Source organism: Naasia sp., from assembly GCF_025465545.1.
Lineage (GTDB): Bacteria > Actinomycetota > Actinomycetes > Actinomycetales > Microbacteriaceae > Naasia.
The window spans coordinates 1-57671 of the sequence record NZ_JAODMK010000043.1 but is presented as its reverse complement, the minus strand read 5'-3'; the positions used below and the strand labels follow the sequence as shown (position 1 = coordinate 57671).

Here is a 57671-nt window from a genome sequence, read left to right as displayed (position 1 = left end):
CGGACACCTCGCCGGCGGGACGCACCGTGATCTCCGCGGGAGTCATGACGCCAGGCTAGGACGAGCTCCGCCCCTGGCACCTGCTCCAGGCGGCACTCGGAGCAGACCGGCTCCGCTGCATCCGCCGCGCAGTCTCGTGCAGCCGGCCGGTCGCTCAGCGCTCGTCGGGCCGCACGCGCACCGGCTCGCCGTAGAAGAGGCGCTCGAACACGGTCCGGGAGTGCCGGGTCACCCGCAGGTACTCGGTCTCCAGCACGCCTGCCGAGCCGGGCGGGTATTCGAGGAGCCGAGCGATGGCGTCGAGCTGACGGCGCTCCGTCGGCAGCAGGTCCCCGGTCTTGTTGGTCCAGAGCGTCATGGCCGAGCGCAGGCGCGACGAGAGCACCCAGGCCTCCCGCAGCTGCGCGGCGTCCGTGCGGTCGATCAGCTTGGCGCGCACCGCGGCGGACAGGGCGGCCAGGGTCGACTGGGTGCGCAGCGCGGGAACGCGAGCTGCGTGCTGCAGCTGCGTGACCTGCACGAGCCACTCCACGTCGCTGAGCGTGCCGCGGCCCAGCTTGAGGTGCCGCACCGGATCCGCGCCCTGCGGGAGTCGCTCGCTCTCGACCCGTGCCTTGATCCGCTTGATCTCGCGAACCTCGCTCTCGGCGACCTGCTTCGGGTAGCGCACCCGGTCCGCCAGTTCGCCGAAGTCGCGGACGAGGTCGTGGTCGCCGGCGACGCCCCGAGCGCGCAGCAGGGCCTGTGCCTCCCAGGTGAGGGACCAGCGGGCATAGTAGGCCTCGTAGGAGCGCAGGGAGCGCACGACCGCCCCGTTCTTGCCCTCGGGGCGCAAGCCCAGGTCGAGGTCGAGCGGCAGCCGGTGATCCGTCGTCAGGCGCTTGATCTCGGCGACGATGTGCTCGGCGCGGGACTGGGCGTGCTCCGGCGTCATGCCGGCGATGGGCCGGTAGACGTACATGATGTCGGCGTCGGAGCCGAAGCCCAGCTCGGCTCCTCCGTAGCGCCCCATCGCGATGATGGCGAATTCCGGCCACGGCCCCTCGTCGCGGCGGATGCTGCGCAGCACGCCGGTGAGCACCGCGGTCGTCACGTTGGACAGCGCCTGCCCCAGCTCCTCGATGGGGGCGACGCCGAGGATGCCGGCCAGCGCCAGCCGGAGCACCTCGCGGCGGCGGGCTGTGCGGAGGGCGAGCGCCGCCGAGTCCCGATCGCTGTGCCGCAGCACCGTGGCGCTGGTCTCCTCGCGGAGTGCCTCCCAGCTGCGCGGCCGGAGGTCCGCCTCGTTCTCGAGCCATCCGGCGGCCTCCGGGTAGCGCTCGAGCAGCTCCACCACGAACCGGGACCCCGACAGCGCCTGGGTGAGCCGGAACGCCGCCTCCTTGGAGTCCCGGAGCATGCGCAGGAACCAGTGGGCGTCGCCGAGCGACTCGCTGATCCGGCGGAAGGCGAGCAGGCCGCCGTCGGGGTCGGGGCCCTCGGCGAGCCAGCCGAGCAGCACGGGGAGGAGCGTGCGCTGGATCGTCGCGCGACGCGACATGCCCTGGGTGAGGGCGGCGATGTGGGCGAGCGCTCCCCGCGGGTCGACGAAGCCGATGGCCGCGAGGCGGGCCTCCGCCTGGGCGCTCGTGAGAGCCAGCTCGGGGCCGGGCATCCGGGCCACCGCAGACAGGAGGGGCCGGTAGAAGAGCCTCTCGTGCAGGCTGCGGACGCCCACCTTCGTGCGCTGCCAGCGCTCGAGCAGCTCCGCGGCGTTGCCGCCGAGCCCCGACGCGCGGGCGAGGACCCGCAGCTGCTCCTCCTCCCGCGGCATCAGGTGGGTGCGGCGCAGCCGGGTGAGCTGCAGCCGGTGCTCGAGCACGCGGAGCAGGCAGTACTCCCCCGCGAACTCCGCCGCCTCCGCCCGGCCGATGTAGCCGCCCGCGGCGAGGGCGGCCAGCGCGGGCAGGGTGCCGCGCTCCCGCACACTGGGGTCGGTGCGTCCGTGCACCAGCTGCAGCAGCTGCACGGTGAATTCGATGTCGCGCAACCCGCCCGCCCCGAGCTTCAACTGGTACTCGCTGTCGTCCGCGGGGATGTGCTGCGTCACCCGCTCCCGCATCCGCTGCACCTGCTCCACGAAGCTGGGCCGCTCCGAGCTGCTCCACACCTTGGGGGCGATCCGCTCGACGTAGAGCTCGCCGAGCTCGCGGTCCCCCGCCATGGCCCGAGCCTTGATGAGCGCCTGGAACTCCCAGTCCCTCGCCCAGCGGTCGTAGTAGGCCAGGTGCGACTCCAGGGTGCGCACGAGGGCGCCGTCCTTGCCCTCCGGCCGAAGGTTGGCGTCCACCTCCCAGAGCGGCGGCTCGAGGGCGAGCTCGTGGATGCCGCGCATCACGAGCATGGCCAGGCGCGTGCCGACGGCGACGGCGCGATCGACGCTCAGGGCGGCCCCCTCGGCCGGCTCCGCGGGTTCAGCGACGAAGATCACGTCGACATCGCTCACGTAGTTGAGCTCGCGCGCGCCGGCCTTGCCCATGCCGATGATCGCCAGCCGGGTGGCGGCCACCTCCGCGGGCGTGCACCGGCCGGGACCGGAGCCGGCCCGCACGGCGTCGGCGCGCGCCACCGCGAGGGAGGCGTCGAGGGCCGCCGCGGCGAGGTCGGCGAGCACCCCGGTGACCGCCGGCACCGCCTCGACGGGTCTCTGCTGGCCGAGATCCCAGGCTGCCAGCCGCAGCAGATGCCAGCGGTAGCGGGCGCGCAGGGCGTTGCGGCCGTCCTCGCCGGTGAGCGCCGCGATCCCGTCGTCTGCCGCGCCGACGGCGGCGAGCAGGTCGGTGCGGAGCTCCTCGGCCGCCGGCACCTCGGTGAGCGGCTCCCGCAGCGCCTCGAAGCCCTCCGGCCGCCGGTTCAGGTAGTCGGCGAGCCCCATGGAGGCGCCGAGCACGAGCAGCAGCCGTCGGGTGGAGCCCGGTGAGGCGAGCGCGGGGAGGACGCTCTCGGGGTGGCGCCGGACGAGCCGAAGGAGGGCGTCGAGCGCCTCATCGGGATCGGCGACGGCCTCGAACTCGGGCAGCAGAGCCTCGGCACTCCTGCCGAGCACGTCTTCGAGCTCGTCGAGGCGCTCGCGCACGCTGCCGAGCCGGGCGAAGCCCAGCTTCGCCAGTTCGCTGAGAGCCGTCAGCTCGCGTCGCATCGGGAACCGGGAGCGCGACGGCGAGTACGGCTAGAGGACCTCGAGGTTCGACCGCAGCTCGTACGGTGTCACCTGAGCCCGGTAGTCCCGCCACTCGCGGCGCTTGTTGAGCAGCACGAAGTTGAAGACCTGCTCGCCGAGCGTCTCCGCGACGAGCTCCGACTCCTCCATGTACTGGATGGCGTGGTCGAGGCTCGCGGGCAGGGGCTTGTAGCCGAGCGCGCGGCGCTCCGAGTCGCTGAGCTCCCAGACGTTGTCCTCGGCCTCGGCGGGGAGCTCGTAGCCCTCCTCGATGCCCTTGAGCCCGGCCGCCAGCAGCAGCGAGAGGGACAGGTACGGGTTGGCGGCCGAGTCGATGGCGCGGTACTCCACCCGGGAGGACTGGCCCTTGCCCGGCTTGTAGAGCGGCACGCGCACGAGCGCAGAGCGGTTGTTGTGGCCCCAGGTGACGAAGCTCGGCGCCTCACCCAGCTTGCTCTCCGAGGTGCCCCAGAGGCGCTTGTACGAGTTGACGAACTGGTTCGTCACGGCCGTGATCTCGGGCGCGTGGTGCAGCAGGCCCGCGATGAACTGACGGCCGATCGTGGACAGCTGGTACTGGGCGCCGGCGTCGAAGAACGCGTTCGTGTCGCCCTCGAACAGGGACAGGTGCATGTGCATGCCCGAGCCCGGCTCGCTCTGCAGCGGCTTGGGCATGAACGTGGCGTAGACGCCCTGCTCGATCGCGACCTCCTTGATGACGGTGCGGAAGGTCATGATGTTGTCCGCCGTCGTCAGGGCGTCGGCGTAGCGCAGATCGATCTCGTTCTGGCCCGGCCCGGCCTCGTGGTGGCTGAACTCCACCGAGATGCCGATGTCCTCGAGCATCCGCACCGAGCGGCGGCGGAAGTCGTGCGCCGTGCCCCCGGGGACGTTGTCGAAGTACCCCGCGGAGTCGACCGGCTCGGGGCCGTTCGCCCCGTACTGGCTGGACTTCAGGAGGTAGAACTCGATCTCGGGATGCGTGTAGAAGGTGAAGCCGCGGTCCGCCGCCTTGGCCAGGGTGCGCTTCAGCACGTTGCGGGGATCCGCCGCGTGCGGCTGCCCGTCCGGCGTGGTGATGTCGCAGAACATCCGGGCGGTGGGATCGATCTCGCCCCGCCAGGGCAGGATCTGGAACGTCGTGGGATCCGGATTGGCGAGCACGTCGGCCTCGAAGGCGCGGGTGAGCCCCTCGATCGCGGAGCCGTCGAAGCCGAGCCCCTCGGCGAAGGCGCCCTCCACCTCGGCCGGGGCGATCGCAACCGACTTGAGGGTCCCGATGACATCGGTGAACCAGAGGCGGACGAACTTGACGCCGCGCTCCTCGATGGTGCGGAGCACGAAGTCGCGCTGCTTGTCGACCACGGCGGGGCCCTTCCCTAGGTGGGCCCGAGGCCCCGTACTTCTGCGCTATTAGGCTAGTGGTCATGCCGGGAGTTCGCTTGGCGCTAGCCCAGACCAACCCCGTCGTCGGGGCCTTCGAGGAGAACTCGGACGTCATCGTCGACTACACCCGGCGTGCCGCCGAGTCGGGGGCCGATCTCGTGATGTTCGGGGAGATGGCCCTCTCCGGGTACCCGATCGAGGACCTCGCCACCCGGCCCGGCTTCCTGCGGCACAGCCGCGAGATGCTGCATCGGCTGGGCGCCCGTCTCGAGGAGGAGGGGCTCGGCGACATCGTGGTGGTCGTCGGCTTTCCCGACGGGCCGTTCGAGCCGCGCAAGGACGGCACCGCCAGCGCGCCGTCGGCGATCGCCCAGAACTGCGCGGGGGTCCTGCACGGCGGCGAGCTGGTGGCGCGTCAGGCCAAGTTCCACCTGCCCAACTACTCGGTGTTCGACGAGTACCGCAACTTCATCCCCGGCGACGAGCTGACCGTGCTCCGGCTGGGCGACGTCGACATCGCGATCGCGGTCTGCGAGGACATCTGGCGCGACGGCGGGCCGGTGAGCCGGGTCTCCAGCGCCGACGCGGGAATCCTCGTGGTGATCAACGCGTCGCCGTACGAGCGCGACAAGGACGAGGTGCGCCTGCCCCTCGTGCGCAAGCGCGCGGTGGAGACCGACACCGTGGTCGCGTACGTCAACCTCGTCGGCGGGCAGGACGACCTCGTCTTCGACGGCGACTCGGTGGTCGTCGACCAGGCGGGGCGGATCCTCGCCCGCGCGCCGCAGTTCGAGGAGCACCTGCTGCTCGTCGATGTGCAGGCGGCCGACGTGACTCCCCCGACCTACTCCGAGGGCATCACGCGGGTCGAGCTGCCGCGCCGGCACGTCGGACGCGCGCCGATCGCGGAGGACATCGCGATCCTCCCGGATGACCGCGAGCAGATCTGGAACGCGCTCGTGCTGGGCCTGCGCGACTACGTGGAGAAGAACCGGTTCCGCTCGGTGATCCTCGGCCTCTCCGGCGGGATCGACTCCTCGGTGTGCGCGGCGATCGCGGCCGACGCCCTCGGGCCGGACCGGGTGTACGGGGTCTCCATGCCCAGCCGGTACTCGTCCGACCACTCCCGCAGCGACGCCGACGACCTGGCCGAGCGCATCGGCCTGCACTACCGCACCGAAGCGATCGCCGACCTCGTCACCCCGTTCGAGGACCAGCTGCACTTCGAGGCCCTCGCGGCCGAGAACCTGCAGGCGCGGGTGCGCGGCATCATCCTGATGGGGCTGTCGAACGCCGAGGGCCACCTCGTGCTGACCACCGGCAACAAGACGGAGCTCGCGGTGGGCTACTCGACGATCTACGGCGACTCCGCGGGAGGGTTCGCGCCGATCAAGGACGTGCCGAAGATGCTCGTGTGGGAGCTCGCCCGGTGGCGCAATGAGCACGCCGCGGACCGCGGCGAGACCCCGCCGATCCCCGACAACGCGATCGAGAAGCCGCCGTCGGCGGAGCTCCGCCCCGACCAGACCGACCAGGACTCACTGCCGCCCTACGAAGTGCTCGACGCGATCCTCGACGCGTTCATCGGCCAGCGCTTCGGTCCTGAGGACATCGCCGGGCTGGGCTTCGACCCGAAGCTGGTCGAGGACGTGATCAAGCTGGTGGACCGCTCCGAGTGGAAGCGCCGCCAGGGCGCCATCGGCCCGAAGATCTCGCAGATGGCGTTCGGCCGCGACCGCCGCCTCCCGATCACCTACCGCCACAGCCAGTAGCCCAGGTGCCCGTTCCGGCGCGAAGTGTGCGTTCCAGCGGGCACTTCCCGCCGGAACGGGCACTTTGAGGCGGCTCTAGGATGAGGCCATGAGCGAGCCCACCGGATTGAAGCGGGTGCGCAAGCGCCATTTCCAGCAGGCGCGGGACTCCGGCGTGCCGATCGTCGGGCTCACCAGCTACGACGCGCTGTCCGCCGCGATCTTCGACCAGGCCGGCGTCGACTTCCTCCTCGTCGGCGACTCCGCCGGCCAGGTCGTCTTCGGCTACGACTCCACCGTGCCCGTCACCGTGGATGAGCTGATCCCCCTCACCCGCGCGGTCGCGAAGGCGGCACAGCGGGCGTTCGTGATTGCGGATATGCCGTTCGGTTCATACGAGCTCGGCCCCGATCAGGCGCTGTCGACGGCGTTCCGCTTCATGAAGGAGACGGGCGCCCAGGCGGTCAAGCTCGAGGGCGGCGTGCGCAGCGCCGAGCAGATCCGGCGGATCGTCGACGCCGGCATCCCGGTGATGGCGCACATCGGCTTCACCCCGCAGAGCGAGCACCAGATCGGCGGCCACATCGTGCAGGGGCGGGGCGACGGCGCCGCAGCGCTCCTCGCCGATGCCATCGCCGTGGAGGAGGCGGGGGCCTTCGCCGTGGTCATCGAGATGACGCCGAGCGCGGTGGCCAAGCGCGTCACCGAGACGGTCAAGATCCCCACCATCAGCGTCGGCGCAGGGCCGCACACGAGCGGGCAGCTGATGGTCTGGACCGACTTCGCCGGCTTCAGCGGCGGACGCTATCCGCGCTTCGTCAAGAAGTACGTGGACCTCCGTGCCGTGCTCGGCGGCGCGGTGGAGGCGTACCGGGCGGACGTCGCCTCCGGCGCCTACCCCGCTGCGGAACACGAATACGAGTGACCCAGTCCCGTCCCGGGATTCCCTACGGGACGCGTAGGCTCCGCCGCAGCGGACCGCGGGAACGGGTCGGCGAGCTCCGCCACCGCGATGTCGTCCTGTCGCAGCCAGCGCAGCGCCTGCTTCGATGTTGCCTCGCATGATGGGCGTGGGAAGCGTGCCGGCTTGCTCGGCACCCTTTCCCACCCGCTCGGGTCCCACGCCCTCCGAGGTGGTCGGCTCAGTCGCCGGCGTCAGGCCTCGGCGGCGTCCTCCGCGGCCCACCGCTCGGCGTTCTGGCGCAGCTTCTCGGGAGCGCGCTCGGCCTCCTCGTGGGTCGCGAAGGGGCCCACCCGGTCGATGGCGTTCGACAGCTTGCCGCGCTCGACCTGCCCCGTTCGCGAGTTGTACCAGTACTGCGCCTCGTCAGCCATGACGTCCTCCGGCTTCCCGGCCCCGCACGGGCCGTCGTCCTGGTCGGAATCCTATTCCGGGCGGCTGTGCCTCCGCCGGGGTTGCCTGCGCACACCGGATGGGGGCCGCTCCGACGGCCACTAGGTTGGGATTCGTGAGCACTGCGATCGGCATCGACATCGGCGGCACGGGCATCAAGGGCGCGATCGTCGACATCCACACCGGAGAGCTGCAGACGGCCCGGATCAAGAAGCCCACTCCTGAGGGTGGTGAGCCGGACGCCATCGTGGGCGTGGTCGTCTCGATCATCGCCGAGCTCGGCGATGTGCCGCACGGCACTCCGGTGGGCGTCTGCTTCCCCGCCATCGTCCAGCAGGGCAGGACGATGTCGGCGGCGAACGTGTCGGACAAGTGGATCGGCCTCTCGGCCGAGAGCCTCTTCGAGAAGGCGCTCGACCGCGACATCACCTTCGTCAACGACGCGGACGCGGCCGGCTACGCCGAGGCGCAGTTCGGAGCGGCGAAGGACCGCAAGGGACTGATCCTGCTCACCACCCTCGGCACGGGCATCGGCAGCGCCATCATCTACAACGGCGTCCTGGTGCCGAACGCGGAGCTCGGCCACATCGCGCTGGACGGCCACGAGGACTACGAGCGGTTCGCCTCCTATGCCGCGATGGAGCGCGACGACATCAGCTGGAAGAAGTGGGCCGGTCGCCTGCAGAAGTACTACGCGCACCTCGAGAAGCTGTTCTCCCCCGACCTCTTCATCGTCGGCGGCGGGGTCTCCAAGCACTGGGACGAGTTCTTCCCCTACCTGCACCTGAAGACCGAGATCGTGCCCGCAGCCTTCCGCAACAACGCCGGCATCCTCGGGGCCGCTGCCCTGGCGGCCCACACCGCGGGGATCCGGGTGGCCGACGAGGCCCGCGACCTGATCGAGAAGGCCACCACCAACTCCTGACCCCGGAGCTGCCCGAGATGCCACTTGGTGTCCCTTCACGCGCCGGGAAGCGACATCAAGTGGCATCTCGACGGGTGTGAATGGGCCGGTCGCGAAAAGCGGCGGCGTGTACGGCGCTTTTCGCGCGCGCCGCAGCGGCGGCGGCGGCGCGCCAATGAGCACCGGCAGCCGGCCCCCTTCGCAAAAAGGCCACAGCGCATCGCTGTGGCCTTTTCGTGAATGGGCCGGCTGCTACGCCGGGTTCTGTCCGGGTGCCGAGGCACCGTGGACGGTCATCTATCTCGGGCGTACGTTGCCGCACGCCTCTAGCGGTCTACCCGGGAACTCGACGAGCCGCCTCAGCGTTCCCTGCTTGACCTTGCTCCGGACGAGGTTTACCCAGCAGGCCTGGTCACCCAGGCCCCTGGTGGTCTCTTACACCACCGTTTCACCCTTACCGCACGCCGAAGCGTGAGGCGGTCTGCTTTCTGTTGCACTAGCTCTCGGGTTGCCCCGGGTGGGCGTTACCCACCGTCCTGCTCTGTGGAGCCCGGACGTTCCTCGGCATCCTTGCGGATGACGTGACCGTCTTGCCGACCCATTCGGCAGACCAGCCTACCCGGCTGGGACGGAACACGTCAGATGCCGGATTCCTCGGTACGGACGAGGATGCAGCCGCTCTCCGGATCGAGCACGACCTCGTCCGGCGCGGCGGCGCGGACTGCGGCGAGGTCCGACCCGGTGAGCGCCACGTTGCTGCCTCCGGAGACTCCGCGGCGGAGGAGGGCCGCCCCGATGCCGTAGCGGGAGCGCTGACGCTCGTAGAGGGCGACGAGGTCGTCGGGGAGCGACCGGACGAGGGCCTCTCGAGTGACGACCAGTTCGGCCGCCTCTGCATCGAGAGCGGCGACCCTCGCGTCCATCTCGGCGCGCAGGGTGGCGGCCCGCTCGGCGAGGCCGCTGCGCTCCGCTTCGATTCTCGCGACGGCGGCCTCCTGCTCCTCCACCCGCTCCATGATCCCGAGCTGCATGTCCTCGAGGTCGCTCTGCCGCCGCGTCAGCGACGCGATCTCGTGCTCGAGTCCGGTGACGTCCTTCGCGGACGAGCTCGCCTGCATCCGGGCGGAGTCCCGGGCCATCCGCGTCTGGACCACGGCGACGTCCGACTCCACCCTGCGCAGTTCGGTGCGGAGGTCCTCCAGGGCGCCCGTCTCGCCCGCGATGCGGCGACGGAGTGTTTCCACCGACGAGGCGATCGTGGCGAGCTCCGCCTGCTGAGGGAGGGTCCGCTTCGCGTGCGCGATCTGCTGGTTCCTCGTGTCGAGGGCCTGCAGGTCGAGCAAGCGGGCCTGGTCTTCGGGAACTGCGCGAACCGTCACGGCTCCAGCGTAGCGATCAGGAGCGCGCCTCTTCCCGCCGCCGGAGCGCGCGGTAGCCGAACACGAGGGGGGTGGCGACGCCGAGGAGGAGGGCGAGGGGCACCCCGAGGTCCGCTTGGGCGAGCAAGCTGGTGGGCGGGACGCCGAAGAGCTGCCAGAGATATCCGGTGAGCGGCGTCACCGTGTCGCGCCCGACGAGCCCGATCCCGAGCACCGCGATGACCACGAGCGCGCCCACGTGCGTCCAGCGCGCATCAGGGTAGCGGCCGCCTCGCCGCAGCAGCGCGTCGCGGTCGAGGGGCTGCCCGCGGAGGAGCAGCTCGGTTCCCACCATGCCGGTCCAGGCCGCGACCGGGACGGCGGCGGCCGGGATGAGCGCGGCGACGACGTCGCCCGACCCGACGCCCGCGAGGAGCAGCCCGATGGCGGCAGCCGCCGCGACGGCGACGGCGATCAGGGTGTGCACGGTGCGGCCCAGCCGTACGCCGAGGGCGCTGAGGGTGAGCCCCGCGGAGTACAGGACGGTGACCAGTGCCGTCGTGAGTCCGAGGACGACGACGAGCAACAACGGGATCGGGTACCAGTCGGGGAGGCGACCGAGCAGCGCAGCCACGGGATCGGTGGCCAGCCCCTGCGCGAGCTCCGGCGAGGACGCGGACACCACGGCGCCCCAGGCGATGAGGACGAGCGCGGGCACGCCCGCGCCGAGGGCCGCCCAGGCCATCGTGCTGGTGCCAGAACCACGCTGCTGCTGGTAGCGGGCGAGCTCGCCGTCCATGGCGACCCAGGCGAGGGACAGGACGCTGAAGACGGCGACGATTCCCCCGATCACGGCGAGGATCGACCCGTCGCCGCGCGACAGCGCGACGCTGAGGTCGACCGTCGGTGCCGTGAGCACGAGCAGGAGCACGACGAGCACGGCCGAGACTGCGCTCAGCAGCAGCTGCACTCGGGAGATCAGGCCGCTGCCGAACACCGCGATCATGCACCCGACTGCGGCGAACACGACGGTCGCCGCGATGCCGGGCAGCCAGGGCGGCAGTGCTCGGGCCCAGCCGGTCGCGTCGACCAGCGAGGCGAGGCTCGAGCCGATCAGCCAGAGCAGCACACCCGCCCACAGGAGCCGCACGACGAGCAGGAGCGCAGCGGGGACGAGGTTGCCGCGGATGCCGAACGTGGCCCGGGAGACGACCGCGACCGGCTGACCGCTGCGCTTGGCGGCGAGCACGTTGACCGCGAGCGGCACGCAGGAGAGCGCGACTCCGAGGATGGCGGCGACCAGCGCCTGCCGCAGACTGAGTCCGAGCCCGATGGTGGCCGCTCCGAGCACGAGGGTGAGCGCGGACGTGTTCGGCGCGAACCAGAGCCAGAACTGCGCGATCGGGCGGCGCAGGCGCTGATCCTCCGGAGTCGGGGCCAGGTCGATCGCCTCCACCCCGAACGCGGCCGGCAGGGCCTGCTCCTGCGGCGTGATCGTGATCGCCCCGGTGCGGACCGAGCTGCTCGACAGCGGAGTGACCTGGCCGGTGTCCTGGCCGGGAAGCGGCGGGGCGACCGGGGCCTGCGCGTCGTCGGCGAGCAGCGCCTCCTGCGGCGCCAGGACGTCGTCCACGTCGTCGTCGAGATCGCGGTCGAGCGGGGTGGAGAGAATCGGCAGCGAGCCCGTGTTGAGGCGGCCCTCGTCGAGCGTCATCGGCGAGATCGCGACCGGGTCAAGAGGTGCGTACTCGTCCGGATCGGCTCCGGCGAGGCCGCCGGCCGGCTCGTCTCCCCGGCCCTGCGGAACGAGCGCCGCGGACGCCGCGGCCGGCACCGGCGCGATGTGCGCGCTCACCGGCCCGCCGGGCGCCTGCTCCACCTGAGCTGCGGAACCGATCGAACCCCAGTCGTCGTCCTCATCGAGGAGCTCCGCGTCGACCACCTCGTCGTCCGCCGCGTCGTCCGGATGGGGCTGCACCGCCGAGCCGATCGGCACGACCGGGAGCTGCCGCGTCGCGGGCAGGAAGCCGGGCAGGCCGAAGCTCGCCGGCCCGGAGCTCGGCATCGCGAAGTCGGGCGTGCCCGCGCTCGGCAGGTGGGGACGGGACGGCCGCGGGTCGGCCGGGCCCTCCTCCGCTAGGGCGAGCAGGGAGTGCTCCCACTCCCGGTAGGTCGCCTCGTCCAGGCGGACGCGGTCGAGCCGCTCCTGCAGCTGATCGAGCAGGCGCAGCGCACCGGTGTCGGGAGGCTGCTCCGGGTCGAACTCGGGGGCCAGCGGAGCCGATTGGGGCGGCGGAACCGGGAGAGGCTGCGGATCGAGTTCCGGTTCGGGCGGGAGCTCCGGCGCGAAGTGCGGGACCGGGGAGGTGAAGCGTCGGTCGACCTGGTCGAAGGAGAGGGTGTTCGGCTGATGCGGCTCGGGGCGGCGCCGAGGGGCGAGATCGGATCGCCGGTGCGATCCGGAGTCCTCCCGCCGGCCACTCCGCGCCGGGGGCGCCGGCGGGGCGGTGTGCGGGGCCGGAGGAGCGACGGCGGAAGGCACAGGAGGCGCGGGCGCAGGAGCGGACGGCTGCCTCGGCGACCCCACGGGAGCCGGCGAAGCGCCGGCGGGCGTTCCGGGGGCGGCCGACACCGGGACGGGAGCCACGGAGGGGGCAGGCGCGGGCGCGGGCGCGGAGAATCGCGGAACCTCGCCGCGCCGATACTGCTGCGCGCGCTGCGCCGTGATGATGGGGATGGATCCGGACGGCGCGAATCGCTCGAGCTGCGCTCGGAGCGCGGCGGCCAGCTCGTCGTCGTCGTGGGTGCCGTCGCCGGACTCACCGGCGGGCTCCGCGGGGCTGCCGCCGCCGAGCGCGCCCGGATTCGCGCGCGCGTCGGACATGGCTGAATATTAGCGATGCTCCGGCGTGTCACCGGTGACGCGCCGGTCGGCTCCGAGGTCAGCCGCCGTCCCGCACCAGCCGGGTCAGCTCGAGCGCGTCCCATGGCGCGTAGCCCTTGGCGTCATTGTCGAAGTAGACGTACACGTCCCGCGGGCGCCCATCCGGGCAGCCGGAGCCGTCCAGCCACCCCCGCACCTCCCCCGCCCAGCCGGCCAGCGCAGCCGGGGAGTACCCGCTGACATACAGCTCCTCGTCGCCGTGCAGCCGCACATACACGTGATCCGACGTGATCCGCCGGAGCAGCGGCCACGCCCCCGCTCCGTCCGAGACCACGAAGGAGACGTCGTGCTCGCGCAGCAGCTCTTCGGCCTCCTCGGTCGCCCAGCTCTCGTGCCGCACCTCCAGCGCATGCCGGATCGGCAGGTCCGACTGCGCCGCGAGCACCGGCTCCCCCTTGAGCTTCTCGTCGCGGTGCAGCACGACCTGCTCCGCCGCTCGAGTGCTGCGCGGCAGCCGCGAGAGGAAGGCGGCGACCCGGTCCGCCTCGAACTCCTGGCGCCCGGGAAGCTGCCAGAGCACCGGACCGAGGCGGTCCTCGAGCGCGAGCACGCCCGAGGCGAAGAAGTTGCCGAGAGCGGCGTCGGCGTTCTGCAGCCGCAGCATGTGCGTGATGTACCGCCCGCCCTTGACGGCGAAGACGAAGCCGGGCGGGGTCTGGGCCGCCCACGCCCGATAGCTCGACGGCCTCTGCAGCGAGTAGAACGACCCGTTGATCTCCACCGAGTTGAACCGCTCGGCGGCGTATTCGAGTTCCCGCCTCTGCTGGAGGCCCTTCGGGTAGAAGTCGCCGCGCCAGCGGGCATACCGCCACCCGGAGATGCCGATGTAGGCCCTACCGGTCATGGTCCGAGGCTATCGCCCTCCGCACGCCCCACCGCCGGCCCGCGAACGGCGAGGGGAATGAGGGAATCCCTGTTGGCGCGCCGACTTCTTCTTCTGGGAACGTTTTCATACCCTTGTATCGGAGGTTCCCGCCACGATGTCGATCACCGCACTCGGTCTTGTCCCCGAACCCCGCTCCGTCGAACTGCGCGGTGGCCGGGTGACCCTCGGTGCGCCCGTGACCGTGACCCGGCGAGTCGACCCGTCCCTCCCCTCCGAGGCGTACGTGCTGGAGGTGGACGACGCAGGCATCCGCATCCGGGGCGGCAGTGCCGCAGGCGTGTTCTACGGCGGCCAGACACTGCTGCAGCTGCTTCCCACGGAGCGCATCGCCCGCGTCGGCGGCGACGTCGACGCGGCCCTGCGCATCGCGCCGGTCGACCTCCCCCGCGTCCGGATCGAGGATCAGCCCGCGTACCCCTGGCGCGGCTTCATGCTCGATGTCGCTCGGCACTTCTTCCCCGTCGACTTCGTGCTGAAGATGATCGACCAGCTCGCCGCGCACAAGATGAACGTGCTGCACCTGCATCTCACCGACGATCAGGGCTGGCGCATCCCCATCCCCGGCTACCCCCGGCTCACCCAGGTGGGCGCCTGGCGGCCCGAGACGGCCGTCGGCTTCGACCATGAGCGTCCGGAGATCGAGCACGACGGGGAGCCGCACGGCGGCGCCTACACCCGCGAGGAGCTCGAACACATCGTCGGCTATGCGGCCGAGCGATTCGTGGACGTGGTGCCCGAGGTGGACCTCCCCGGGCATGCGAGCGCCGCCCTCGCCGCCTACCCCGAGTTCGGCAACGGCGCCGAAGGGTCCGTGCGGACGCGCTGGGGCATCAGCACGCAGATCCTCAACCTCGAGGACCCCACCCTGGACTTCGTGTCGGCCGTCTTCACCGAGGTGATGAGCATCTTCCCCAGCACCTGGATCCACGGCGGGGGCGACGAGGTGCCGAAGCGCGAGTGGCGGGAGTCCGCCGCGGTGCAGCGGAAGAAGACGGAGCTGGGGCTTCCCAGCGAGGAGCATCTGCAGGGCTGGTTCACCGCTCAGGTGGACCGGATGCTGCGCCGGCACGGCCGTCGCCTCGTCGCCTGGGACGAGGTCGTCACGGGCGAGGCGCCCCTGGACACCCTCGTGATGGCGTGGCGGAGCACCGCCCATGGGATCAACGCGGTGCTGTCCGGCTATGACGTGATCATGTCTCCGTCCGAGTACGTCTACCTCGACCACCGGCAGTCGCGGGATCCCGATGAGCCGCTCACCTTTCCCGACTCCCCCCTCACCCTCGCCCGCGTCTTCGCGTTCGAGCCGATGCCCGCGGCACTCCGCGGCGTTCGTGCCCGTGGGTCGGTGGTGGGCGCACAGGTGCACCTCTGGACCGAGTACGTGCCGACGGTGGAGCACGCCCAGTACATGACCTTCCCGCGGCTGTGCGCGTTCGCCGAGGCGGTCTGGCGGCAGCCGCTGGAGGAGGGGCGGGCGCGGGACTTCGCGGACTTCATGGAGCGGCTGGACACGCACCTCGGCCGGCTCCGGGCCCGAGGCGTGCTGTTCCGAGGGCTGCACCCTGCCGCCGTCACCACCCGCACGGGCGCGCTGCGCCTGCACCTGTCCGGCCACTAGGCCGGCTCCGTCCTGGCCTGAGCGGACCTGCGCCGGTGGAGTGCTGACCGGACCTATGCCTGGGGCGACTCCGGGAGGGCGACCGGTTCATCCGAGAACCGCGCGGCACGCGGGTCGAGCTCGGTCCCCGATCGCTCGGTGAGGATGTCGTAGAGCTCCGGACGGCGACCGCGCATCCAGCGGCGCCCGGTGGAGAGGGGCAGCAGCTCGAGATCCAGGTCGGCGACGACCACCGCCTCGCCGGCGGCCCAGGTCTCGGCGACGATGCGCCCGTACGGGTCCAGGATCATCGAGTTGCCGGTGCGGACCTCGTCGTCGTCCCGCCCGACACCGTTGCTGAACAGCACGAAGAGCCCGTTGTCGTGTGCGCGCGCCGGCAGCCAGCGCAGCAGCCATTCGCGGCCGTTCTGCCCGCGGAACGCCTGCTCGATGGCGAGCGGGTCGGCGGCCCGCCGGTCCCACAGGTCCATCGGGATGGGCTTCATGCCGTGCGGGCTGCGCGAGTCGGTGCCGCCCGTCTGATGCGGCGCCACCAGCACCGTCGCCCCGAGGAGAGCAGTCGCGCGGACGTTCTCCACCAGGTTGTTGTCCCAGCAGATGAGGATCGCCATCCGCACGCCCCACGGGGTGTCGAAGACGGTGAACCCCTCGCCGCTGGAGATGGCCTCATGCTCGAACGCGTGCAGCTTGCGGTGCACGTGCAGCGCGCCGCCCGGCAGGCAGACGGCGTATGAGTTGAAGAGCCTGCCGTCCGCGTCGGCCTCCAGGAAGCCTGCGCCGATCCCCACGCCCAGCTCCTCGGCCAGCTCGGCCACGGCCGACACGTGGGGGCCGTCAGCATGCTCGGCGAGCTCCTGGAGACGTTCCCCCGTCTGCCTGCGGAGGTGCCAGTAGCCGAGGAGGCACATCTCGGGGAAGGCGACGAACTGGGCGCCGAGCCCCGCGGCCTCGGTGGCGAGCCGGCGGAGGATCGCCAGGTTGGCGTCCGGATGGTCCGGCACCGGCTCGAACTGGACGACGGCGGCTCGCAGGGTTCCGGTGGTCACGGACCCGCCCCTTTCGCTGCGCTGCTCGGATCCGGCTGCTGGGGTGCGGACCCTGATCGATCGGGTCAGGATACCTTCTGCTCCGCCGGGTCTCCGCCGGGCGAAAGGCGGCGCTTCTAGGCGCCCACGCGGCCCGCGGCAACCCCTGTGCGGCGCTTCTCGGGCGCTCCTAGGGTTGCGCCAAGGGGCGCATCTGCGCCCGAGGAGGAACAGCAGCATGGACAGTGAGTCCGCACTCCGCCGGGCCAAGCGCCCGCGCTCGATTCTCGCCGGACCGTACGGACACCCCGTCCATGCCGCGATGATCACCCTTCCCATCGGTGCGTGGACCGCGAGCCTCGTGTTCGACCTGGTCGCGATCTTCGGCAGCGATCCCGAGCCGTTCGTCCGCGGGGCGATCTGGCTGGTCGGCATCGGCACGGTCGGCGCCCTCGGTGCCATGATCTTCGGCTTCCTCGACTACAGCACCCTCACTGCGGCCACCAGGGTCCGCAAGATCGCCACGGCGCACATGGCGCTCAACCTGGCAGCAACCGGGCTGATGATCGCGAGCTTCCTGATCCGGCTCTCGTCGGGCTTTGACGAGGTCAGCGTCGGCGGAGTCGCCTGCAGCTGGATCGCACTCGTCCTCGTGGGCGGCTCAGGAGCGCTCGGCGGGGAGCTCACGTACCGGCACGGCGTGCGGGTCGCCGATGAGGACACGCAGCGCAAGGCCTACTCATAGCCGCGGCAGGGCAGTCGCGGCGCGACCATCGCCGCAGAGTCGTCGTGATCGTCGGGGCCTCGAGCGGGATCGGCCGGGCGAGCGCGCAGGCCTTCGCGCGCCGGGGCGCGTCGCTGGTCCTCGCCTCGCGAAGCCGTGAGGCCCTCGAGGAGGTCGCCGCCGAGTGCCGGGTGCGCGGAGCGACGGCGGTTGTGGTGCCCACCGATGTGAGCGACGAGGAGCAGGTGAAGCGGCTCGTCGCCGAGGCGGTCTCCGCCTTCGGCCGGATCGATGTGTGGGTGGGAGCGGCGTCGGTCTTCAGCTACGGCAGCTTCGAGGACACCCCGGCCGAGGTGTTCCGGCAGCAGCTCGAGACGAACCTCGTCGGCCAGGTCAGCAGCGCACGAGCCGTGCTGCCGGTGTTCCGAGCCCAGGGCGGCGGCAACCTCATCTTCGTCGCCTCGATCTACTCCCGGGTGACGTCGCCGTATGCGTCCGGGTACATCACGAGCAAGCACGGTCTCATCGGGTTCGCCGAGGTGCTCGAGCAGGAGCTGCGCGGCTCGGGCATCCGGATCTCCTCCATCCTGCCGGCCACCATCGACACGCCGATCTACCAGGCGGCCGCCAACTTCACCGGACAGCGGGTGCACCCGATGCCGCCATCGGTGTCACCGCACCGGGTGGCGCGAGCAGTCGTGCGGGTGGCGAAGCGGCCGCGGCGCGCGGTCGTGGTGGGCCGGCTGCAGGGCAGCCTCATCCCGCTGCACGAGTTCCTGCCCGGCGTCTACTCCCACATGGTGCGCCCGGCGATGAAGCTCCTGGCGCTGCGCGGCGGCTCCATCGAGCCTTCCGCAGGCAACGTGCTCCGCCCGGAGCCTGAGCTCGAGGCGGTCACCGGCTCCTGGCGTTGGCCCGCCGCAGCACGACTGCTGCCGTTCGCCGTCCTGGCGGCCGCGATCGTCGCCGTCAGGCGGCGCATCAGGTCACGTCGCGCCGCCAGCTGACGGCGTAGCCGAGCGCCGCGAGAGCGATCGCGTAGGCGGCGAGCACGAGGCCGCCCTGCCACCACTCCAGCGCGGCGACACCGCTTCCGCTGATGACGCTGTAGATGCTCGCCCCCACCAAGGAGTCGCTCGCGGCGCCCGGGAGGAACCTCGCGACCTCGCCGGCCCAGTCCGCGAATCCGCCCGCGAGGCGCAGGATCGGTTCGACGAACTGGGTGAACGCGAGGATCAGCACGATCGAGCCCACCTGGCTGGGCACCAGCACGCCGAGCCCGACGCCGACGACCGCCCAGAGCGCCATGGCGAGGACTGCTCGGGCGAGGAGGGCCTGGATGTCGCCGTCGCCGAGCTGCGAATCGAGCCCGAACACCGCGAACCCGAGTGCTCCGACCCCGACCGTGCCGATCAGTGCGACCACCCCGTAGAGCGCCCCCAGCACGAGCATGGTCCCCCACTTCGCGGCGAGCGAGGCGCCCCGCTTCGGCGTCGCGAGGAAGGTGGGAGTCAGCGTCTTGTGCCGGAATTCGTTGGTGACCGCCAGCGACCCGAGCAGCACCGGGAAGACGTAGCCGACCGCGGTGGCCAGGCTGTAGACCACCGGAGCCACGAGTGCGAGGGGCAGGCCTGCGACGCTTCCCTCCCCGCCCTGCTGGGCGAGCTCTGGCCGGGCCGAGTTCAGGCCGGCCAGCCCGAACGAGATCCCCCCCGCGAGCAGCGCGAGGTAGCCGAACATCACCAGCAGGAGGATCCACCAGATGCGGGTGGTGAAGGTCTTGGTGAACTCCGCCCGCAGCGCGGCGGCGAAGGGGCTCACAGGGCGCCCTCCTCTCCGACGAGTGCCAGGAAGGACGACTCGAGGTCGGATGCGCCGCTCTCGCGGTACAGCGCGCTCAGCTCCACTCCGGCGCGGAAGGCGAGATGGCCGATCGCGGCGGGGTCCGCTCCGGGAACGACGATGCCGTCCCGGCTCGCCTTCCCCGCAAGGCCCCCTGCGTGCAGCGCGACCAGCAGGGCCGCGCGATCGGGCGAGTCGACCACGACGGCGCCGCCCGTCATCGTCTCGAGGCTCGACAGCGGCCCGCTGTGCACGAGCCGGCCCTTCGCGATGATGACGACCTCGTCCACCGTCTGGTGCACCTCGCTGAGCAGGTGGGAGGAGACCAGCACGGTGCGGCCCTCCCCTGCGAGCGATCGGAGGAAGCCGCGGATCCACTTGATGCCCTCGGGATCGAGGCCGTTGATGGGCTCGTCGAGCACGAGCACGCCCGGATCGCCGAGCAGGGCGGTGGCGAGTCCGAGGCGCTGCCGCATGCCGAGCGAGTAGCCGCCGACCCGTCGTCCGGCGTAGTCCGTGAGCCCCACGGTGTCGAGCACCGTGTGCACGCGAGCCGCGTCCACTCCTCCGGCGAGGGCGTGCACCCGAAGGGAGTCACGACCGCTCCGTCCCGGGTGGAAGCTCGCTGCCTCGAGGGCAGCGCCGACCACGGCGACGGGGCGCTCCAGCGACCGGTAGTCGCGGCCGCCGATCGTCGCGGTGCCCGACGTGGGAGTGACGAGTCCGAGGAGCATGCGGAGGGACGTGGTCTTGCCCGCGCCGTTCGGGCCCAGGAACCCGGTGACCCGTCCTGGCTGCACCGTGAAGTCCAGATCGGTGACCGCCTGGACGGAGCCGAAGCGCTTGCTGACTCCGCGGAACTCGATGGGAACGCCGGTCGGCATGGCCGCTCCTCCTCCGGCCCGGATTCTCCGGGCACACGGCCACTCTGGCCGACCCGCCCTCCCGCCGCATCCGCCGCGCGGCGGACTGCCCTCCCTCCGCCGGGCGAGCGGCAGAGCGGGTGAGCGCCTGCCCGGCGAAAGCCGCAGGCCCGCATCGCCCTCGCGGGTGGGGGCCGGTACGGTGATTGAATGCCCATCGTCAAGCGCACCGCGCTTCTCGCCGACGGCCGCGAGCTGTTCTACTTCGACGACGCGGACACCACTCTCGGCCCCGAGCGGGCGGTCGACACACGCGTGCTGGACCCCCGGCCCGACACCGCCACGATGCGCTTGGATGTCCTGACCGGCGACTGGGTCTCGATCGCGGCGGCGCGGCAGAACCGTGCCTTCCTGCCCCCGGCCCACCTCGACCCCCTCGCGCCGCAGAGCGCCGGTAATCCGTCGGAGGTGCCCGCGCTCTACGACGTCGCCGTCTTCGAGAACAAGTCGCCCTCGTTCGGTCCCGCCCTCGCCCAGAACGACCTCGGCTACCCCGTCGCACTCGACCCGCCGCGTGGACTGGAGGACCTCGCCGAGCTCGGGCTCGGCCGCACCCGCACGTCGGTCGGCCGGACGGAGGTGGTGTGCTTCAGCCCCGCCACCGAGGGCTCCTTCGGGACCCAGACGGTCAGCAGGGCGCGGACGGTCATCGAGGCCTGGGCCGACCGGACTGCGGCGCTGTCCGCCCTGCCGGGAATCGAACAGGTGTTCCCGTTCGAGAACCGCGGCGAGGCCATCGGGGTGACCCTGCACCATCCGCACGGCCAGATCTACGCCTACCCCTACATCACCCCGCGCACCACCCGGCTGCTGGACTCGATCGAGCGCACCTCCCCCGATCTGTTCCAGCGAATCCTCGACAGCGAGCGGGCGGGCGACCGCGTGGTGCTCGCCGGCGAGCATTGGACCGCGTTCGTCCCCTTCGCGGCGCGCTGGCCGATCGAGGTGCATCTGCTGCCCCACCGCCCCGTGCCGGACTTCGCGGCGACCAGCGCCGAGGAGCGCGACGAGCTCGCGAGCCTCTACCTGCGGCTGCTGCGCGGAATCGACGCGCTCTACGACTCCCCCACCCCCTACATCGCCGCATGGCACCAGGCCCCGGTGCACCGCGGTCGGGAGACGGTGCGCCTCAACCTCCAGCTGACCTCACCCCGACGGGCGGTGGACCGCCTGAAGTACCTGGCCGGATCGGAAGCCGCGATGGGCGCGTGGATCGGCGACGTGCCTCCCGAGACGGCGGCCCACAACATCCGGAAGGCGATCGAACGGTCATGACCGACATGCGCGACGAGCTGCGCTCCCTCTTCTCCGCGATCACCGGGCGGGACGCCGATGGCGTCTGGTCGGCGCCCGGCCGGGTGAACCTCATCGGCGAGCACACCGACTACAACGAGGGGTTCGTGCTCCCCTTCGCCATCGACCGCCGCACCCTCGTGGCCGCAGGCCTGCGGGACGACAGCCTGATCCGGGTGGCGAGCACGTTCAGCGACGACGTGGTGGAGCTGCCCCTTCCCGACCTCGCCGAGGCGCAGCGCGACGGACACCTGCAGGGGTGGGCCGCGTATCCGCTCGGCGTCGCCTGGGCGCTCGGCGAAGCCGGCGCCGACCTCTCCGCTGTGCGCGGGGTCGATCTCGTGATCGACTCCAACGTCCCGGTCGGAGCCGGCCTGTCCTCGTCCGCGGCCATCGAGAGCTCGGTGGGCGTCGCCCTCGCCGAACTCTGGAACCTCGAGCTCGACCGACCGGCACTGGCGCTGGTCGGTCAGCGTGCCGAGAACGAGGCGGTGGGCGCCCCCACCGGCATCATGGACCAGTCCGCATCCCTGCTGGGCAGGCCCGACGCGGCCGTCTTCCTCGACTGCCGCTCGCTCGAGACCGCCATCGTGCCGCTGGGACTGGCCGAGGCGGGGCTCACCATCCTGGTCATCGACACCGGCGTGAAGCACGAGCACTCGACCGGCGGCTACCGCGAGCGTCGCGCCTCCTGCGAGGCGGGGGCTGCCGCGATGGGAGTCTCCTCCCTGCGCGACCTCAGCGTCGAAGACCTCGACCTGGCCCGCACGATGCTCGACGACGTCACGTTCCGCCGGGTGCGGCACGTGGTCACCGAGAACCAGAGGGTGCTCGACACGGTGCAGGCGCTGCGCAGCGCCGGCCCTCAGGCGATCGGAGACCTGCTCGACGCCTCCCACCGGTCCATGCGCGACGACTTCGAGATCTCGGTCCCCGAACTCGACCTCGCGGTCGAGACGGCCCAGCAGAACGGCGCCGTGGGAGCCCGGATGACCGGCGGCGGCTTCGGCGGCGCGGCCATCGCCCTGGTGGCCGAGGACGCCGTCTCCCGCATCCAGGTGGCCATGGACGGCGCGTTCGCGGAGCACGGCTTCGACACCCCGGACACCTTCGTGGTGCGTCCCTCGGAGGGCGCCAAGCGCGAGCCCTGACCGCCGCCCTGCCGGTGCGGCCCCGTGGATCCTCGGGCGTTCCTCACCGGACCGCCCGTCGGGGCTAGGAAGCGCAGGCGTCGATGAAGTAGAGGACGCTGTCCCCGTCCCGCGCCACCTCGGTGAACCCGGGCGCGCCCACGGCGCGGTCGATGCCCGAGAAGTACTCGGCCGCCCTGTCGTCGCCGCCCTGGATGCCCTTCGAGGAGAACAGGTAGTGGGCGTGCAGCCGGTCGAGTGCCGCGCAGATGCCGGGGTCGGTCGAGACCGCGTCGAGCCGCTCGGCGACGAGGGCGCGGTCCTTCCCCCAGCTGCCGGTCAGGTGGGGGAACACCGACTCCCGGCCACCGATGGCCCAGGTGAGTGCCGAACCGTTCCACGGGTTGCCGACCACCGACTCGCCCTGGGGCACGAACTCCGGGAGTCGCTTGATCAGTCGCACCTCGGCGGCGTCGAGGAGCCTGCCGCCCTTGTCGCTCTCCTCGAGGGCGAAGGTGCGCGCGATGGCGCCCTGCATCCCCAGCAGGCTCGGCACCGTGGTGATCGCGACGACGAGCGCGCCCGCCACGATCGCTGCTGTCCCGGGGCCGCGCGGTCCCACGCGGCGCGCGATCCAGTCGCGTCCTGCGCTCGCCGCCACGGCAGCCAGCGGCACCGCGAGCAGAGGCAGGACCGAGAAGAGCCGGTACTTGTCCTTGTACCAGAGCCCGGTGAGCACCTTCACCAGGTCGGCGTCGGACGACGCGGCCAGGCAGTACAGGACGCCCAGGACGGCGAACGACGCGACCAGCCAGCGCAGCCCCCTGGTGCGCAGCGCGAGCACGATGCCGGCGATCGTGAGGAGAGCGAGCCCGGCCGCGGGGACGATCATCGTGGCGCCCGGGACGACGACCGGGGTCTGGGTGAGTACCTGCACCACGGCGCCGAGCAGCGACTGGTTCGCTCGGGCGGGACCCCCGTTGAGCCGGTCCGAGATGGGACGCTCGTCGGCGTGGAAGTAGCGCAGGACGGCGATCGCGGCGAGGACGCCGAACCCGACCAGAGCCGCGCCGCCGAGGACCACGGTGAGCGTGACGAAGCGGCGGCCGCCCGGCCGCCTGGCCCGGCCGGCGAGCCAGCGGTGGACGAAGGCGACCAGGAGCGGCGTCGCGACCGCGGCGAAGCTCACCATCGACCGCGGGTGGGCGAACACCTCCGCACCCAGCCAGATCGCGAACAGCAGGAGATCGCGCGCCACTCCGCGATCGGCCCCGTCCGGAGTCAGCCGGAGAATCCGCACTGCAAGGGCGAGACCCACCGGCATGAGCGCATAGGCGATGCCGGTCGGGTACAGGGTGCCCCAGTCCAGCAGCAGGTAGGGGAACGCAGCGAAGCCCGAGGCCAGCAGCGGGGCGACGACGGTCGCGGCCGTCCGCGCGCGCGCGGGGGCGACCGTCGAGGTGAGCCAGGTGACCGCAGGAACCCACACACCGATGGCGACCGCGAGCCAGGTCGCATTGGTCGCCAGCGCGCTGCTCGCCCCCGACACCTGAGCCGTCAGCGCCACAAGCGCGTGCCAGACCGCCGGATAGAACTCGATGTCGTCGCCGGGATTGTTGAGCCGGTACAGCGTGAACGAGGAGGCATGGCCGGTGTCGAGGATCGACGCGGCCGCGTTCAGGTGGAAGACCGCGTCGTAGGTCTGGCTGATCGCATCAGGCGCGGGAAGCGCTGATGCGACCACGAGGAGGATCACCACGGCAGCGGCCGCCCAGGCCGGCAGCAGCCAGCGCAGCCGGGGCTCCTCCGGCGATCGGCTCGGCAGCCGCCGGAGGAGCACGCCGATCCCGAGGGCGAGGGCGGCCGTCAGCAGCACGCCCAGCGCGATCGACCAGGCGGCGAAGGGGATCCCGAGGATCTCCAGGAGCACGGCCCCCAGGCCCAGCACGGCACACGTCACCGGGCCCGCGAGGGCGGCGAGGGGAAGGCCGCGCAGACCGAGGGCGGCGCCGACGGCGAGGCCCGGAATCAGCACGACCACGAGGGCGGCGAGGACGACGCCGATCAGCGGCACAGCCTCCACGCGACCCCCTCCGGCTCGAGGGTCAACGATAGTTGAGCGTCGGTACCGCCCTCGGCTCCCGCGCCTCCCACCCGGATCGCGGGCCGCCCAGGGTCAGACGTCGCTGAAGTCGGGATCGAAGTCCGAGGTGATCGCCTCGCCGTCCTCGGCGGCCCTGGCCGGCATCGGCAGGCTCGGTCCCAGTGCCGCGATCCGCTTCTCCAGCTCGGCCACGACTTCCGAATCGTCGAAGTCCAGCTCGTCGCCCTTCGTCTGCACCGCGGTGATCTGGCTGGCTGGTCCGATCAGCACCTCGACCGACCAGACCGCACCGGAATCGTCGAACGCGGGGATCTGCACGACATCGTCGGTGTCCCGCCGGCCCATCAGCTTGGCGTACTCGAGCAGCTTCTCGGAGATGCCGTTGGTGGTGACGAAGTGCTCGTCAGAATAGGAGATGCGCCTCACCCGAACATCTTGACCCGGGCGGGCGGCACAAGCCCACCCGGTTGACACGACGGGCGCTCTCAGGGGAGGCGGGCTTCCTCCTCGTATTCGGCAGCCTGCGGGTGGTTGCGAGCCAGCAGGAACACTCCCAGGATGGCCGCCGCTCCGCTGACTCCGTATGCCAGCACCGCCCAGAGCGGCGTCCGCGCCGCCTCCCCCAGCACGAGCACCCCCAGGGTCACCGCGACCAGCGGGTCGAGGATGGTGAGGCCGGCCACGATGAGGTCGACCGGCCCCGACGCGTAGGCGCTCTGCACGAAGTAGGCGCTCGCGGTGGCTGCGGCCACCAGGGCGACCGCTCCCACGAAGGTGAGCCAGCCGATCTCGCCCACCGACACCCGGGTGACGACCGTCTTGGCGAGCGTGACGACGAACCCGGAGAGCAGCCCCGCGGACAGGACGTTGATCATCGCCGGGAAGCGCCGCCGCAGGGTGACCACCGCGACCAGGATGAGGACCACCGCGACCGACAGGACGGTGAGGATCACGCCCAGGTCGGCATCCGACACGACCGAGTTCCGCGCTGTGAGGGCTCCGACCGTCACGAAGGTGCCGATGCCCGCCACGCACACCGCGATGGCGGAGATGGACGCCCAGGACAGCCGATAGGAGTGCGCCCTCGCGTTGAGCAGGGCCGTGATCACCAGAGCGACGACCCCGAGCGGCTGCACCACGATGAGCGGCGCGAGCCGGAGGCTGATCAGGTTCAGGACCATGGCCGCGCCGGTGAGCAGGATGCCGAGGAGCCAGAGCCGGTTGCGCACGAGGATCGCCAGCTGCCGCAGCTTCAGTCCGCCGCCCGGCCCGTCCGAGTGGCTCGTGGATTCGACGCCGCGATGCTGCAGCTGTGCGCCGACCGCGAGCAGCACGGTCCCCGAGAGGGCCGTCAGCACGCCGAGGATGGCGATGGTGTCGAGTGACACGGTGGCCCGCCCTCCCCCGTCGTGCTCCTGGGTCGGCGAGCCGTACGCCGACGTCCCACCGTTCTATCAGGCTTGCGCCCGTCGGTCCGGGAGCGTGCCAGCGCGGGCCGCGTCGACCGATTGCGTCATCACCGCAGCGGAGGCGCCAGTGCCCATTCCAGCCTCGAACAGCGAATTCGGGAATGCGTCCCAGTAGTCAGTTCGGAGGCCTCCGGATGGTCGGATTGCGGCGATTCTCCATGGTTTTCTTTGCACTCTTCTCTGCCGCTGAGTAACCGCTGAATGCGCGGTTTTTCCGCCGGAATCGACCCATACAGTCAGCGGAGCGCGGCCACCGGCTGCGCGACGAGTGCGGATAGTTGAAGCGCCGCATTGGGGGGACCCGCCGATATCGACCTGCCTTTCACCCAAGGAGCACGATGTTTGACAAGAGGTTCATCAAGAATGCGATCGACCGGAGCGCGGAGAGTGAGTGGGACCGTCGTCGGTTCCTCACTGCGGCCGGCATCGCCGGAGTCGGGGTGGGCGTCTCCGCGCTGACCACCGGCGGAGCATCCCGCGACGTTGCCATGGCGGCCGCGTCGGGCGCGGTCACGGACGGCGCGGTCCTGAACTTCGCCCTCAACCTCGAATACCTCGAGGCGGAGTTCTACTCCCAGGCCGTGTACGGCCACGGCCTCCCGGCCTCCCTGCGCACCGGCAAGGGCAAGCAGGGACCCGTGACCGGCGGACACGCCGTGCCGTTCAAGACCGATCGGCTGAAGGAGATCGCCACTCAGATCGCGCAGGACGAGAAGAATCACGTGAGCTTCCTCCGTACGGCCTTGGGCAGCGCGGCAGTGTCGGAGCCGGCCATCAACATCAAGGAGAGCTTCACCGCTGCCGCGATGGCCGCCGGCCTCATCACCAAGGGCCAGACGTTCGACCCGTACGCCAGCGAGGAGAACTTCCTGCTCGGTGCCTTCGTGTTCGAGGACGTCGGAGTGACCGCCTACAAGGGCGCTGCTCCGCTGATCTCGAACAAGACCTACTTGGAGGCCGCAGCCGGCATCCTGGCGGTCGAGGCGTACCACGCCGGGATCATCCGCACCGAGATCTTGGAGAAGGGTCTTGCGAGCTCCGCGAACAAAATCACCGCGGCGCGCGACAGCCTGGACGGACCGAGCGATCTCGATCATGCCCTCACCAGGAACGGTGGCACGGCTTTCCTGGTTCCGACCCACAACAGCGCCAGCATTGTGGACTCCCGCAGCACGGCGCAGGTCCTGAACATCGTCTACCTCAACCCCGCGAAGGTCACCCAGGGTGGATTCTTCCCCGCCGGCGTCAACGGCACCTTCCGCGAGAGCGGCGACAACGACTAGTTCGTTCCGCTGACCCGAGAACCTCCCGCCGCGCGGACGCCGATCACCCGAAGTTCGGCGACTGCGCGGCGGGAGACCCGACCGAGGAAGGAAGCCATGTTCGGCCTCACTCTCGACAAGATCGTGCTCATCGCGGTGATCGCGGTCTTCCTGATCGGACCGCAGCGGCTGCCGGAATTCGCCTCCCAGCTCGCCCGGTTCGTGCGGAGCGCGCGCGACCTCGCGGACGGGGCGAAGGACCGGATGCGGCAGGAGATGGGTCCCGAATTCGACGAGGTCGACTGGGTCAAACTCGACCCGCGTCACTACGACCCGCGCCGGATAATCCGAGACGCCCTTCTCGACGAACTTCCGTCGGCCGGTTCACGCCCGCCTATCTCCCCCTCGAAACGCTCTTCTGCACCGATGCCGGCGGAATTCCCGGCAGGGCTCTCTCAGCAGCATTCCGCTGCAGAGGAGCCGTCCAGCTCGCCTGAAAGGAATTGATCCCCATGCTCGGAAATCTCGGAGGATGGCACCTCCTCGTCATCCTCGCCATCGTGCTTCTGCTCTTCGGCGCGGCCAAGCTTCCCGCGCTCGCCCGCAGCGTCGGGCAGTCCACCCGCATCTTCAAGAGCGAGATGACGACTGCCAAGGACGACGACGCCGCGCCCGCCGACATGGTCGACGCCGAGGTCGTCGTGCCGCGCACTCCCCCGAAGGTCTGACGGTGACGGCGGCAGCGTCTCTGCGCCGCTCGAGGGACCGGCGGATGTCGCTCGGGCGGCACCTGATCGAGCTCCGCAACCGGCTCTACCGCTCGGCCCTGGCCGTTCTGGCCGGAGCCGTGGCGGGGTGGTTCCTGGCCGACTACGTCTTCGAGGCGATGCGCTCCCCGCTCGCCGAGCTGGCCCTGACCCAGGGGCGGCTCGCCAGCATCAACTTCGACCGTCTCGGCGGCGCGTTCGACCTGAAGCTCCAGATCGCGTTCACCCTGGGCATCATCGTCTCGAGCCCGATCTGGCTCTACCAGATCTTCGCCTTCTTCGTGCCGGCGCTCTCCCGCACCGAGAAGCGCTACACCTTCGGCTTCTTCCTCTCCGCGGTGCCGATCTTCCTGGCCGGCTGCGCGGCCGGCTGGTTCGTGCTGCCGCACATCGTGTCAATCCTCGCCGGGTTCGCGCCGGCGGAGTCGTCGTCGCTCATCCAGGCGAACGACTACTTCACATTCCTGCTGAAGCTGGTGCTGGCGGTGGGCGTCGGGTTCGTGCTGCCCGTGTTCCTCGTGCTGCTCGACTTCCTGGGAGTCCTGAGCGGCCGGACGATCCTCACGGCGTGGCGCACCGCCCTGCTCGCCATCCTGATCTTCTCGGCGATCGCGACGCCGGCCGCCGACGTGATGTCGATGTTCCTGCTCGCGGTGCCGATGGCCGTGCTCTACCTGGCGGCCGCGGGGGTCTCGATCCTGCACGACCGGCAGGTGGAGCGCAGGGCAGCTCAGCTGGAGCAGCAGGCGACGGCGGCTCTCCGCCGCTAGTCCCTCCCCCGGCCTATCCCTGAGCAGGCAGAATTTCGCCCAGCAGGCAGGACGGCCCCCAAAAGCCGGGGCGGAGCGAATTCTGCCTGCTGAGCGAAAGTGCGGGAGCGGTCAGCCGGCGACGCGGATGAGCTTCTTGTTGACGAACTCGTCGGCACCGTAGCGGCCGAGCTCGCGTCCGGAGCCCGACGACTTGACGCCGCCGAAGGGCAGCTCGGGCGAGTCGCCCAGCACCAGGTTGATCCAGACCATGCCCGCGTCGATCCGGTCCGCCACACGCATGGCCTGGTCGGGGTCGGTCGTGAACACGTAGGAACCGAGTCCGTACTGGGTGTCGTTCGCGATGCGGATCGCCTCGCTCTCGTCGGCGACCCGGTACACCTGCGCGACCGGGCCGAAGAACTCCTCCCGATACGCGTCCATGTCGCTCGTGACGTCGGCCAGCACGGCGGGCGGGAAGTAGGTGTCCTTCCGCTCGCCCCGGGCGAGCACGGTGGCCCCCTGCGCCACGGCTCGATCGAGCTGCTCCTGGAGCCGCTCGGCCGCTGCCTTGGATGACAGGGGTCCGAGCACGGTGCCGGGCGCGTTGGGATCGGCGGGCTGCACCGCGGTGATCGCGGCGGTGAACTTCTCCACGAACGCGTCGTAGAGCTCGTCCGCCACGATGAACCGCTTGGCCGCGTTGCAGGACTGTCCGTTGTTGTCGAGTCTCGCGTTGACCGCCGACTCGACCGTGGCATCCAGGTCGTCGGTGGAGAAGAGGATGAACGGGTCGGAACCGCCCAGTTCGAGCACCACCTTCTTGAGGTGCCGTCCCGCCAGCTCGGCTACCGCCGCCCCGGCCCGTTCGGAACCGGTGAGCGAGATCCCCTGCACGCGAGGATGCGCGATGATCTTCGCCACCTGATCGTGAGTGGCGAAGACGTTCGTGTACGCGCCGCGAGGAGCGCCGGCGTCACGGAAGATCGCCTCGATCGCGAGCGACGACTCGGGGCACTGCTCGGCGTGCTTGAGCAGGATCGTGTTGCCGATGATGATGTTGGGGCCGGCGAAGCGGGCCACCTGGTAGTAGGGGAAGTTCCACGGCATGATGCCGAGCAGCACGCCGAGCGACGAGCGGCGGATGAACGCGTCCCCTGCGGCATCCTGCAGCTCGATCTTCTCGTCCTTGAGAAAGCCGGTCGCGTTGTCGGCGTAGTAGCGGTAGATGTCCGCGGCGAAGTCGACCTCGCCGAGGGCCTGCTCGAGCGGCTTGCCCATCTCGCGGACGATGATCGCGGCGAGCTCGTCGCGGCGCTCGGTGTGCAGGTCCGCCACCCGCCGGATGATCTCGGCGCGCTCATCCGCCGTGGTCGACCGCGACCACGTCTCGTGTGCCTCGCTCGCGGCAGCGATGGCCTCGTCGAGGGCGTCATCGCCGATGCTGTCATAGTTGCGGACGGTCTCGCCGCTGGCCGGATCGACGACTGCGTACTGGGTCATGGATTCTCCTTGCTGAAGCTGGGCAGAGTTACGGCTCTGCAGGATTCACGGTAGTTGTCGTGCGGGCCTTCGTGTTCCCCCGGACGTCAGGGAATGAGCAGCTGCCGCAGAGCGGTGCCGGACGCGAGTTCCGTGAGGCTCGCCTCCGCTTCCCTGAGCGGCCGTCGCGCGCTGACCAGCTCGTCGATGAAGAGGTTCCCCTCCATGTACTGGTCGACGAGCCAGGGGATGTCCCGCGCGGGCCGGATGCCACCGTAGTTGGAGCCGAGAATCCGCTGGTCGAGGTCCACCAGGGTCTGCGGCTGAAAGGCCACCTCGGTTCCGGCGGGAGGGATTCCGACGATCACCGCCGCACCCCCGATGTCGAGCATCTCGATGACCTGCCGGGTGGTCTGGGCCTTGCCGATCGCATCGAAGGCGAAGTCGACGCCGTCAGGGAGAAGCTCCCGCAGCAGCGCCGACGCGTTGCCCGCGCTCGCGTCCAGCACGTCGGTGGCACCGAGACGGAGCGCGAGTGCGGTCTTCTCCGGTCGCACGTCCACGGCCACGATCCGGTCGGCGCCGGCCATCCGCGCCCCCTGAATGGCGGACAGTCCGACGCCCCCGCAGCCGATGACGGCCACCCGGGAGCCGGGAGGAACTCGCGCCGTGTTCCGTACGGCCCCGACGCCCGTCGCCACGGCGCAGCCCACCAGCGAGAGCACGTCCAGCGGCGCATCCCGGCGCACCTTGATGGCGCCCGCTGCCGGCACGACCGCTTCCTCGGCGAAGGTGGATGTGCCGAGGTAGTGGTTGATCCTCTGGCCGCCGATGCTCAACCGGGAGGTGCCGTCGTTGAGGCTGCCGGTGAGCGCCACCACGGTCGCGGCGACCTCGCACCGGGCCTCCTGCCCACGGAGGCAGGCTCGGCATCGGCCGCAGGGCGCGACCCAGCTGAGCACGACGTGGTCCCCGATCTCCAGCCCGCGCACGTCGCTGCCGACCTCGGTGATGACGCCGCTGCCCTCGTGGCCCATCACGAGCGGCAGAGGCAGATCCCAGTCCCCGTTCCGGACGTGCAGGTCGGAATGGCAGACTCCGGCTGCCGCGATCCGGACCCGAACCTCCTCGGGTCCCGGCGACGCCAGGTCCACGTCGAGCTCCTCGACCGGACGGTCCCTGCTGGTGAAGACGATCGCTCGCACGTGTGCTCCTCAGTCCCGGGCGGAGACGGTTTCCGGGGCGTCCGCCACGGCATTCTCCCGCAGCGCGAAGCGCGGGCCGGCGTCGCCCCGGGCGAGACGGGGCCGAAGCCCCAGCAGCCACCACAGGCCGGCCACAGCCATCGTGATCACGAAGACGATCCCGTTCACCTGGAAGGCCGGGAGGAGCAGGAGCGCGAGCAGGACGAGGGAGAAGGCGATGAGGCCGCCGACGTAGACGGCAGTCCGCCAGCGTCCGAGGTCGAACGTGCCGGGGTCGCCCTTGGGCAGCCGGCCCCGCCGCTTCGCCACCAGGAGGCCCGAGGTCGTGATCACGTAGACCGTGAAGTAGCCGAGAGCCGACATGCCGAGGATGAAGGCGAACGCCTCGGCGCTGACGAACGCGGTGAGCAGGAGCGCGAAGGAGAGGATGCCCGTCGCCCAGACCGCAGAGGACGGCGTCTTGTGCCTGGCGGAGACGCGGCGCAGCTGCCGGGAGAAGGGGAGCACGTTGTCGCGGGCCATCGCGTAGGTGAGGCGGGTTGCCACCAGCATGTTGGCGAGCACGCAGACGAGGATGTTGGTGATGGCGAGAGCGACCACGATCTTCGCGAACCAGGGCGACACCTGAGCGCCGATGATGTCGGCGATGGGCGAGGCGCTGCCCGTGAGGGCGGCCGGATCCTTGATCGCGAGGAGGAAGACGATGTACATGAAGAACTCGACGACCGCGGAGACGCCGAGCGCCATGAACATGGTGCGCGGGATGACCCGCCGCGCGTCCTTCGTCTCCTCGGCGATGTCCGCGGCCGCCTCGACACCGAGCAGTCCGAAGATGCAGCCGAGGCTCGAGGTCAGCCAGACCGCGAGATAGGGCGAGACGCCGGTGTCGCCCGCGGAGAAGAGGAACGAGACCTCCTGGTGGTCGCCGCTGACGAAGAAGGCGACGACGGCGACGAACGCGGTGGCACCCACGGTGACGACGAGCTCGAGGCCGACGCCGATGTTGTTGAGGGCCGTCGCGAGGCGGACGCCGTAGACGTTGACGATCACGCAGAACAGGACGATGACGAGCGAGATGAGGATCTGGACGGGCGTCGACATCTCGATGCCGAGAAGGCCGCCGACGTAGCCCGCCATCACGTACGCCACACCGGTGAACCCGCTGATGAACCCCACGAGGCCGGCCCAGCCGGTGAACCAGCCGGCGGTCGGGCTCACCAGGCGGCTCGTCCACTGATAGGCGTAACCGGAGAGCGGGATCTTCGCCACCAGATCACCCGCGATCAGCGCCCAGATGAAGAACACGGCCACGGCGATCGGGAAGGTCCAGACGAAGGCGGGCCCCGCAGTGCCCAGGCCGAAGCCGAAGCCGGAGAAGACCGCGGTCGTGGCACTGATGACGGCGAAGCCGAGCAGGAATGAGGAGAGCCACCCCACCGACCGGTCCAGCCGCTGCTTGTAGCCGAATTCACGGAGCTTCTGGTCCTCGTCGGTCAGCGCCATCATCAGTCCTTGTCTCCGCCGGGGGGTCCGGGGTAGCCCGAGCATAGGTAGCGCCTTTCGGGGGCACCAGAAGCCAATAGCCGCTGGCTGCCATCGCGTCACCCTATGTGTGACTCGCTCCGCGTGGGTCTCGGCGGGGGGCTCGGTCCTACGCTGAGCGGGTGACACTGCTTCAGCTCCGGGTCTTCGTCGCGGCCGCACGCCTGGGCTCGTTCACCGCGGCGGCACGCGCCCTGCACATGGCCCAGCCCACCGTCTCGGAGGTGATTCGGCGACTCGAGGACAGCTACGAGATCGCGCTGTTCATCCGCACCGGACGGCGGCTCGTGCTCACCCGAGCGGCGGAGGAGCTGCTGCCCCTTGCCGAGAAGGCCATCGCCGCCGCGGAAGAGGCGGAGCGCGCGCTCAAGGCGGTCAAGTCCCTCGACGGCGGCACGGCGACCTTCGGGCTGCTGCGCAACGCCAACTACTACTCGATGGCGGATCTCCTCAACAACTTCCACGCGCAGTACCCGCACGTGCGACTGCGCGTCGTCGGTCTCAACTCGGTGGAGGTCGCGAACATGGTGCGCTCGGGCGAGCTCGAGGGCGGACTGGTGGTTCTTCCCCTCGACCCGGAGGGGCTCCGCTTCACTCCGCTCCGGCGGGATGAGGTGCTCTACGCGAGCGCCGATCCCCGCCATGTCGCCGCGCCCGTCACCATCGCGGACCTCGCCGACCGCGACCTCGTCCTCTATGACGCCCACTACGGCTGGAAGGATCCCACCCGGCGTCAGCTCGCCGAACGCGCGCAGCTGGAGGGGGTGACCCTGGAGGCCCGCATCGAGGTGGAGCAGTCCGAGGCCGCCCTGTCGCTCGTCGCTGCGGGGGCCGGCGACACGTTCGTGTCCAGGGCCGTCGTCGAGCACGGCAGCTGCCCACCGGGTCTGCACTTCGCCTCATTCTCGCCGCCCCTCTACGACACGATCGCTCTCGTGCAGCGCGAGGGCGGTTCGCTCTCGCCTGCGACCGCCGAGCTCTCCCGCCTGGCTCGAGCCATGCTCGCCGAGCAATAGGGAAACACGATGGCAGCGATGGCGGATTGACGTCTTCTCCGCGGATCGGGTCGCTCCTAGGTTGACTGCATGCTGTTCTCCCCCCACGTGCTCGAAGCCCTCCGCGGGCGCTACACGACCGTCAAGCAGCCGGGCGTGACCGCTCCTGCGGCTCAGCGGAATCCCGACGTGATCCGAACGGTGTCCGAGATGCTGTCCCGGATCGAGCGTGACGGCCTCTCCGCAGTCAGGGCATACGCCGCGCAGCTCGACCACTGGACCGGCGCGGACCTCGAGGTCTCCGGCGACGGCCTGGCGGACGCGGGCGACCGGCTTCCGGTCGCCCTGCGCGAGGCGATCGAACTCGGCTCCTCCCGCACCAAGGCCTTCGCCCGCGAGCAGCGCGCGCACCTGACCGACTTCGAGGTCGAGCTCGTGCCCGGCATCATCACTGGCCACCGCTACATCCCGGTCGGGTCCGTCGGCGCCTACCTCCCCGCCGGGCGCTTCCCGCTGACCGCGAGCGCCTTCATGACGGTCGGCGTGGCGAAGGTGGCCGGCGTGCCGCGGGTCATCAGCTGCACTCCGCCAGGACCGGACGGCCGCCCGAACGACGCCGTGCTCTACGCAGCACACCTCTCCGGAGCGGACCGCGTGTTCTGCCTCGGCGGCGTGCAGGCCCTCGCCGCGATGGCCTTCGGCCTGCTGGGCGAGGCGCCGGTCGACATGCTGGTCGGGGCCGGCAACGCGTTCGTGGCCGAGGCGAAGCGCCAGCTGTTCGGCGTCGTCGCGATCGATCTGCTTGCGGGGCCGTCCGAGGTCGCTGTGCTCGCGGACGACAGCGCCGACCCGGCGCTGGTCGCGGCAGACCTCCTCGGCCAGGCCGAGCACGGCATCAACTCCCCCGCAGCCCTCGTCAGCACCTCGGCGTCGCTCGCGGCCTCAGTGGCCGACGAGGTGGAGCGCCAGCTGAGCACTCTGGCGACCGCGCACATCGCGGGACCCGCCTGGCACGACTACGGCACGGTGACCGTGGCCGATTCCCCGGACACCGCCATCACGCTGATGGACGACCTCGCGCCCGAGCACCTCGAGCTGATGACGGACGACGACGACTTCTACCTGGAGCGCCTGCGCAACTACGGATCCCTCTTCATCGGCCCGTGGAGCACCGTCGCCTACTCGGACAAGGGAATGGCCGGCACCAACCACGTCCTGCCCACGGCGGGCGGCGCGAAGCACAGCGCGGGTCTCTCGGTATCCCGCTTCCTCAAGCCGCTCACCTTCCAGCGGGTGACCCAGGCTGCCACACCAGAACTGGCCGAGGCGGTCCAGGTCATCTCCGAGTCGGAGGGCATGGCCGCCCACGAGGCAACCGCGGTGCGCAGGCTGGAGACCTACGCCGCGATGGCCTGACCAGTCCTGCCGCCGACGAGCCCCGACCGGTTCACGCCCGCGAGCCGCCGCCGGAGAGCACGCGGACGAAGTCGGCCAGGAAGGCCTCCCGGTCGACGTCGAGCACGACGAGGGTGTCCGGCGCGGGAGTCGCGGTCCAGCTCACCGGCAGCCCGGTGTCCGTCCGCATCAGGTGGGCGCGGGTGGCGAATCCGTCGGTCGTGATGTTGACCGGGCCGCGCTCGGACCGGGTGATCCAGTCCGGCTGCACCAGCAGTGCGGCCGCCAGCCCGTCGTGGGCCGGGGAGACCCGGCGTCCCCATGCCACCTGGTAGAAGTCCATGTAGGCCTCGAGGATCTGCGCCGAGAAGGTGCCCCACGGGGTGCCGGCGCGGGCGAGCGCCTGCACCGCCTGCTCGTCGACGATCGTCGGGGCCGTCACGTTGACGCCCACCATCACGAGCTCCGTGCGCGGGGCGGCGAAGACCCGCGCCGCGGCCTCCGAGTCGTTGTGGATGTTCGCATCGACCATCTGCACCACGCCGAGGGGCGGGAACGGGCCTGAGCCGCCCATGATCACCGTCGAGCGGAAGAGCGTCAGCAGGTTGGGCTCGATCTCGAGCGCGATGCCGATGTTGGTGAGCGGGCCGACGGGAAGCAGGTCGTAGTAGCCCGGCCGGGCGCGAGCCATCTCGACGATCAGCTCGGCGGAGCTCAGCGTGGAGAGGTTCTTCGGCGCGATCGGGGCCGACCAGAGGTCCCCGAGTCCGTCGTTGCCGTGCACGTGAGCCGCGATCCGCGGCGCCCCGCTGAGCGGGCCGGCGGCGCCTCGGGCGACCAGCACGTCCTCGAGTCCGGCGACCTCCAGCACCCGCGCGATGTTGGTGAGCGCCGACTCGACCGAGGTGTTGCCGTAGACGCTGGTGATGGCGGACAGCTCGACATCGGAGCGACCCGCGAGGTAGAGCAGGGCGAGGGCGTCGTCGATGCCGGTGTCGGTGTCGAGGATGACGTGGCGGACTGAGTCGTCGGTCATGGCGGCTTTCTGGAAGGGAGCGGTCAAGAGGAGAGGGCCCGCCGGGCGGCGCCGAAGCGGATCCGGGTGGCGACGAGCACGAGAAGGGTGATGGCGTACGGCGCGGCGTCGGTCAGCTGCTGCGGTGCGCCGAGCCCCTGCAGGCGGAAGCCGAAGGCCTCGGCCGCGCCGAAGCCGAGGCACGCGATCGGGACCCACAGCGGGCGATTGCCGACCAGCATGACCGCAGCGACGGCGATCCAACCTCGACCGGCGGTCATGTTCTCGGTGAAGACCGTGACGTTGCCGAGCGCGAGCTGAGCTCCCGCCAGCCCGCAGAGAGCACCGCCGACGATGGTCGTCCAGGTCTGGGTGCGGGCGACGTTGACGCCGAGGCTCGCCGCCGCTGCCGCGTGCTCGCCGATCCCGCGGAGGCGCAGCCCGCCGACGCTCGACCGCAGCCACAGACCGGCGGCGATGCAGAGCACGAACGCGAGCGGCACCAGCACGGTCTGCCCGCCGAACACCGGGCCGAGGACCGGGATGTCACGGAGGAAGGACATGGCGGGGAGGCCCTGCAGGCCACGGGGCGAGAACGTGCCGGACACGTCGAACAGGACCCGCATCAGGAAGCCGGTGAGCCCGAGGGCGAGGAGGTTCGTTCCGATGGCGATGATGATGGGATCCGCCCGGAACCGGGCGGCGCCGACGGCGAGCACGACCGAGAAGATCGCGCTGCTCAGAACGGCGATGCCGATGCCCGCCCAGGCGCTGCCGGTGTAGTAGCTTCCTGCGACGGCGGCGAAGGCGCCCCAGAGCATCTGCCCTTCGAGCGCGATGTTGAACACGCCCACCTGAGCCGACAGCGCACCCGCCAGCGCGGCATAGAGGACCGGGGTGGCGGCGAGGAGCACTGCGGCGACGAATCCCCACTCGAAGACGTGCATCAGTGCTCGCTCCGTCCGGTGCGGCCGGCGTCGAGCACGGTGCGCAGCGCGAGCACGATGATGACGACGCCCTGCAGGAGGTCGGAGAGCTGCCGGGGAACGTCCGCGGTTCGCTCCATCGCGGCGCCGCCGACCTGGAGGACCGCGAACAGCACCGAGGTCACGGGGATCAGGAGGGGACGGCCGCCGGCGAGCAGCGCGGCCGCGAAGCCGGCGAAGGTGTAGCCGGGCGAGAGCAGCGCGCCGTCGATCAGCCGGTACGGCGAGGAGAGCACGATCACCGCGCCGACGATGCCAGCTGCTGCGCCGGCCGCGGCCATTGCCCCGAGAGCAAGGCGGCCGACCACGACTCCGCCATACGCCCCGAAGCGGCGGTTGGCCCCGACGACCCGGAGCTCGAAGCCGACCGCGGTGCGTGAGTCGACGATCCAGAAGACGGCCATCATGGCGACCAGGATCAGCAGACCGACGTTGCTGTAGGAGAGGTCCCCGATCGACCACATCCGCGCGTCCTCGGGCAGGCGGGCCGTCTGCGCCACCCCGGACCCGGCCTCGGCGAGCGGGAAGCGGACGAGGAAGGAGACCACCGCGACCGCGATGGGCGAGAGCAGCAGGGTGCTGATGATGATGGGGATCTTGAAGCGGGTCGCCAGTGGCGCGGACACCGCTCCGAAGGCCGCGGCGAGGACGGCGGCGGCGAGCACGGCGAGGGGCACCGCGAGCGGTCCGGGAAGGGCACCCGCGACAACCGTCGCCGCGAGGCCCCCGAGCACGAGCTGGCCGTTGCCCCCGAGGTTGAACTCGCCCATCCGGAGCGGGATGGCGGCGGCCAGCGCCATGCCGCAGGTGAACCCCCAGACGGAGAACGTGTAGTCGAGGCTGTCGGGCTCCAGCGCCCCCTGCAGGACCGCGGAGTATGCCGTGATCGGGTCGAGCCCGGCTGCCGCGATGATCGCCGCGCCGATCAGCACGGCCAGCACCACCGCACCGACGGGCACCACCCCGGGATGGCGGGCGGCGAGCCGGAAGAGCCGGCGTGCTGCAGCGCCGCGCGGCTCGGGCGCCTCTGTCGGGGTGGCCGCTGTCACGAGGCTCCTCCTTCGCTCCGGGAGGACTCCCCCGTGCCGGCCATCGCGGCGCCGATGCGCGCGGTCGTGGCGTCCGCCCGCGAGTACTCCGCGACGATCCGCCCCGCGAACATCACCAGGACCCGATCGGCGAGGGCCTGGAGCTCGGCGATCTCGTGCGACACCAGGAGCACGGCTCCGCCATCACGGCGGTAGTCGAGGAGCCGCTGGTGGATGGACTCGATCGCGCCGATGTCCACCCCCTGGGTGGGCTGCTCCGCGATCAGCACCGGCGCGCGGTGGGACAGCTCCCTGGCGATCACCACCTTCTGCGCATTGCCGCCCGAGAGAGCACCGACGGGCTGGCGTTCGCCCGAGGTGCGCACGTCGTAGTCGGCGATCAGCCGGCGGGCCATGTCCCGCTGGGCCCGGAGGGAGAGCCAGCCGCGACGCCAGCCCCTGGATGCCCCGATCGGCGCGGTCCGGTGGTGACCGAGGGCGAGGTTCTCCGCGGTCGTCATGGTGACCGCCATGCCTTCCCCGCGTCGGTCCTCGGGAACGACGGCGAGTCCGATGGCTCGCCGACGGCGCACGTCGAGCGATGCGACATCCCGCCCGAGGAGGCGGATCTCCCCCGACTCAGCCGAACCTGTGCCGAGGATCGCCGCGACGACCTCGCGCTGCCCGTTGCCGGACACGCCGGCGACCCCGACGATCTCCCCACGACGCACCGTGAACGACACGTCCCGCACACGGTGCACCCCGCGATCGACGACGGTGAGCCCGGTGACCTGGAGAGCCTCGTCGCCCGGCTCTCCCGTGCCCGCGTTGGCGACCTCGGTCACCTCGCGCCCGGTCATCGACTGGACGAGCGCCGAACCAGTCGCCTCCGCGGTGCGGAAGCGGCCTGTGACGCGCGCGTCGCGCAGCACGGTCACCTCGTCGCTGATCGCGAGCACCTCGTGGATCTTGTGGGTGACGAGCACGACTGTGGCGCCCTCATCCGCCGCACGCCGCAGCACGGCGAAGAGCGAGTCGACCTCCACCGGGGTGAGCACAGCGGTCGGCTCGTCCAGGATGAGGATCTCGGCGTCGCGATGCAGGGCCTTCAGGATCTCGACCCGCTGCCTCGCGCCCGCCGACAGCGTTCCGACCACCGAGTCGGGATCGGTGTCGAGCCCGTAGCGGTCACTCAGCTCGCGCACCCGCTCGGCTGCCGCCGTCCGGTCGAGCCGCCCGCGCCGTCGGGGTTCTGCTCCATAGACGACGTTCTCGGCGACGGTCATGGAGTCGAACAGCCGGAAGTGCTGGTGCACCATTCCGAGACCCGCCGCGATCGCGTCGAGCGGCCCGCGGAAGTGCCGCTCGACGCCGCCGACCAGGATCTGGCCGGAGTCGGGCCGCAGGAGCCCGAAGAGGATGGACATCAGCGTCGACTTTCCGGCGCCGTTCTCCCCCATCACGGCGTGGATTGTCCCCCGCCGGAGCACGAGATCGACGCCGTCGTTGGCCACGACGGCGTCGAATCTCTTGCTGATGCCCCTCAGCTCTGCTGCGGCGTCCGTCATCCGGCGGTCAGCGGGTCCTCAACCTTGAGCTCGCCGGACACGATCTGGTCGCGGACTGCCGAGACCTTCTCGATCACGTCGGGGTGGTCGGCGATGAGGCACTGGGAGTCGGCGACCCCGTCCTCGAGCCCGGTGAGGCCGACGCCGCCCTCCTTGAGGCCGTACTCGGTGGTGCCGCCGGTCGTGCCGTCGAGAATGTCGCCGACCGAGTTGAGCAGGGCGACGTCGACGCGCTTGATGGCGTTGTCGACGACGTTGCCGGGCGACTCCGGGCACTGGTTGGTATCCACCCCGAACGCCTTGAACCCGCTCTGCTCGGCCGCCTCGAAGACGCCGGTGTTGCCGCCTGACGCCGCTGCCTGCACGTAGTCCGCGCCGCCCTCACCGAGGATGGTCGCCTGGGCCTTCGCCCTGGCCTGGTCGCCGAACGGGTTGTCGCCGCCGACGTACTGCACCTGGGTCTTCACGGCATCGTTGACGCTGGCCGCGCCCGCGAAGAACGGGTCGACCCAGCGGTGGATGAACGGGGTGTCGAGCGCCGCGACGACGCCCACATTGCCCTTCTCGCTGAGCAGGCCCGCCTCCACGCCGGTCAGATAGGTGGCCTCGTACTCCTTGAAGGCCGCCGAGGTCAGATTGTCGGCCGGTTCGGCAGGGGTCGTGTCGATCAGCAGGAACTGCTGGTCGGGGTTGTCCGCCGCCGCCTGGGTGAACTGATCGAGCACGCTGAAGCTGACACCGATGATCACGTCCGGCTTCTCCCGGATGGCGGCATCGAGGTTCTGCTGGATGCTGGTCGGGTCCTCACTCTCGTAGACGTCGACGGAGGCGCTGTACTTGGTGCCTGCCTCCTTGGCGCCGTCCGCCGCGAGCTGCAGGAAGTTGTTGGAGCCGATCGGTGTCGGGGTGATGAGGATGAGCGAGGCCTTCGTTGCGGTGCCGGCGCTCGCGCCGGCGTCTCCCGAGCTGGAACCCGAGTTGGAGCAGCCGGCCACGGTCGCGAGAAGGCCCACGGCCAGCGCCGCCGCTCCGGCTCGGCGCGCGATGAAAGTCATAGGTGTTCCCCTTGTGGATTCTGCTGTGATCAGGACGCGGCGGAACGCGTTCGCCCGCCCCTGCCAGGTTAACCGGGCCGTGTCTCAGCCGCCGAACGAGTCCGTCACAATCGGTCACGCGCAGGGGGCCGCTCGTTCCGTTCCTCCCGTTGGGACGAGGTGCGCTCGGTGAAGAATCCGCCCGCGGAGTGCAGGACGTGGTCGGCAATCGGGTCATCGGGCATGAAAAGCGGCATCCGCGCGCCTGCTCAGACGCCGCACAACGCACTCCTCTTCGCGGATCGGGAACGGAGCTGGATCCGAGCACGCGGGGGAATTCCGCACGGCGCATCGACCGCTCAGCGGGACCCGAACGCGTCGAAGAACCGGTTCCGGAACCGGTCCATCGGCCAGACCGGTCCCGCAGGGTCCGGCAGCATGCCGGCGGTCCACTGCCATGAATCGATCGCGCGGAACACCGCGGGGTCCGCGGCGATGATCGTGATGGGGACATCATGGGACGCTTCCGTCCCGCTGACGATCGTCGCAGGCTGGTGGTCGCCCAGCAGGACCACGACCAGGCTGCGGTCCTTCGATCGGGTCACGAAGCCCACCAGGGAGTCGATCGAGTACTGGATCGAGCGGGCGTAGCGGGCCTGGACCTCGCTCGGATCCTGCCACGCGAGCTCCGGAGACGGGCCATCGGCCGGCATGGGATCGAAGAGGGATCCGTTCCCCAGCGCGTCCCCATCGACGAGGTGCGGCAGCGGCGTCCACGGGGTGTGGGAGCTGACCAGGTCGATCTCCGCCATGACGGGCCGGTGGCCGCCGCCGAGCTCGAGTTGACGGAACCGCTCCAGGGTGAACTGGTCGGGCATGGTCGCGTAGCCGAACTGCGGCCCGGCGTACCCGACATTGTCGGCGTCGTACATCCGGTCGAAGCGGTAGAAGGCGCGCCCCTCGGGCCACGGCCGCCGATCCGAGGGCGCGTCGGAGACCGTTCCCCAGCCGGCGCGGGAGAACGCCGAGGAGATCGTCAAGCGGGAGCTCGTCAGCAGGCGGTCGTAGCTGCGTTGATCCGGCACCCACAGGCCCGACTGAAGAGTGGAATGCGCGAGCCAGCTGATCCCGCCGAAGGTCGGCGAGGTGAGCATCGCGCTCTCTGCCGAGTAGCCGGCCGCCGACAGCTCGCGCGTGTCCGCCTGAAGCGCTGCGTCGATGGAGCCGGAGAACGAGGACCCCCGCACCGCCACCTGCCCGTAGCTCTCCACGAAGACGAGCAGGACGTCCTTGCCGCGGAGCTTGCCGAGCAGGGCGGAGGGGTCGGCTCGGCCGTAGGGGTCCGGCGCGTCCACCTGGGCGGCGAAGGAGGCGAGCGCCGTGGCGGAGGCGACGGCGCGGCTCACCTCGTCGACGGCGAAGGACGCCTCGTCCGCAGACGCGACCGCGAGGCCGGGCGCGATCTGCAGACCGAGCAGCGCGAGCACAGACCACCCTGCCCCGACGACGCCGAGGACCGCTGACGTCCGGCGCCGGTCCGCATGCACGATCCGGGCGATCCGCCGCGACGCGAGCGCGAGTGCGACGACCGCCGCGATGCTCAGGACGACGGTCCCGCCCACCAGGATCGCCGCCCAGGCGGGTCCCGTCGAGTCGGCGAGGACGCCGACCGCGGAGCCGAGCAGGACCCAATCGGCCGCCGGGTCGAATGCACGGTTCACCGTTGCGCGGAAGCCGAGATCGAGGACCTTCAGCAGGGTGAGCACGGCGATCGCGATCCCGAGCACGACGGCGACGACCCGTGCCGCTCGTCGGGGAAGGACGAGGAGGATCGCCCCCAGCAGGATGCCTTCCAGCGGCACGCGCACGCTGGCGGCCGCCCCTGAGGCCCCGAACGTGTCCGGCAGGACGAGCGCGGCCCACACGAGGAGGACTGCCGCGACGGACGCGACCCCCGGGATCGAGGGCCGCCAGCGCGATCCGCGGTCCTCACGGTGCCGGAACACTCGCCACCTCGGGCACTCCTGCCCTCGCCGGTCGGCGCCCCTCCCGGGTGACCCACCACAGCTGCGTGCCGAAGGAGACCGCGAGTGCCGAGGCGGACACCCCGGCGAGCGCCTCGGCCGCCTCGATGGGCAGCACGCGCGCACACACCACGACGAGGACCGCGCCCTGCACGCCGGCGACCGCCTTGCGCCACCGCGTGGCCGGGACCGCCCGGCGGAGCCGGGGCAGCGCGAGCTCGGCGCCGAGCAGCAGGTAGCGCGCCGCCCCCACGAGGAGCACCCATGGTCCGAGCACCGGGACAGCGGCGACACTGAGCACCAGGATCAGTGAGGCGTCGACCTCCATGTCGAATCGGCCTCCGAACGGGGTCGCCGTCCGGGTCCAGCGCGCGAGCCGTCCGTCCACGGCGTCCAGGGCCAGTGCGAGCGCGGCGCACGCGACCAGCACGCCCGCCACCCGAGCTCCCGGGTACTCCTGCACGGCCAGGCCCGCCGCACCGCCCGTGAGAGCGCCTCGCGTCCAGGTCACCGCGTTGGCGAGACCGACCGAGGTCGCACCCGCCCGGCGGAGACCACGAAGCGCGAGCAGGTCGCACGCCGCACCGTAGGCGACCGCCGCCGCTGCCGCCGCTGCGCCGAGCGCCCCCGCGGCCGCGAGGACGCCGATCACCGCCACCTGGACCGAGGCGAGCAGCAGTGCGCCACGTCGAACCGATGCCACCCGCTCCTCGTTCCTCGTTGTCCGGGTACCACGAGGCACGGCCGCGTCCGGTTCACCGGCGCGCAGAACGGCTCCGCACGGTACGGTTCCGCCGTGACCGAAACAGCGCAGGCGTTCTGGGTCCGCGAGCCCGGACATGGCGAGATCCGGCCGGCGCGGCTCGCGGCTCCCGGACCGGGCGAAGCGCTGGTCCGGGCGCGATTCTCGGCGGTCAGCCCCGGCACGGAGGCCCTCGTGTTCCGGGGCGGGGTGCCCGAGAGCGAGCACGGGACGATGCGGGCCCCCTTCCAGGAGGGCGAGTTCCCCGGCCCCGTGAAATACGGCTATCTGAGCGTCGGGATCGTGCAGGACGGCCCCGAGGCGCTGCGGGGCAGGACGGTCTTCTGCCTGTACCCCCACCAGACCGCGTATGTCGTCCCCGTCGACGCGCTCACTCCGGTGCCGGACGACGTGCCCGCCCGGCGGGCGGTCCTGGCCGGCATCGTGGAGACCGCGGTCAACGCGCTGTGGGACGTGCCTGCCCGGGTCGGGGACCGCATCTCCGTCGTCGGCGGCGGCCTCCTGGGCTGCTGCCTGACCCGCCTTCTCACCGGGATCCCCGGCACTCGGATCACCCTCGTCGACGTCGATCCGGCCCGACGGGAGGTGGCGGCCGCTCTGGGCGCCTCGTTCGCCTCCCCCGCCGATGCCGACGGCGACCAGGACGTCGTCTACCACGCGAGCGCCACCGCCGCCGGGCTGCAGTCCTCGCTCGACCTGCTCCGCACCGAGGGCACCGTGGTCGAGCTCAGCTGGTACGGGGAGCAGGCGGTCACCCTGCGCCTCGGCGCGGCGTTCCACGCCCGGCGACTCACGATCCGCTCCAGCCAGGTCGGCATGGTCGCTCCGGCGCGGCGAGGCAGCCGGTCGACGAGGGATCGCCTTGCTCTCGCCGTCGCCCTCCTGCGGGATCCCGCATTCGACGTCCTGCTCACCGGGTCGAGCCCGTTCCCGGAGCTGCCCCGTGTCCTGCAGGACCTCGCGGCGGGCCGCCTGCCCGCGCTCGCCCACACCATCACCTACGAGGACGGATGACCCATGTTCAGCATCACGGTCCGGGACCACGTCATGGTGGCGCACAGTCTGCGGGGCGAGGCATTCGGTCCTGCCCAGCGCCTGCACGGCGCCACCTACGCCGTGGAGGTCACGCTGCGCCGCCGGGACCTCAACGCGGACGGCATCGTCACCGACCTCGGTCTCGCCGCCGCGGCGCTCCGCACCGTACTCCAGCCGCTCGACCTGCGGAACCTCGATGAGGTGCCCGACCTGGCAGAGCTGAACACGACGACGGAGGTGCTCGCGAAGCTCGTCGCGGATCGACTCGCCGACCGGATCGGCGCGGGAGCCCTCGGCGCCGACGGAGCCGCGCTGGCCGCCGTCCACGTCACGCTGCACGAGTCCCCGGTCGCCTCCGCCAGCTACGAGAGGACGCTGTGAACCGTGTGCACTTCCTGGTGCCCGGCGCCCTCGACGACCCGGCGCACCCGAGCGGCGGCAACCGCTACGACCGCAGGCTGCGCTCTGAGCTCGTGCGTGCAGGGTGGCAGGTGCGGCTCGTGCGGATCGGCGGCGCGCGGCAAGTCGATGAGCGCGCCCTTCTCGACGAGCTGACGGCGCTGCCGCAGGCGGAGCCGGTCCTCATGGACGGCCTGCTCGCCGCCGCAGCGCCCGCCGTGGTCGCAGCTCATGCTCGCCGTCTGCGCATCGTGATCCTCCTGCACATGCTCCCGGCCGGCCTGGACGAGTCGAGCGGATATCCCCTCGTCCTCCGCGCCGCCCGAGCCGTGATCACCACCAGCGAGTGGGCACGCCGGCAGCTGCGGGAGACGGGGTATGCAGAGCCGGGCCGCATCGTCGCCGCCCCGCCCGGAGTGGATCAGGCCCTCCCTGTCGTCGCCTCGCCCTCGGGAGCCCGGCTGCGCTGCGTCGCCGCGCTCCTGCCGCACAAGGGCCAGGACGTGCTCCTCGACGCGCTCCGCCGCATCCGTGCCCTGGACTGGACCTGCGACCTCCTCGGCGCGGCCGATCTCGACGTCGCGTTCACCCGCGGGCTCCACGATCAGGCCCGGACGAGTGGGATCTCCCCCCGAGTGCGCTTCCTCGAGCCTCGCCCGGCGACCCGCACCCGGGAGCTCTACGACGGCGCCGACCTGCTGGTCGTCCCCTCCCTGACGGAGAGTTACGGCATGGTCGTGACGGAGGCGATCGCCTGCGGCATTCCGGTGGTCGCCGCCGACACGGGCGGCATCAGCGAGGCCATGGGCACCGGCGACAGTCGGCGGCCCGGCCTGCTCGTGCCTCCGGGCGACCCGGCTGGGCTCGCTGAGGCGCTCGAGGCGTGGCTGACCCGGCCCGCCCTCCGCGCCCAGCTGACCGCAGCGGCGCACGAACGGCGACGTGGGCTGCCGGCCTGGCAGACCACCGCGGCGACCGCGGCCCGCGTGCTGGCGTCCGCGCGCGATGAACCATAGCGCCCCCTGTCTCGTCTTTCAGATGTAGGCAGCACAGAGGCGGACGGGATGCCGAGAACGATCGCAAGGTGGGGCCGCCCCGCGGCGGTCGTCCTCATCCTCGGCGTGCTCGGCTGGCGCCTCGGCGCGGGTCCGTTCCTCACCGGCCTGGCCAGTCTGACCGCCGGGGCCGTGCTCGCCGCCGCCCTGCTCACCGCTCTTGCCACGGCCGCCGCCGCCTGGCGGTGGTCCGCCATCGCGCGCGCGTTCGGCGCGCCCATCCCGTTCCGATCGGCGGTGCCCGCCTACTACCGATCTCAGTTCCTCAACAGCGTCCTGGTGGGCGGCGTCGCGGGCGACGTCGACCGCGGGTTCGCGAACGACCCGCGGGCGGGCGGCGCGCGGCTCGGGCTCCGGATCGTCGCATGGGACCGCGGGAGCGGCCAGGCGGTTCAGCTGGCGTTGCTGATCGTGGCGCTGCTGGCCGTCGACACCCCTCTCGGCGTCGCGACGGTGGGAGCGGCCGGCGTTGCGGTGGCGGCCGCAGGGCTGCTTCGGCTCGCCCTTCTGGCGCGCGCACGCGGTCGGGACTCGGCGCCCTCACCGTTCTTCGCGGCGGTGCTCGGCGATCTGCGGATCAGGCTCCTTCCGCGGCAGGTGCTGGTTCCCATCCTGGCCGGCTCGACCCTGGTCACGCTCGCTCACTCGTGCGTGTTCCTCCTCGCCGCATCGATCACGGGAACCCTGCACGCCGCCGGCACGCTGCTGCCGATCGCGCTGACCGTCCAGGTCGCGATGGCGCTCCCCCTCAGCCTGGGCGGCTGGGGACCGCGTGAAGGGGTCGCCGCGGCGGCCTTCGCGGCCGCCGGTCTCGGCGCAGGCCACGGTCTGGCTGCCTCGACCGCGTATGGCGCGCTCGCCCTGATCGCCGTTCTCCCCGGAGCCGTTGTGCTCGCCCTGGGTCGCGGGAACCATGGGCAGAACCGGATCGCACGGTCCGCCATCGCCGCTCGACCGCTCACTCCGAGAAAGGCGGCACCATGAGTCCTCGTCCGTACACCGTGCTGAGCTGCAGCATGTCGATGGACGGCTTCCTCGCCGCGGGCGACCGCCACCCGCTGATGCTCTCCAACAGCGCCGACCTCGACCGGGTCGACGAGGTCCGGGCCGGATGCGACGCGATCCTCGTGGGCGCGGAGACGATCCGGGCCGACGATCCACGGCTGCTCGTGCGGTCGGCGGCCCGGCAGGAGCGGCGCGTGGCCGCAGGAGCGTCACCCTCGCCGGTGAAGGTGACGGTGACGGCCCGTGGCGCGCTCGACCGGAACGCCCGGTTCTTGACGACCGGGTCGGCGGAGAAGCTCGTCTACTGTCCCAGCTCCGCTGTCGCCGCGATCGGCCGCCGCCTCGGCACGTTCGCCACCGTCGTGGACGCGGGCCAGCGGGTCACGATGCGCGGGGTGGTCGAGGACCTGCACCGCCGCGGGATCCGACGTCTCATGGTCGAGGGGGGCGGAAGCGTCCTCACCCAGTTCCTCACGGCGGGACTCGCCGACGAGCTCCAACTCGCCGTCGCCCCCGTGTTCATCGGCGACTCGCGGGCACCGCGCTTCGTCGGCGACGGCCGTTTCCCCTGGACGACGGGGAATCGAGCGGACCTCGTGGCCGCCCGATCCGTGGGTGACGTGGCTCTGCTCCGCTACGCCCTCTCCGATCGCTTCGACGGCACCCGGGGTGAACCCCTGGCCATGACATCGGGGAGCGCCCCCGCTCCCCCCGCCCCCGGCTGACGCGCGGCGCACTGCGGCGCGGTCTGAACCATCGGCGTCGCCGCCTCGTGATCCCCAGCATGAACCTCGACACCTTCGCCGGCCTCCCGCTGCACGTGCTCCTGGTGCACGCCGTGGTCGTGGGAGTTCCTCTCGCGTCGCTCGCCGTGATGCTGCACGCCCTGTGGCCGGCCGCGCGACGTCGGCTCGGCATCGTCACGCCGCTCGCCGGCCTCCTCCTCGTGGCGCTCGTGCCCGTCACTGTGCAGGCGGGGCAGAAGCTCGAGCCGCGGGTGCCGGCAACGCAGCTCCTCAACCAGCACATCGCGCTCGGCGACACCCTGCTGCCCTGGGTGATCGGGCTCTTCGCCATCGGTGTCCTCGAGTGGGTCTGGTTCCGATTCCGCGACCGTGTGCCCGCACTGTCGGCCCCGCCGGTTCGGCTCGCGATCACCGTCGTCGTCGCCGTGGTCGCCGTGGCTGTGGCGGTCGGGTCCACCGTCGACGTCGTGCTGATCGGCGACGCGGGTGCGCGAGCGGTCTGGCACGGGGTCGCCGGGTAGCACCGGCGGCGGCGTCTTCGTCTGATGCCGGCGCCCGGAGGCCGTCGCGACCAGGGCCGCCGACCCGAGTCCTCGGGACCCACCCGGGGAAGCGATGGGCGCAAGCGGGCAGAACACTGACCCGAGTACGACTCGTGCCACGACCATCAGACTTCGGTACTGTTCACCCCTCGGCGACCCTGTCGCAGAGTTGTCGCCAAGGCGGAGGACGCAACCGAGCGGCCGCCTTCGCCTCTAGGCCATCGGGGCACCGCCGCCGTCCGCTCGATGCTTCGGTGTCCGTTCGCGCCGTACCCGATCGAGACAGCAGTAGGCCCCGCACCCGCGACCACAACACAAGGAGGAACGCGTGGAGAAGCGCGACGTGATCGTGATGGGAGCGGGACTCGCCGGGCTGAGTGCCGCTCGCGACCTGGCGGCTGCCGGCACGGACGTGCTCGTGCTTGAGGCGCGCGCCCGGCCGGGGGGCAGGGTCGAGCAGGCGACCACGGCCGACGGTCGACTGGTTCAACTGGGCGGCGAGATCGTCGGCACCTTCCACACGGCATACCGGAAGCTCGTCGGCGAACTCGGACTCACCCTTGGCCCCACCTTCGTCGCCAGTTCGGGCGAGACGAAGTGGAAGCTGGGGTCCGGCGAGACCCTCGGCGACGACCTCCCCTGGATGTCGAAGGAGGAACGCCGCAACTACGAGCGGCTCGAGCGGGAGTTCTCTCGGCTCGCCGCCTCGGTGGATCCGGACGACCCCTGGAGCCACCCGGACGCTCAACGCCTCGACAGTATCTCCGTCGCCGACTGGGCCCGGTCCGAGGGCGGCTCGCCGGCGGTGATCCTCGCCCTGGAACTCTCCGCGCACGCCCTCGCCGTGGAGTCGATCGAACGCACGTCGCTCCTCGCCGACCTGAGAAAGGAGTCCGCTGCAGGAGCTGACGGCTTCTACAGTTTCGAGGCGTGGGAGAACGAGCGGGTACTGGAGGGGTCCGCGACGGTAGCGCTTCGCATGGCGGAGCAACTCGGCGGACGCATTCGGTACAGCAGCCCGGTTGCAGCCGTTCATATCGCATCCGGTCGAGCTCGCGTGTCGCTTCGCACCGGGGAGGAGTTCTCCGCCGATTCGGTCATCTCGGCGCTTCCGGTGGGACCGTTGCGCGACGTCCACATCACTGGGGTGAGCGTCGAGCGCTTGGCTTCGCTGCACCGTCAGCGGCAGGCTCCTGCCGTCAAGATCGCGGCCGTGTACGCCTCATCCTTCTGGGAGGAGGCCGGGATGAACGGGACCTCCTACTCGCAGACCACGCTGATCGGCGGCACATGGGCGCAGAGTCCCGGAGTTCTGTCCGGCCTCCTGCCGCCGTCGTCACTCGGTGAGTACTTCGCCACTCCCCCGGCCCGCCGGGAACCGGACCTGACCGACGACCTCGCCGCGATCCTGGGAACGCAAGCGCGCGAGCACTCCGCGTTCTTCCTCCGCAATTGGGCTAGCGACCGATGGACGCAGGGCTATGTCACCGGCTGGCGACCAGGTGATGTCATGTCGGTAGGACCTCTGCACGGCACCCACGAGCCGCCCTTCTACGTCTGCGGGTCCGATCAATGGGTGTGCGGCTACATGGAAGGCGCCGTCCGCACTGGCAGGGCCGCAGCCGCAGCCGTGCTCCGCGGGGGCAAGGATCGGAGAGCTGCTCGTTGAATCCTCCGACACGCCCGCCCGCGAGGGCCCGCCTCGATCGGGCTGAGCTGGCGGACCCGCCGCGATCACGCAGCAGGTCCAGTCACCACGCTTCATCATCGGCGTACGGGAACCACCAGAAGCTCTGCTCGCTGGAGGCCGGATCCACCATCACGAGCTTGGTGTGCCGGAAGGTGTCCAGCCCCTCCGCTCCCAGCTGCCGTCCGATTCCCGAGAGCTTGCGGCCGCCGAACGGCCCTGCGTCGTTGTCGAGCAGCGGAGCGTTCACCCAGACCATGCCCGTCACGATCTCCCGCTGTGCCCGGTCGACCTCCAGCATGTCCGTCGAGTAGAGAGTCGCGCCGAGCCCGAACGGCGATGCGTTGGTGATCTGCAACGCCTCGTCGAAGCTCGAGACCTTGTAGACGGCCGCGATGGGGCCGAAGAGCTCCTGGGTGTACAGGTCCATCTCGGTCGTGCAGTTGTCGATGACCGTGGGCATGAAGAAGTATCCATCTGACAACTCGCCGGCCAAGTCTGGCCGCGCCCCACCAGTCACGATCTTGGCGCCTTGCTCGACGGCGCGCGCAAGGAGCTTCTCGATCCGCTGACGTTCCCGGGCGTTCTCCATGGGGCCGATGTCGACCCGGTCCAGCCCGTGGCCGATCCGCAGCTGCCGGGTGTTGCGGACGAATGCCGCCATGAACTCGTCGTACACGTCCTCGTGGACAAGGATCTTCTCGGCGGCGGTGCAGACCTGTCCGCAGTTGAGGAAGGCCGCGAAGGTGGCAGCACGCGCGGCCACCTCGATGGCCGCGGATGGCATCACGATGAACGCGTCGCTTCCCGATGCCTCGATGAGAAAGGGCTTGAAGTTGCTCGCGCAGGTGCGCGCGACCGCCTGGCCCGTTGGCACGCTGCCCGTGAACGCCACCATGTGCGTCTCCGGGTGCCCGACCAGCTGCTTCGCGACGTCGGCACCGCCGGGGAGGCACTGCACGAGCCCGGCATCCAGTTCCCCGAACGCCCGCATGAAGGCCAGCGACGTGAGCGCGGCATTCTCGGACGGCTTCACGATGACGGCATTGCCGGCGGCGAGCGCTGCGGCTGCGGACCACATCATGAGCAGGATCGGGAAGTTGGCGGGCAGGATGATGACGACTGTCCCCATGGCCTCCTTGATGGTGAACTGGGTCTGCCCTGGTGTCGCGGTGCCATGGATGGTGCCGATCGAGTGCCGGCCGAGCTCGGCGTAGTAGTCCAGAGCGGACGCCGCCCAGCCGATCTCGTCGGCGCTCTCCTTGAACGGCTTGCCTGTTTCCAGTGTCATGAGCTCTGCGATGAGCCGGCTGTCCCCGCGCATCCTCGTGGCGACCTGGTGGAGAAGCTCCGCCCGCACCAGTGGAGTCCGTGCGTTCCAGAGACGCTGAGCATCGTTGGCGGCGGCGACGGTCTGCTCGCCCTGCTCACCTGTGGGATCCGTGAAGCTTCCCAGTGGATGGCCCGTCGCCGGGTCTGCGACCGGGGTCCGGCGGGTGCCGTCGGCGGCGACGAGTTCACCGCGAACGAACAGGCGGTCGCTGACCTCGCGGAGAGCGACGTCAGCCGCAGCCGAGGGGCGGGTGGTCGCGTCGGAGTTGAGCAGCGATGACATACCTGTCGCTTTCGGTCGAAGCCGGAACATCGGCTTCACCACCATGCGGGAGCGTTCCTGACGCTACAATTCGCCTCCAATACGAAAAGACGCACGGTCCTGTATCGTCCTCTGAACTCGTACCCGGGAGGACTCACGGCATGGACGACAGGGCGAGCGTCCTCAACGTGGGCGACCTCGTCTCGACGGCCAGCCTGGGCGTCCGAGTGCTGGCCGGCACAGCGGGACTCGGGCGAGCTGTGCTGTGGGCGCACAGCTGCGAGATGCCTTCGCCGGAAAGATGGCTCGGGCCGCACGAGTTGTTGATGACGGTCGGTCTGTGTGTGCCGCGCGAGCCGTCGGAGCAAGTCGCATTCCTCCGCCGACTGGACGATTCAGGGCTCGCTGGTCTCATGATCGGCGACCACGAGACGGCGCCGCCCGTCTCGCACGAGATGCTGGAAGAGGCGGACCGGCGAGAGTTCCCGGTTCTCCTTGCCGCTGAGCACATTCCCTACGCCGTGGTAGCTCGGCACGTCGCCGCCGCCAATTCGTCGTCCCAGATCCTGCACGTGCTCACACTCAGCAAGCTGTACCAGCTCGCCGCGAATGCCGACTCCGACGTCGACGCACTGGCCGCCGAGTTCGCCTCGCTGCTGCGGGTCGAGCTCCGCGTCAGTGACGAACTCACGGGACTCACCGTTCTGCAGACCTGGACGGATCCAGCCGTCATCTCCGGGCGTTCGATTCGAACCTTCCCGCTGAGAGGGACGCAACCTGCGCTCCTGCATATCGCGGAGTACCCGGACGAGATCACGGATGGGTTCCTTCTCGTGCATCTGATGAAGATCCTCGAACTCAACATCGACCGCGTCCTCGGAGCCGTCGATCTGCGTGCGAGGGCGTCCGAGCACCTTCTCGCCACTCTGCTGGCCGGCGGAAGCGCACCGGAGAGCGACTCCCTGCTCGGAGGAAGAACGGCCGGGGACGGTTTCTACGTCGCCTCATTCGCGGCGAGCGCTGGAGAACTGATCGCAAGGAGCGGCGCCATTCTCGGTCTTCCGGTGCTGGTGGCTGCGGGGCAGACCAATCACCACGCGCTCTTTCCCCGTGACGTGAGCGACCAGGTGCAGCGGATGGCGGAGTCGTGCTCCATCCATTTCGGAGTCTCGTCGCGCTTCTCCGACTACCGCGACACGGCGGCGGCCGCCGTGGAAGCGGATCGGGTACTGGCGGCATCGCGATCTGGAGAGCGCTTCTGGGCGGTCTTCGAGGGCACGACGATCGCGGTCTTCAGTCGATCGCGCCGTGAGGCCGAGGAGATCATCGAGACCGTCCTCGGGCCGCTCGTCGCCGCCGACCCTGCGGCGGGCAGGCTTCGACAGACGCTGTTCTCCTATCTGCGGAATGATCGGCACTGGCAGCGGACGGCGGACGAGTTGGGCATCCATCGTCAGACTCTGTCCTACCGGCTGCATCGCATCGAAGAGGAGACCGGACTCAACGCCAATCGGTCTGCCGACTTGGCAGCGATGTGGATCGCGTACCAGGCCTGGGGGACCACCAGGGACTCCTGATGCGACCGCGCGCTTTGGCGCCCTCAGCCGCGCATCCGCGTTCCGGCGGGGTCGTACAAGGGGCGGCGCGAGAAGCTCGCGGCGTACGGGCGTCCGCCGCACTCGACGGTCCAGTTGCCGGATTCGATGTCGGCGGACGGATCGATGGCAGCGAGTCCCACAGCCCGCCCCAGGGTGTGGCCGAAGCTTCCGCTGAGCACCCGCCCCACCACGACGCCGTCACGCAGCACCGTCTCGTCATGCACGAGGACCGGTTGGGGGTCGTCGATCGAGAAGTAGACAGTGCGGTGCTTGAGGTCGGCGGGTGTGCTGGCGGCGACCGCAGCGCGACCGATGAAGTCACCCTTGTCGAGGTCTACGGCGAACCACAGACCGGACGAGCGTGGGTCGTCGGTCGGGCCCATGTCGTGCCCGAGGTGGCGGAAGCCCTTCTCGGACCTCAGGCTGTCCAAGGCGTAGTATCCGGCGAGCCGCGCCCCGAGCTGCTTTCCGGCTGCCCATACGGCGTCGAACACGTTCACTGCGAGGTCGCTCGTGACGTAGAGCTCGTACGCGAGCTCGCCGGTGAAGCTCACCCGTAGGGCGTAGGCGAAGCCGTCGGCGATCTCGATCTGCCGGCCGGTCAGGTGGGGCTGGGCGTCGTCCGACCAGTCCTCCGGGGAGACCCTCTCGAGCAGGTCGCGGGACCGGGGACCGGTGACGAGGATGGTGGCGAAGCCGGCGGTGGCGTCGAAGACCGCGGCGGCGGCACCGGTGGCCGCCTTCCGCAGGATGGCGAGCGTCGCGTCCTGGGTCGCACTTGGCATCACCACCAGGAAGCGGTCATCAGCGAGACGAGTGACGGTGCCGTCGAGCGCGATGCCCCCGGCGCTGTTGAGCTGCAGTGTGTAGACCGCTCGGCCGATCGGCACGTCCAGGTTCGAGGTGAAGGTGCGCTGGACGACCGCGAGCGCATCCGGGCCGGCCACCTCGACCTTGGCGAACGGGCTGAGGTCGAAGATCGCGATGTTCTCGCGCGCCGCCCGGTGCTCCTCCGCGACGCGGTCGAACCAGCTCGCGCGATGGTAGCTGTAGACGACCTCCGCGGCCGCTCCCGGTTCCTCATACCAGTTGGCGCGCTCCCAGCCGTTGACCTCGCCGAAGGCGGCTCCGTTCGCGGCGACGCGCTCGTGCAGCGGCGAGCGCCGCACATTGCGGGCGGTCGACATCTGCAGGTTCGGCCAGTGCATGGCATAGAGCCGCCCGAGGCCTTCGCGAGTCCGGTCGTGGAGATAGCGACGGTTCGCCTGGTGCCGAGAGAAGCGGCGGACGTCCACCGATGACGCATCGAACTGCGGCGCTCCCGCAAGCATCCACGCGGCGAGCTCGCGTCCGACGGCGGGGGCGAAGATGATGCCCTGCGAGTTCATACCCGCAGCCGTGAAGAGGTTCGCGACCTCGCCGGTCTCTCCCAGGATGAAGTTGGCGTCCGGCGTGAAGCTCTCGGGTGCGTTGAGGAATCGGTCGTAACCGGCCGACTGCATTGCCGGCACGGTGCGCTCCGCCTGCACACGCACCGAGTGGAAGTGATCCCAGTCGGGGGCGAACTCGGCGAAACCGGATGTCGGGATCTGGTCCACCGGTCGGGGCTTGCCCTGCGGCTCGAACGCTCCGACGAGGAGGCGACCGTCTTCATGTCTGATGTAGTAGCTCGCATCGAGGTCCCGCAGCACCGGCAGGGTAGCCACAGCGCCCTCGATGGGATTCGTGCGCACATGCACATGCTCCGCCGCGTACAACGGGACGTGGGCGCCGGCGGTGCGCGCAAGGTCGCGCGTCCACAGGCCCGCGGCCAGCACGACCCTCTCCGCCTCCACGTCGCCCTGGTCCGTGCGGACGCCGGTCACGCGGCCACCCGAGGTGAGCACTTCGGCCACCTTCACATGTTCCCGGACGGTGGCACCGCTCTCGTGGGCGAGCTTGGCGAACGCGATGGCGGCATAGCCCGGATTGACGTGCCCGTCACCAGGGATGAGAAGACCGGACTTGACTCCCGTCGGATCCGCGAGGGACCAATGTTCACGGATTTCCGAGGGCCCGAGCAGGATCGCCTCGACTCCCCCCTGGACCGCGACGTCGCGCTGGTATCGGAGCTCGTCCACCCGCCCGTCGATGCGGGCCATCGACAGCGAACCCGTCCGCCGCCAGTTGACGTCGATCCCCGTGCGCCGCTCCAGGCCCTCGTAGATCGAGCGGCTGTAGCGCGCGAGAGCCGTGAGGGTCGACGACGCTCGAGACCCGCTCACCAGCCCCGCCGCATGCCAGCTCGTTCCGCTTCCGAGCACGTTGGCCTCGACCAGCAGCACCTCCTCGCCTGCCTCGGCGAGCTGGTGAGCGACGCTTGCGCCGATGATGCCTCCTCCGACCACGACGGTGCGGGATCGGGCGGGCAGATCGCCGCGTCCGGCGTCGGTGAACAGAGCGGCGCTGATCGACCTGTCGACGACGCGTTCCATGGAGTCCTTCTTGTTGGGGGCGGGGTCAGGGGACGACGAGGGTCCGGGCGCGACGGCGCATCATCCTAGACGGCGGCCATTCACCGTACGAGGGGCCGTTGCGGACCTCCATCATCCAGCGGTAGGAAACGCGGGCCGATGTTGAAGATGAGTAGCAAGCGAGCGCTCGGGTCGCCCTCAGGCTTTGACGTCAGCGCCGGAGCACGCCGGCCGTCCGGACGCGGGGCGATGCGGCCGAGCCAGGCAGTCGCACGACCCGGCAGCGCCGTCGATCACTCGATCGGCTTGCCCATCGTGTCGATGTCCTTGTCCGCCCGCTCGATGGTCGCCTTCTCCTGGGCGACATCGATGTTGCGGCAGAACAGCCAGTAGAAGAAGCCGGCGACGGGGATGCCGACGAAGAACGCGATATCCACCCCGCCGAGCGCCGTCCAGAGCGGTCCCTGGTAGCCGCCGATGCTCATGAACGGAATCATGGCGACGATCCCGATGAGGTAGGCGACAATCCCCCGCCAGTGCCACAGCCCGTACATGCCATCGCGGCGGAACATCTCGGTGATGGAGTAGTGACCTCGTCGCACGACGAAGAAGTCGGTGAGGTTGACCGCCGTCCAGGGGCCCATCAGGTAGGCGAGCACAATCAGGACGGTGCCGAGGTTGGCATTGAGGAAATCAGTGGGCAGGAGCGCAGCCGCCACGGCGCCGGTCACCCCGACGAGCAGGATCGTGATCAGCCGGATCCGGCGCGTGGGGCGCACGGTGCGGATGCTGTCGATGGCGGTGATGAGCGTGAGCGAGCCGCCGTAGACGCACATCGCCATCAGGCCGATGAGCCCTAGCCCGCCGGCGATCAGCACGAGGATGCCCAGCCCAGGGAAGACGAAGTCTCCGGTCTCCGCGAGGCCAGTGATGAAGTCGCTCTCGGGCAGCAAGGCGGCGCAGAGGGCGCCGATCGCCATGAACGAGAAGAGCCCGAGGAACAGGCCGCCCGACGTGGTGGCGACGATGCTGCTCCGCTTCGTTCCGGGGGGCATGTACCTCGAGTAGTCCGAGACGAAGAACGCCCAGGTCAGCTGATACGCGGCCGCTGCGGAGACCACGACGAGGAAGGGCCCCGCTGCGAACGTCTGCGTGACGTCGAAGAGCTCGGCCGGGATCCTCCCGAGCACGGCGAGTCCGATCACGTAGATGAGGATCACCGCGACGAGGGCGAAGGTGATGTACCGCTGGGCGATGTGCAGGTAGTGGTAGCCGAAGATGGCGAGGATGATGGCGGCCACGCAGGATGCGATCGCCCAGACGGGTGCGCTCCCCCAGCCGAGCTGGGTGGCTGTCGTGCCGATGAGGTTGCCCCCCAGCACGACGTAGCCCCAGTAGACGACGATTGCCATTGCCCAGATGAAGAGCGCCCCGTAACGGCCGAACTGTGGACGCGACTGCACCATCTGCGGCAAGCCGAGGTGCGGGCCCTGTGTTGCATGGGCAGACACCGGGATGGTGCCCAGGATGGTTCCTAGCGCGAGGGCGAACAGAGTCCACACCAGGTTGAGCCCGAGACCGATGCCGATCGCGCCGGTCGCCAGCGAGAGGAGCTGCGCGCTCCCGGCGAACCAGACGGTCGCCTGGTCGAGCAGACGGCCCTTGCGCTCCCTCAACGGGACGTAGTCGATGGATCGGGTCTCGACCCGGCCCAGCACGCCGGCTTCCGGTCGAGGCGCGCCGGCGTCGGCAAGAGGGGAGCTGGTGGGCATGTGAGGACTCCATTCGCAGACACGACGATGTGAGAGCAGGATTTCGTGGCCGAAGCTACG

At 70.7% G+C, this 57671-nt stretch carries 48 protein-coding genes and 1 other RNA gene (1 of these 49 running past the window's edge); 22 read left to right on the top strand and 27 right to left on the bottom strand.

Annotated features, from left to right (window positions below; all coding sequences use genetic code 11):
- The 3 genes from JWR33_RS11385 to JWR33_RS11375 all read right to left on the bottom strand — a co-directional run.
- Positions 1-46, bottom strand: the 5' portion of a protein-coding gene (locus JWR33_RS11385; protein ID WP_297412034.1) for a hypothetical protein. Its footprint begins 119 nt before the window's first position; only the first 46 of its 165 coding nucleotides appear in the window; its start codon is at positions 44-46; its stop codon lies off the left edge, out of view.
- 108 nt (positions 47-154) lie between these two features.
- Complete coding sequence (locus tag JWR33_RS11380) at positions 155-3178, bottom strand: bifunctional [glutamine synthetase] adenylyltransferase/[glutamine synthetase]-adenylyl-L-tyrosine phosphorylase (RefSeq protein ID WP_297412033.1); 3024 nt, start codon at positions 3176-3178, stop codon at positions 155-157.
- 30 nt (positions 3179-3208) lie between these two features.
- Positions 3209-4564 carry a glutamine synthetase family protein gene (locus JWR33_RS11375; protein ID WP_297412032.1) on the bottom strand — a complete coding sequence of 452 codons (1356 nt, stop codon included), beginning with the start codon at positions 4562-4564 and terminating at the stop codon, positions 3209-3211.
- Positions 4565-4626: 62 nt separating this feature from the next.
- Here JWR33_RS11375 and JWR33_RS11370 point away from each other — a divergent pair, with 62 nt between their 5' ends.
- On the top strand, positions 4627-6357 hold the full coding sequence (locus JWR33_RS11370; RefSeq protein ID WP_297412031.1) for an NAD+ synthase: 1731 nt from the start codon (positions 4627-4629) through the stop codon (positions 6355-6357).
- 88 nt (positions 6358-6445) lie between these two features.
- Positions 6446-7261: a 3-methyl-2-oxobutanoate hydroxymethyltransferase gene (panB, locus tag JWR33_RS11365; protein ID WP_297412030.1), complete on the top strand. Its 816-nt coding sequence runs from the start codon at positions 6446-6448 to the stop codon at positions 7259-7261.
- Positions 7262-7491: 230 nt separating this feature from the next.
- On the opposite strand, the gene JWR33_RS11360 is transcribed toward panB, so the two are convergent.
- Complete coding sequence (locus tag JWR33_RS11360) at positions 7492-7671, bottom strand: SPOR domain-containing protein (RefSeq protein WP_297412029.1); 180 nt, start codon at positions 7669-7671, stop codon at positions 7492-7494.
- 134 nt (positions 7672-7805) lie between these two features.
- Here JWR33_RS11360 and ppgK point away from each other — a divergent pair, with 134 nt between their 5' ends.
- The gene (gene ppgK / locus JWR33_RS11355; RefSeq protein WP_297412028.1) at positions 7806-8615 is read left to right on the top strand and encodes a polyphosphate--glucose phosphotransferase; all 810 of its coding nucleotides are present in this window, start codon (positions 7806-7808) and stop codon (positions 8613-8615) included.
- Between the two features lie 216 nt (positions 8616-8831).
- On the opposite strand, the gene rnpB is transcribed toward ppgK, so the two are convergent.
- The 4 genes from rnpB to JWR33_RS11335 form a co-directional block, all read right to left on the bottom strand.
- Positions 8832-9195, bottom strand: an RNA gene (gene rnpB, locus JWR33_RS11350) — RNase P RNA component class A.
- A 37-nt stretch (positions 9196-9232) separates the two neighbouring features.
- Entirely contained in the window at positions 9233-9973 is a 741-nt protein-coding gene (locus tag JWR33_RS11345; protein WP_297412027.1) for a hypothetical protein, read from the bottom strand.
- A gap of 16 nt (positions 9974-9989) precedes the next feature.
- Positions 9990-12836, bottom strand: coding sequence for a cytosine permease (locus JWR33_RS11340; protein WP_297412026.1), 2847 nt, complete (start codon positions 12834-12836; stop codon positions 9990-9992).
- Positions 12837-12894: 58 nt separating this feature from the next.
- A complete protein-coding gene (locus tag JWR33_RS11335; protein WP_297412025.1) occupies positions 12895-13740 on the bottom strand; it encodes a DUF72 domain-containing protein in 846 nt (281 codons plus the stop codon).
- 136 nt (positions 13741-13876) lie between these two features.
- Between JWR33_RS11335 and JWR33_RS11330 the strand changes: the two genes are divergently transcribed.
- Positions 13877-15400, top strand: a complete 1524-nt coding sequence (locus JWR33_RS11330) for a beta-N-acetylhexosaminidase (protein ID WP_297412024.1) — start codon at positions 13877-13879, stop codon at positions 15398-15400.
- 53 nt (positions 15401-15453) lie between these two features.
- Here the strand turns inward: JWR33_RS11330 and JWR33_RS11325 are convergent, their stop codons facing one another.
- Entirely contained in the window at positions 15454-16446 is a 993-nt protein-coding gene (locus JWR33_RS11325) for a nitrilase family protein (RefSeq protein ID WP_297412023.1), read from the bottom strand.
- Positions 16447-16663: 217 nt separating this feature from the next.
- Between JWR33_RS11325 and JWR33_RS11320 the strand changes: the two genes are divergently transcribed.
- Complete coding sequence (locus JWR33_RS11320; RefSeq protein WP_297412022.1) at positions 16664-17170, top strand: DUF2231 domain-containing protein; 507 nt, start codon at positions 16664-16666, stop codon at positions 17168-17170.
- 44 nt (positions 17171-17214) lie between these two features.
- Positions 17215-18156, top strand: coding sequence for an SDR family NAD(P)-dependent oxidoreductase (locus tag JWR33_RS11315; RefSeq protein ID WP_297412021.1), 942 nt, complete (start codon positions 17215-17217; stop codon positions 18154-18156).
- Here JWR33_RS11315 and JWR33_RS11310 read toward each other — a convergent pair.
- A complete protein-coding gene (locus JWR33_RS11310) occupies positions 18131-18970 on the bottom strand; it encodes an ABC transporter permease (RefSeq protein ID WP_297412020.1) in 840 nt (279 codons plus the stop codon). The two genes, JWR33_RS11315 and JWR33_RS11310, sit on opposite strands and share 26 nt — an antisense overlap.
- A complete protein-coding gene (locus tag JWR33_RS11305; protein ID WP_297412019.1) occupies positions 18967-19875 on the bottom strand; it encodes an ABC transporter ATP-binding protein in 909 nt (302 codons plus the stop codon). The genes JWR33_RS11310 and JWR33_RS11305 overlap by 4 nt, the downstream gene beginning before the upstream one ends.
- A gap of 189 nt (positions 19876-20064) precedes the next feature.
- Here JWR33_RS11305 and galT point away from each other — a divergent pair, with 189 nt between their 5' ends.
- Together galT and galK are read left to right on the top strand one after the other, a co-directional pair.
- Entirely contained in the window at positions 20065-21189 is a 1125-nt protein-coding gene (gene galT, locus JWR33_RS11300; RefSeq protein WP_297412018.1) for a galactose-1-phosphate uridylyltransferase, read from the top strand.
- Entirely contained in the window at positions 21186-22358 is a 1173-nt protein-coding gene (galK, locus tag JWR33_RS11295) for a galactokinase (RefSeq protein ID WP_297412017.1), read from the top strand. The genes galT and galK overlap by 4 nt, the downstream gene beginning before the upstream one ends.
- Before the next feature lie 64 nt (positions 22359-22422).
- On the opposite strand, the gene JWR33_RS11290 is transcribed toward galK, so the two are convergent.
- The 3 genes from JWR33_RS11290 to JWR33_RS11280 form a co-directional block, all read right to left on the bottom strand.
- Entirely contained in the window at positions 22423-24420 is a 1998-nt protein-coding gene (locus JWR33_RS11290; protein WP_297412016.1) for a DUF6541 family protein, read from the bottom strand.
- Between the two features lie 93 nt (positions 24421-24513).
- Positions 24514-24867, bottom strand: coding sequence for a hypothetical protein (locus JWR33_RS11285; RefSeq protein WP_297412015.1), 354 nt, complete (start codon positions 24865-24867; stop codon positions 24514-24516).
- A 59-nt stretch (positions 24868-24926) separates the two neighbouring features.
- Positions 24927-25829 carry a DMT family transporter gene (locus JWR33_RS11280; RefSeq protein ID WP_297412014.1) on the bottom strand — a complete coding sequence of 301 codons (903 nt, stop codon included), beginning with the start codon at positions 25827-25829 and terminating at the stop codon, positions 24927-24929.
- Between the two features lie 419 nt (positions 25830-26248).
- On the opposite strand from JWR33_RS11280, the gene JWR33_RS11275 reads away from it, so the two are divergent.
- The 4 genes from JWR33_RS11275 (at position 26249) to tatC (ending at position 28709) form a co-directional block, all read left to right on the top strand.
- Positions 26249-27193: a ferritin-like domain-containing protein gene (locus JWR33_RS11275; RefSeq protein ID WP_297412013.1), complete on the top strand. Its 945-nt coding sequence runs from the start codon at positions 26249-26251 to the stop codon at positions 27191-27193.
- A gap of 96 nt (positions 27194-27289) precedes the next feature.
- Complete coding sequence (locus JWR33_RS11270; RefSeq protein ID WP_297412012.1) at positions 27290-27679, top strand: twin-arginine translocase TatA/TatE family subunit; 390 nt, start codon at positions 27290-27292, stop codon at positions 27677-27679.
- Positions 27680-27684: 5 nt separating this feature from the next.
- The gene (gene tatA / locus JWR33_RS11265; protein WP_297412011.1) at positions 27685-27900 is read left to right on the top strand and encodes a twin-arginine translocase TatA/TatE family subunit; all 216 of its coding nucleotides are present in this window, start codon (positions 27685-27687) and stop codon (positions 27898-27900) included.
- A gap of 44 nt (positions 27901-27944) precedes the next feature.
- On the top strand, positions 27945-28709 hold the full coding sequence (gene tatC, locus JWR33_RS11260) for a twin-arginine translocase subunit TatC (RefSeq protein WP_297412010.1): 765 nt from the start codon (positions 27945-27947) through the stop codon (positions 28707-28709).
- Positions 28710-28820: 111 nt separating this feature from the next.
- Here the strand turns inward: tatC and JWR33_RS11255 are convergent, their stop codons facing one another.
- The 3 genes from JWR33_RS11255 to JWR33_RS11245 form a co-directional block, all read right to left on the bottom strand.
- Complete coding sequence (locus JWR33_RS11255; RefSeq protein WP_297412009.1) at positions 28821-30191, bottom strand: NAD-dependent succinate-semialdehyde dehydrogenase; 1371 nt, start codon at positions 30189-30191, stop codon at positions 28821-28823.
- An 86-nt stretch (positions 30192-30277) separates the two neighbouring features.
- Positions 30278-31375 (bottom strand): Zn-dependent alcohol dehydrogenase, encoded by a 1098-nt coding sequence (locus tag JWR33_RS11250; protein ID WP_297412008.1) that lies wholly within the window; start codon positions 31373-31375, stop codon positions 30278-30280.
- A gap of 9 nt (positions 31376-31384) precedes the next feature.
- Positions 31385-32881, bottom strand: a complete 1497-nt coding sequence (locus JWR33_RS11245; RefSeq protein WP_297412007.1) for an amino acid permease — start codon at positions 32879-32881, stop codon at positions 31385-31387.
- A gap of 158 nt (positions 32882-33039) precedes the next feature.
- Between JWR33_RS11245 and JWR33_RS11240 the strand changes: the two genes are divergently transcribed.
- Positions 33040-33933, top strand: a complete 894-nt coding sequence (locus tag JWR33_RS11240) for a LysR family transcriptional regulator (protein WP_297412006.1) — start codon at positions 33040-33042, stop codon at positions 33931-33933.
- 69 nt (positions 33934-34002) lie between these two features.
- The gene (gene hisD / locus JWR33_RS11235; protein ID WP_297412005.1) at positions 34003-35328 is read left to right on the top strand and encodes a histidinol dehydrogenase; all 1326 of its coding nucleotides are present in this window, start codon (positions 34003-34005) and stop codon (positions 35326-35328) included.
- A gap of 31 nt (positions 35329-35359) precedes the next feature.
- Here hisD and JWR33_RS11230 read toward each other — a convergent pair whose 3' ends face one another.
- The 7 genes from JWR33_RS11230 to JWR33_RS11200 form a co-directional block, all read right to left on the bottom strand.
- The gene (locus tag JWR33_RS11230; protein ID WP_297412004.1) at positions 35360-36343 is read right to left on the bottom strand and encodes a nucleoside hydrolase; all 984 of its coding nucleotides are present in this window, start codon (positions 36341-36343) and stop codon (positions 35360-35362) included.
- Positions 36344-36366: 23 nt separating this feature from the next.
- Positions 36367-37269 (bottom strand): ABC transporter permease, encoded by a 903-nt coding sequence (locus JWR33_RS11225; protein WP_297412003.1) that lies wholly within the window; start codon positions 37267-37269, stop codon positions 36367-36369.
- On the bottom strand, positions 37269-38357 hold the full coding sequence (locus JWR33_RS11220) for a hypothetical protein (protein WP_297412002.1): 1089 nt from the start codon (positions 38355-38357) through the stop codon (positions 37269-37271). Before JWR33_RS11220 ends, JWR33_RS11225 begins: the two co-directional genes overlap by 1 nt.
- Entirely contained in the window at positions 38354-39904 is a 1551-nt protein-coding gene (locus tag JWR33_RS11215; RefSeq protein WP_297412001.1) for an ABC transporter ATP-binding protein, read from the bottom strand. Before JWR33_RS11215 ends, JWR33_RS11220 begins: the two co-directional genes overlap by 4 nt.
- A complete protein-coding gene (locus JWR33_RS11210; protein WP_297412000.1) occupies positions 39901-40959 on the bottom strand; it encodes a BMP family ABC transporter substrate-binding protein in 1059 nt (352 codons plus the stop codon). The genes JWR33_RS11215 and JWR33_RS11210 overlap by 4 nt, the downstream gene beginning before the upstream one ends.
- A gap of 338 nt (positions 40960-41297) precedes the next feature.
- On the bottom strand, positions 41298-42944 hold the full coding sequence (locus tag JWR33_RS11205; RefSeq protein WP_297411999.1) for a CDP-alcohol phosphatidyltransferase: 1647 nt from the start codon (positions 42942-42944) through the stop codon (positions 41298-41300).
- Positions 42928-43665, bottom strand: coding sequence for a CDP-alcohol phosphatidyltransferase family protein (locus JWR33_RS11200; RefSeq protein WP_297411998.1), 738 nt, complete (start codon positions 43663-43665; stop codon positions 42928-42930). Before JWR33_RS11200 ends, JWR33_RS11205 begins: the two co-directional genes overlap by 17 nt.
- A gap of 93 nt (positions 43666-43758) precedes the next feature.
- On the opposite strand from JWR33_RS11200, the gene JWR33_RS11195 reads away from it, so the two are divergent.
- From JWR33_RS11195 to JWR33_RS11165, 7 genes are all read left to right on the top strand, one after another.
- Positions 43759-44739 carry a zinc-binding alcohol dehydrogenase gene (locus JWR33_RS11195; protein ID WP_297411997.1) on the top strand — a complete coding sequence of 327 codons (981 nt, stop codon included), beginning with the start codon at positions 43759-43761 and terminating at the stop codon, positions 44737-44739.
- A 3-nt stretch (positions 44740-44742) separates the two neighbouring features.
- On the top strand, positions 44743-45141 hold the full coding sequence (locus JWR33_RS11190; RefSeq protein WP_297411996.1) for a 6-carboxytetrahydropterin synthase: 399 nt from the start codon (positions 44743-44745) through the stop codon (positions 45139-45141).
- Positions 45138-46175 carry a glycosyltransferase family 4 protein gene (locus JWR33_RS11185; RefSeq protein WP_297411995.1) on the top strand — a complete coding sequence of 346 codons (1038 nt, stop codon included), beginning with the start codon at positions 45138-45140 and terminating at the stop codon, positions 46173-46175. Before JWR33_RS11190 ends, JWR33_RS11185 begins: the two co-directional genes overlap by 4 nt.
- 48 nt (positions 46176-46223) lie before the next feature.
- Positions 46224-47198, top strand: a complete 975-nt coding sequence (locus JWR33_RS11180; RefSeq protein ID WP_297411994.1) for a lysylphosphatidylglycerol synthase domain-containing protein — start codon at positions 46224-46226, stop codon at positions 47196-47198.
- Positions 47195-47944: a dihydrofolate reductase family protein gene (locus JWR33_RS11175; RefSeq protein WP_297411993.1), complete on the top strand. Its 750-nt coding sequence runs from the start codon at positions 47195-47197 to the stop codon at positions 47942-47944. Before JWR33_RS11180 ends, JWR33_RS11175 begins: the two co-directional genes overlap by 4 nt.
- Before the next feature lie 59 nt (positions 47945-48003).
- Entirely contained in the window at positions 48004-48486 is a 483-nt protein-coding gene (locus tag JWR33_RS11170) for a DUF2231 domain-containing protein (protein ID WP_297411992.1), read from the top strand.
- Between the two features lie 349 nt (positions 48487-48835).
- Positions 48836-50176, top strand: coding sequence for an FAD-dependent oxidoreductase (locus JWR33_RS11165; RefSeq protein ID WP_297411991.1), 1341 nt, complete (start codon positions 48836-48838; stop codon positions 50174-50176).
- An 82-nt stretch (positions 50177-50258) separates the two neighbouring features.
- On the opposite strand, the gene JWR33_RS11160 is transcribed toward JWR33_RS11165, so the two are convergent.
- Positions 50259-51854 carry an aldehyde dehydrogenase family protein gene (locus JWR33_RS11160; protein WP_297411990.1) on the bottom strand — a complete coding sequence of 532 codons (1596 nt, stop codon included), beginning with the start codon at positions 51852-51854 and terminating at the stop codon, positions 50259-50261.
- 95 nt (positions 51855-51949) lie between these two features.
- Between JWR33_RS11160 and JWR33_RS11155 the strand changes: the two genes are divergently transcribed.
- Positions 51950-53365, top strand: a complete 1416-nt coding sequence (locus tag JWR33_RS11155) for a PucR family transcriptional regulator (RefSeq protein WP_297411989.1) — start codon at positions 51950-51952, stop codon at positions 53363-53365.
- Between the two features lie 23 nt (positions 53366-53388).
- Here the strand turns inward: JWR33_RS11155 and JWR33_RS11150 are convergent, their stop codons facing one another.
- Both JWR33_RS11150 and JWR33_RS11145 read right to left on the bottom strand, forming a co-directional pair.
- On the bottom strand, positions 53389-55860 hold the full coding sequence (locus tag JWR33_RS11150) for an FAD-dependent oxidoreductase (RefSeq protein WP_297411988.1): 2472 nt from the start codon (positions 55858-55860) through the stop codon (positions 53389-53391).
- Positions 55861-56132: 272 nt separating this feature from the next.
- Positions 56133-57611: a cytosine permease gene (locus tag JWR33_RS11145; protein ID WP_297411987.1), complete on the bottom strand. Its 1479-nt coding sequence runs from the start codon at positions 57609-57611 to the stop codon at positions 56133-56135.
- Positions 57612-57671: the final 60 nt, after the last annotated feature.

What these genes read in the sequence shown, in the direction of transcription:
- JWR33_RS11380 (WP_297412033.1), bottom strand. Translation starts at nt 3,178, where the DNA reads ATGCGACGCGAGCTGACGGCTCTCAGCGAACTGGCGAAGCTGGGCTTC.
- JWR33_RS11370 (WP_297412031.1), top strand. Translation starts at nt 4,627, where the DNA reads ATGCCGGGAGTTCGCTTGGCGCTAGCCCAGACCAACCCCGTCGTCGGG.
- panB (WP_297412030.1), top strand. Translation starts at nt 6,446, where the DNA reads ATGAGCGAGCCCACCGGATTGAAGCGGGTGCGCAAGCGCCATTTCCAG.
- JWR33_RS11360 (WP_297412029.1), bottom strand. Translation starts at nt 7,671, where the DNA reads ATGGCTGACGAGGCGCAGTACTGGTACAACTCGCGAACGGGGCAGGTC.
- JWR33_RS11340 (WP_297412026.1), bottom strand. Translation starts at nt 12,836, where the DNA reads ATGTCCGACGCGCGCGCGAATCCGGGCGCGCTCGGCGGCGGCAGCCCC.
- JWR33_RS11335 (WP_297412025.1), bottom strand. Translation starts at nt 13,740, where the DNA reads ATGACCGGTAGGGCCTACATCGGCATCTCCGGGTGGCGGTATGCCCGC.
- JWR33_RS11330 (WP_297412024.1), top strand. Translation starts at nt 13,877, where the DNA reads ATGTCGATCACCGCACTCGGTCTTGTCCCCGAACCCCGCTCCGTCGAA.
- JWR33_RS11320 (WP_297412022.1), top strand. Translation starts at nt 16,664, where the DNA reads ATGGACAGTGAGTCCGCACTCCGCCGGGCCAAGCGCCCGCGCTCGATT.
- JWR33_RS11305 (WP_297412019.1), bottom strand. Translation starts at nt 19,875, where the DNA reads ATGCCGACCGGCGTTCCCATCGAGTTCCGCGGAGTCAGCAAGCGCTTC.
- galT (WP_297412018.1), top strand. Translation starts at nt 20,065, where the DNA reads ATGCCCATCGTCAAGCGCACCGCGCTTCTCGCCGACGGCCGCGAGCTG.
- galK (WP_297412017.1), top strand. Translation starts at nt 21,186, where the DNA reads ATGACCGACATGCGCGACGAGCTGCGCTCCCTCTTCTCCGCGATCACC.
- JWR33_RS11275 (WP_297412013.1), top strand. Translation starts at nt 26,249, where the DNA reads ATGTTTGACAAGAGGTTCATCAAGAATGCGATCGACCGGAGCGCGGAG.
- JWR33_RS11270 (WP_297412012.1), top strand. Translation starts at nt 27,290, where the DNA reads ATGTTCGGCCTCACTCTCGACAAGATCGTGCTCATCGCGGTGATCGCG.
- tatA (WP_297412011.1), top strand. Translation starts at nt 27,685, where the DNA reads ATGCTCGGAAATCTCGGAGGATGGCACCTCCTCGTCATCCTCGCCATC.
- tatC (WP_297412010.1), top strand. Translation starts at nt 27,945, where the DNA reads ATGTCGCTCGGGCGGCACCTGATCGAGCTCCGCAACCGGCTCTACCGC.
- JWR33_RS11255 (WP_297412009.1), bottom strand. Translation starts at nt 30,191, where the DNA reads ATGACCCAGTACGCAGTCGTCGATCCGGCCAGCGGCGAGACCGTCCGC.
- JWR33_RS11245 (WP_297412007.1), bottom strand. Translation starts at nt 32,881, where the DNA reads ATGATGGCGCTGACCGACGAGGACCAGAAGCTCCGTGAATTCGGCTAC.
- hisD (WP_297412005.1), top strand. Translation starts at nt 34,003, where the DNA reads ATGCTGTTCTCCCCCCACGTGCTCGAAGCCCTCCGCGGGCGCTACACG.
- JWR33_RS11230 (WP_297412004.1), bottom strand. Translation starts at nt 36,343, where the DNA reads ATGACCGACGACTCAGTCCGCCACGTCATCCTCGACACCGACACCGGC.
- JWR33_RS11225 (WP_297412003.1), bottom strand. Translation starts at nt 37,269, where the DNA reads ATGCACGTCTTCGAGTGGGGATTCGTCGCCGCAGTGCTCCTCGCCGCC.
- JWR33_RS11215 (WP_297412001.1), bottom strand. Translation starts at nt 39,904, where the DNA reads ATGACGGACGCCGCAGCAGAGCTGAGGGGCATCAGCAAGAGATTCGAC.
- JWR33_RS11210 (WP_297412000.1), bottom strand. Translation starts at nt 40,959, where the DNA reads ATGACTTTCATCGCGCGCCGAGCCGGAGCGGCGGCGCTGGCCGTGGGC.
- JWR33_RS11190 (WP_297411996.1), top strand. Translation starts at nt 44,743, where the DNA reads ATGTTCAGCATCACGGTCCGGGACCACGTCATGGTGGCGCACAGTCTG.
- JWR33_RS11180 (WP_297411994.1), top strand. Translation starts at nt 46,224, where the DNA reads ATGCCGAGAACGATCGCAAGGTGGGGCCGCCCCGCGGCGGTCGTCCTC.
- JWR33_RS11175 (WP_297411993.1), top strand. Translation starts at nt 47,195, where the DNA reads ATGAGTCCTCGTCCGTACACCGTGCTGAGCTGCAGCATGTCGATGGAC.
- JWR33_RS11170 (WP_297411992.1), top strand. Translation starts at nt 48,004, where the DNA reads ATGAACCTCGACACCTTCGCCGGCCTCCCGCTGCACGTGCTCCTGGTG.
- JWR33_RS11160 (WP_297411990.1), bottom strand. Translation starts at nt 51,854, where the DNA reads ATGGTGGTGAAGCCGATGTTCCGGCTTCGACCGAAAGCGACAGGTATG.
- JWR33_RS11155 (WP_297411989.1), top strand. Translation starts at nt 51,950, where the DNA reads ATGGACGACAGGGCGAGCGTCCTCAACGTGGGCGACCTCGTCTCGACG.
- JWR33_RS11150 (WP_297411988.1), bottom strand. Translation starts at nt 55,860, where the DNA reads ATGGAACGCGTCGTCGACAGGTCGATCAGCGCCGCTCTGTTCACCGAC.
- JWR33_RS11145 (WP_297411987.1), bottom strand. Translation starts at nt 57,611, where the DNA reads ATGCCCACCAGCTCCCCTCTTGCCGACGCCGGCGCGCCTCGACCGGAA.